Annotated in this window: 43 protein-coding genes and 5 pseudogenes (1 of these 48 running past the window's edge); 30 read left to right on the plus strand and 18 right to left on the minus strand. The window is 71.7% G+C overall.

What is annotated here, in order from left to right:
* Positions 1-3 precede the first annotated feature (3 nt).
* Positions 4-654: a LuxR family transcriptional regulator gene (locus tag OG736_RS43040; RefSeq protein WP_327187332.1), complete on the plus strand. Its 651-nt coding sequence runs from the start codon at positions 4-6 to the stop codon at positions 652-654.
* A gap of 444 nt (positions 655-1,098) precedes the next feature.
* On the opposite strand, the gene OG736_RS43045 is transcribed toward OG736_RS43040, so the two are convergent.
* Both OG736_RS43045 and OG736_RS43050 read right to left on the minus strand, forming a co-directional pair.
* Positions 1,099-1,617: an RNA polymerase sigma factor gene (locus OG736_RS43045; protein WP_327187333.1), complete on the minus strand. Its 519-nt coding sequence runs from the start codon at positions 1,615-1,617 to the stop codon at positions 1,099-1,101.
* A gap of 53 nt (positions 1,618-1,670) precedes the next feature.
* Complete coding sequence (locus OG736_RS43050) at positions 1,671-2,963, minus strand: phthiocerol/phthiodiolone dimycocerosyl transferase family protein (protein ID WP_327187334.1); 1,293 nt, start codon at positions 2,961-2,963, stop codon at positions 1,671-1,673.
* Positions 2,964-3,388: 425 nt separating this feature from the next.
* Between OG736_RS43050 and OG736_RS43055 the strand changes: the two genes are divergently transcribed.
* The 3 genes from OG736_RS43055 to ccrA are packed head-to-tail and all read left to right on the plus strand — an operon-like array spanning position 3,389 to position 17,089.
* Positions 3,389-11,986, plus strand: a complete 8,598-nt coding sequence (locus tag OG736_RS43055) for a non-ribosomal peptide synthetase (protein WP_327187335.1) — start codon at positions 3,389-3,391, stop codon at positions 11,984-11,986.
* Complete coding sequence (locus OG736_RS43060; protein ID WP_327187336.1) at positions 11,979-15,857, plus strand: type I polyketide synthase; 3,879 nt, start codon at positions 11,979-11,981, stop codon at positions 15,855-15,857. Before OG736_RS43055 ends, OG736_RS43060 begins: the two co-directional genes overlap by 8 nt.
* Before the next feature lie 2 nt (positions 15,858-15,859).
* Positions 15,860-17,089, plus strand: coding sequence for a crotonyl-CoA carboxylase/reductase (gene ccrA, locus OG736_RS43065; RefSeq protein ID WP_327187866.1), 1,230 nt, complete (start codon positions 15,860-15,862; stop codon positions 17,087-17,089).
* A 183-nt stretch (positions 17,090-17,272) separates the two neighbouring features.
* On the opposite strand, the gene OG736_RS43070 is transcribed toward ccrA, so the two are convergent.
* Both OG736_RS43070 and OG736_RS43075 read right to left on the minus strand, forming a co-directional pair.
* Positions 17,273-18,751, minus strand: a complete 1,479-nt coding sequence (locus OG736_RS43070; RefSeq protein ID WP_327187337.1) for a class I adenylate-forming enzyme family protein — start codon at positions 18,749-18,751, stop codon at positions 17,273-17,275.
* Positions 18,751-19,005, minus strand: a complete 255-nt coding sequence (locus OG736_RS43075; RefSeq protein ID WP_327187338.1) for an acyl carrier protein — start codon at positions 19,003-19,005, stop codon at positions 18,751-18,753. Before OG736_RS43075 ends, OG736_RS43070 begins: the two co-directional genes overlap by 1 nt.
* A 322-nt stretch (positions 19,006-19,327) precedes the next feature.
* On the opposite strand from OG736_RS43075, the gene paaA reads away from it, so the two are divergent.
* The 13 genes and pseudogenes from paaA to OG736_RS43145 all read left to right on the plus strand — a co-directional run.
* Entirely contained in the window at positions 19,328-20,401 is a 1,074-nt protein-coding gene (paaA, locus tag OG736_RS43080) for a 1,2-phenylacetyl-CoA epoxidase subunit PaaA (protein WP_327187339.1), read from the plus strand.
* The gene (locus tag OG736_RS43085) at positions 20,398-20,739 is read left to right on the plus strand and encodes a 1,2-phenylacetyl-CoA epoxidase subunit B (protein WP_327187340.1); all 342 of its coding nucleotides are present in this window, start codon (positions 20,398-20,400) and stop codon (positions 20,737-20,739) included. The genes paaA and OG736_RS43085 overlap by 4 nt, the downstream gene beginning before the upstream one ends.
* The gene (gene paaC / locus OG736_RS43090) at positions 20,723-21,523 is read left to right on the plus strand and encodes a 1,2-phenylacetyl-CoA epoxidase subunit PaaC (RefSeq protein ID WP_442817144.1); all 801 of its coding nucleotides are present in this window, start codon (positions 20,723-20,725) and stop codon (positions 21,521-21,523) included. The genes OG736_RS43085 and paaC overlap by 17 nt, the downstream gene beginning before the upstream one ends.
* Positions 21,520-22,020 carry a 1,2-phenylacetyl-CoA epoxidase subunit PaaD gene (paaD, locus tag OG736_RS43095; RefSeq protein WP_327187341.1) on the plus strand — a complete coding sequence of 167 codons (501 nt, stop codon included), beginning with the start codon at positions 21,520-21,522 and terminating at the stop codon, positions 22,018-22,020. Before paaC ends, paaD begins: the two co-directional genes overlap by 4 nt.
* Positions 22,017-23,144: a 2Fe-2S iron-sulfur cluster-binding protein gene (locus OG736_RS43100; protein ID WP_327187342.1), complete on the plus strand. Its 1,128-nt coding sequence runs from the start codon at positions 22,017-22,019 to the stop codon at positions 23,142-23,144. The genes paaD and OG736_RS43100 overlap by 4 nt, the downstream gene beginning before the upstream one ends.
* Positions 23,145-23,190: 46 nt before the next feature.
* The gene (locus tag OG736_RS43105) at positions 23,191-23,967 is read left to right on the plus strand and encodes an SDR family oxidoreductase (RefSeq protein ID WP_327187343.1); all 777 of its coding nucleotides are present in this window, start codon (positions 23,191-23,193) and stop codon (positions 23,965-23,967) included.
* A 53-nt stretch (positions 23,968-24,020) separates the two neighbouring features.
* Positions 24,021-24,866, plus strand: a complete 846-nt coding sequence (locus OG736_RS43110; RefSeq protein WP_327187344.1) for a tryptophan 2,3-dioxygenase — start codon at positions 24,021-24,023, stop codon at positions 24,864-24,866.
* Positions 24,856-25,740: an alpha/beta hydrolase family protein gene (locus OG736_RS43115; protein ID WP_327187345.1), complete on the plus strand. Its 885-nt coding sequence runs from the start codon at positions 24,856-24,858 to the stop codon at positions 25,738-25,740. The genes OG736_RS43110 and OG736_RS43115 overlap by 11 nt, the downstream gene beginning before the upstream one ends.
* On the plus strand, positions 25,737-26,987 hold the full coding sequence (locus OG736_RS43120) for a kynureninase (protein ID WP_327187346.1): 1,251 nt from the start codon (positions 25,737-25,739) through the stop codon (positions 26,985-26,987). The genes OG736_RS43115 and OG736_RS43120 overlap by 4 nt, the downstream gene beginning before the upstream one ends.
* 102 nt (positions 26,988-27,089) lie before the next feature.
* Positions 27,090-27,215, plus strand: a pseudogene (locus OG736_RS43125) (JmjC domain-containing protein); the annotation flags it as partial.
* A 289-nt stretch (positions 27,216-27,504) separates the two neighbouring features.
* Entirely contained in the window at positions 27,505-29,127 is a 1,623-nt protein-coding gene (locus OG736_RS43130) for an MFS transporter (protein ID WP_327187347.1), read from the plus strand.
* Positions 29,128-29,715: 588 nt separating this feature from the next.
* Positions 29,716-29,958: a DUF6411 family protein gene (locus tag OG736_RS43140; protein WP_142268381.1), complete on the plus strand. Its 243-nt coding sequence runs from the start codon at positions 29,716-29,718 to the stop codon at positions 29,956-29,958.
* Positions 29,959-30,312: 354 nt separating this feature from the next.
* Positions 30,313-30,515, plus strand: a pseudogene (locus tag OG736_RS43145) (IS256 family transposase); the annotation flags it as partial.
* 106 nt (positions 30,516-30,621) lie between these two features.
* Here OG736_RS43145 and OG736_RS43150 read toward each other — a convergent pair.
* Positions 30,622-30,837, minus strand: a pseudogene (locus OG736_RS43150) (alpha-galactosidase); the annotation flags it as partial.
* Between OG736_RS43150 and OG736_RS43155 the strand changes: the two are divergent.
* The 4 genes from OG736_RS43155 (at position 30,749) to OG736_RS43170 (ending at position 36,904) form a co-directional block, all read left to right on the plus strand.
* A complete protein-coding gene (locus OG736_RS43155) occupies positions 30,749-31,003 on the plus strand; it encodes a hypothetical protein (RefSeq protein ID WP_327187348.1) in 255 nt (84 codons plus the stop codon). The pseudogene OG736_RS43150 and the gene OG736_RS43155 sit on opposite strands and share 89 nt — an antisense overlap.
* Positions 31,004-31,168: 165 nt before the next feature.
* Positions 31,169-34,846, plus strand: a complete 3,678-nt coding sequence (locus tag OG736_RS43160; RefSeq protein WP_327187349.1) for a S8 family peptidase — start codon at positions 31,169-31,171, stop codon at positions 34,844-34,846.
* Between the two features lie 124 nt (positions 34,847-34,970).
* The gene (locus OG736_RS43165) at positions 34,971-35,972 is read left to right on the plus strand and encodes a LuxR C-terminal-related transcriptional regulator (protein ID WP_327187350.1); all 1,002 of its coding nucleotides are present in this window, start codon (positions 34,971-34,973) and stop codon (positions 35,970-35,972) included.
* Between the two features lie 398 nt (positions 35,973-36,370).
* Positions 36,371-36,904 carry a hypothetical protein gene (locus tag OG736_RS43170; RefSeq protein ID WP_327187351.1) on the plus strand — a complete coding sequence of 178 codons (534 nt, stop codon included), beginning with the start codon at positions 36,371-36,373 and terminating at the stop codon, positions 36,902-36,904.
* A 366-nt stretch (positions 36,905-37,270) separates the two neighbouring features.
* Here the strand turns inward: OG736_RS43170 and OG736_RS43175 are convergent, their stop codons facing one another.
* The 4 genes and pseudogenes from OG736_RS43175 to tpg all read right to left on the minus strand — a co-directional run.
* Positions 37,271-38,032: an isocitrate lyase/PEP mutase family protein gene (locus OG736_RS43175; protein ID WP_327187352.1), complete on the minus strand. Its 762-nt coding sequence runs from the start codon at positions 38,030-38,032 to the stop codon at positions 37,271-37,273.
* A gap of 221 nt (positions 38,033-38,253) precedes the next feature.
* The gene (locus OG736_RS43180; protein ID WP_327187893.1) at positions 38,254-38,778 is read right to left on the minus strand and encodes a hypothetical protein; all 525 of its coding nucleotides are present in this window, start codon (positions 38,776-38,778) and stop codon (positions 38,254-38,256) included.
* A 176-nt stretch (positions 38,779-38,954) separates the two neighbouring features.
* Positions 38,955-39,380 carry a hypothetical protein gene (locus OG736_RS43185; protein WP_327187353.1) on the minus strand — a complete coding sequence of 142 codons (426 nt, stop codon included), beginning with the start codon at positions 39,378-39,380 and terminating at the stop codon, positions 38,955-38,957.
* A 441-nt stretch (positions 39,381-39,821) separates the two neighbouring features.
* Positions 39,822-40,038: pseudogene (tpg, locus tag OG736_RS43190) on the minus strand (telomere-protecting terminal protein Tpg); the annotation flags it as partial.
* A 374-nt stretch (positions 40,039-40,412) separates the two neighbouring features.
* Between tpg and uppS the strand changes: the two are divergent.
* Both uppS and OG736_RS43200 read left to right on the plus strand, forming a co-directional pair.
* Entirely contained in the window at positions 40,413-41,132 is a 720-nt protein-coding gene (gene uppS / locus OG736_RS43195; RefSeq protein WP_327187868.1) for a polyprenyl diphosphate synthase, read from the plus strand.
* Positions 41,129-42,598, plus strand: a complete 1,470-nt coding sequence (locus tag OG736_RS43200; RefSeq protein WP_327187354.1) for an oxygenase MpaB family protein — start codon at positions 41,129-41,131, stop codon at positions 42,596-42,598. The genes uppS and OG736_RS43200 overlap by 4 nt, the downstream gene beginning before the upstream one ends.
* 455 nt (positions 42,599-43,053) lie before the next feature.
* On the opposite strand, the gene OG736_RS43205 is transcribed toward OG736_RS43200, so the two are convergent.
* The 3 genes from OG736_RS43205 to OG736_RS43215 form a co-directional block, all read right to left on the minus strand.
* A complete protein-coding gene (locus OG736_RS43205; RefSeq protein WP_327187355.1) occupies positions 43,054-43,656 on the minus strand; it encodes a TetR/AcrR family transcriptional regulator in 603 nt (200 codons plus the stop codon).
* A 48-nt stretch (positions 43,657-43,704) separates the two neighbouring features.
* Entirely contained in the window at positions 43,705-44,700 is a 996-nt protein-coding gene (locus OG736_RS43210; RefSeq protein WP_327187869.1) for an NADP-dependent oxidoreductase, read from the minus strand.
* A gap of 487 nt (positions 44,701-45,187) precedes the next feature.
* Positions 45,188-46,114, minus strand: a complete 927-nt coding sequence (locus OG736_RS43215) for an NADP-dependent oxidoreductase (RefSeq protein ID WP_327187356.1) — start codon at positions 46,112-46,114, stop codon at positions 45,188-45,190.
* Positions 46,115-46,244: 130 nt separating this feature from the next.
* Between OG736_RS43215 and OG736_RS43220 the strand changes: the two genes are divergently transcribed.
* On the plus strand, positions 46,245-47,288 hold the full coding sequence (locus tag OG736_RS43220) for a GlxA family transcriptional regulator (protein WP_383241701.1): 1,044 nt from the start codon (positions 46,245-46,247) through the stop codon (positions 47,286-47,288).
* Between the two features lie 72 nt (positions 47,289-47,360).
* Here OG736_RS43220 and OG736_RS43225 read toward each other — a convergent pair.
* From OG736_RS43225 to OG736_RS43240, 4 genes and pseudogenes are all read right to left on the minus strand, one after another.
* Positions 47,361-47,492 (minus strand): annotated as a pseudogene (locus OG736_RS43225) (IS630 family transposase); the annotation flags it as partial.
* A gap of 83 nt (positions 47,493-47,575) precedes the next feature.
* Entirely contained in the window at positions 47,576-47,896 is a 321-nt protein-coding gene (locus OG736_RS43230; RefSeq protein ID WP_327187357.1) for a hypothetical protein, read from the minus strand.
* Positions 47,897-48,945: 1,049 nt separating this feature from the next.
* Complete coding sequence (locus OG736_RS43235; RefSeq protein ID WP_327187358.1) at positions 48,946-50,415, minus strand: sensor histidine kinase; 1,470 nt, start codon at positions 50,413-50,415, stop codon at positions 48,946-48,948.
* The gene (locus OG736_RS43240) at positions 50,402-51,082 is read right to left on the minus strand and encodes a response regulator transcription factor (RefSeq protein ID WP_327187359.1); all 681 of its coding nucleotides are present in this window, start codon (positions 51,080-51,082) and stop codon (positions 50,402-50,404) included. The genes OG736_RS43235 and OG736_RS43240 overlap by 14 nt, the downstream gene beginning before the upstream one ends.
* 128 nt (positions 51,083-51,210) lie before the next feature.
* Here OG736_RS43240 and OG736_RS43245 point away from each other — a divergent pair, with 128 nt between their 5' ends.
* On the plus strand, positions 51,211-52,737 hold the full coding sequence (locus OG736_RS43245) for a glycosyltransferase family 39 protein (RefSeq protein ID WP_327187360.1): 1,527 nt from the start codon (positions 51,211-51,213) through the stop codon (positions 52,735-52,737).
* A gap of 228 nt (positions 52,738-52,965) precedes the next feature.
* Here OG736_RS43245 and OG736_RS43250 read toward each other — a convergent pair whose 3' ends face one another.
* A complete protein-coding gene (locus OG736_RS43250) occupies positions 52,966-53,805 on the minus strand; it encodes a transposase family protein (RefSeq protein ID WP_327187361.1) in 840 nt (279 codons plus the stop codon).
* Positions 53,806-53,858: 53 nt separating this feature from the next.
* Entirely contained in the window at positions 53,859-54,305 is a 447-nt protein-coding gene (locus tag OG736_RS43255; protein WP_327187362.1) for a hypothetical protein, read from the minus strand.
* Positions 54,306-54,515: 210 nt separating this feature from the next.
* On the opposite strand from OG736_RS43255, the gene OG736_RS43260 reads away from it, so the two are divergent.
* The 5 genes from OG736_RS43260 to OG736_RS43280 all read left to right on the plus strand — a co-directional run.
* Complete coding sequence (locus OG736_RS43260) at positions 54,516-55,043, plus strand: hypothetical protein (protein ID WP_327187363.1); 528 nt, start codon at positions 54,516-54,518, stop codon at positions 55,041-55,043.
* Positions 55,044-55,519: 476 nt separating this feature from the next.
* Positions 55,520-55,831: a hypothetical protein gene (locus OG736_RS43265; RefSeq protein ID WP_327187364.1), complete on the plus strand. Its 312-nt coding sequence runs from the start codon at positions 55,520-55,522 to the stop codon at positions 55,829-55,831.
* Positions 55,828-56,304: a hypothetical protein gene (locus OG736_RS43270; RefSeq protein WP_327187365.1), complete on the plus strand. Its 477-nt coding sequence runs from the start codon at positions 55,828-55,830 to the stop codon at positions 56,302-56,304. Before OG736_RS43265 ends, OG736_RS43270 begins: the two co-directional genes overlap by 4 nt.
* Positions 56,305-56,621: 317 nt before the next feature.
* On the plus strand, positions 56,622-56,987 hold the full coding sequence (locus OG736_RS43275) for a DUF6221 family protein (protein ID WP_327187366.1): 366 nt from the start codon (positions 56,622-56,624) through the stop codon (positions 56,985-56,987).
* Positions 56,988-57,299: 312 nt separating this feature from the next.
* Positions 57,300-57,671: the 5' portion of a hypothetical protein gene (locus OG736_RS43280; RefSeq protein WP_327187367.1), read on the plus strand. 27 nt of this gene lie beyond the right edge of the window; 372 of the gene's 399 nt are visible here — the first part of the coding sequence; it begins with the start codon at positions 57,300-57,302; its stop codon lies off the right edge, out of view.

Here is a 57,671-nt window from a genome sequence, read left to right on the forward strand (position 1 = left end):
GGTATGTCCGTGGTGACCACAAGCATCACCGCCTCATCCACCACCGTCGTCAAGGCGGGCGCCGGCGTGAACCGCCGCCGCACCTACACGGCCCATGTATGTCCGAAGGGCATGACCATCACGGCCGCGGAAGCCGATTTCGCGGCACAGTTCGGGGCGAGCCCCGGCGAGATATGCGACCGTAGGCTGAGCGATCTGCTCCGGGCGGGCACGCCCGAGTTGCTGCGTCATCGTTTCACCGACCTTTCCGAGGGCCGCACCAGCTGGTTCACCGAGCGGGTGGCCGGTCGGCACGACAGCGGCCGTGTCTTCGCCGCCGACCTGACGGCGATAGCGGTCACCGGCGCGACCGGGCCGGCCGGACTGGTCCTCCTGCTGAGCCCCCTGGGGGCGGCGGGCGAGCCGCACCCCCGCGAACTGACGCTCAGCGAACTCGACGTGCGGGTCCTGGAGGGCGTGGCGGGTGGTGCGTCGACCGTGCAGCTGGCCGGCCGCCTGTACCTGAGCCGTCAGGGCGTCGAGTACCGCGTGCGCCTGCTGCTGCGCCGTTTCGACGCTCCCAACCGGCCTGCCCTGGTGGCCCGCGCCCACGCGCTCGGGCTGTTCGCGCCGGGCCAGTGGCCCCCACGGGTACTGCCGGAACTCATCGAGTAACGGGCACGACGGGGGACACGGCGGGCGGTGGCCGCCGGCGGGACGATCCCGCCGGCGGCCACCGTTGCGTCCGTCCCGGGACCCGGCGGGCACCGTGCGCCCGTCGGCGGGCGAGGTCCGGTGCGTGCACCGTCGGGCACCTGCTCGAAGCGCTCGGGGAATGCCGGCCGTCCTCGTGCGGCGTGCCCCGGGCTCCGGGCGGAGGCGGAGTACGGGCGTGCCGGGCGGCGCGCCCGGACGCCCGCCGCCCGCCGGGCCTCCAGGGCCCTTCTCCCCGGTCCCGCCGCGGGGCGCGGCGTCGGCAGGCGCCTTTGCCGCGTCGCCGTCACGCCCGGACACTCCGCACGGACTGCCTCCCCCGCATCGTGTCCGCGGGCGGCGGATCCCGCTCGGGCCGGCCGGAAGGCAATGCCTCCGGGCGCGGCAGGATCCACAGGACGGGGCTCAAGCCGCCGAGGGCTGCCAGGCCTCCCGGAAGCGCAGTCGGGCGCGGTGCAGCCGGGACCGTACGGTGCCCACCGGCAGTGACAGGACACGTGCCATCTCCTCCTCGTTGAGGCCGTAGGCGCGCAGGGTGAGGACCTGCCGGTGGGACATGGACAGCCGGTCCAGTACATCGCTGATGTGCACGGCGTCCAGCGGGTTCGTCTCCTGCCCCGGCTCGACCCGCTGGTACGGCCCCTCCTCACCGGCCCGCTTCAGCGTGCGTACGGCCTCGCGGACGGTCACCGAACGCACCCAGCCGTAGAACGCGGTCGGCTCCCGCAGCGTGCGCAGACCCCGGTAGACGGCGAGGAGCGCCTCCTGGGTGGCGTCCGCGCCGTCGTCGTGCGTGATGGACCGGCACAGTCGTGCGACGTACGGGACGATCCCGGTCAGCAGTTGGTTCATGGCCTGTTCGTCGCCCGCCTGGGCGCGCGGCAGCAGCGCCAGGGGCGTGGGGATGTCGCTGACGTTGCTCATGTCGGCGCAGGACTCCTTGGGGTGGCCGGTGAGGTGCGGTGCGGTGTGGCGCCTCAGCCCGCCGTAGTGGGGACGGGCTCGACGGCGGCGGCGCAGGCGTCGAGCACCGCACCGACCCCGTCGCGGAAGGCCCGGACGAACTCCGGGCTGAAACAAGCGGTGAAGTACGGGAACTCGATGGCCAGCCGTCCCTCGAACGAGACGACACAGGCCATCACCGGGCTGCGCCCGGCCGCCGGGAAGTACTGCTCCCGGGCGGGCACCAGCCGGACGTCGGTGGCCTCCAGGCCCTCCGGCAGCCGGGGCCCCGGGACGACGCCCATGTTCGTGGCGATCACCGTCGCCAGTTGCAGCGTGGGGTTGCGCGGGATCTCGGACGTGATCCGCATCTCGTGGTAGGGGCCGTCACCCGCGACGAAGTCGCCGAGCCGGGAGTGGACGGTGCGGGCCAGCTCGACCGGGTCCGACTCCGGGGCGACGTCCAGGGCCTGGAGGTGGCTGGTGACGGCGGGCACCATCACCAGGGCGGGCAGCGGCGGTGACAGCCGCGAGCGCAGATCGACGGGGGAGAGGCAGCGCAGGGCACGCGGTTCGCCGCCGGGCAGACGTCGGCGCGCCGTGGTGAGCAGGGCCGCGGCGACCAGGGCGTGCACGGTCACGCCCGCCGTGCGGGCGGTGCGGCGCAGCCGGCCGGTGCGTTCCTCGTCCAGCGTCAGCCGGCACACCTCGATACGGCCCTCGACGGCGGACGGCTCCATGACGTCGTACGCCACCAGCTCCGCCGGGTGCCGGCGCGCTTCGTCCACACGCCGTTCCAGGTACGCGGTCGTCGCCGCCTCGTCCACCTCGGGCAGCAACTCGCTCACGGGCACCGCCCAGCCGGGGGTGCCGTCCGCCACGCCGGGCCGCTCCTCGCCCTCGGCCAGGGCCCGGTAGCGTTCCCAGATCTCGTTGTGCAGGGCGATGCCGCTGTGTCCGTCGACGACGGTGTGGTCCACCGAGAGCACGAACAGGTGGCCGTCACCCTCGGGCGCGCTCACCAGGACCGCCCGGCTCAGGGGCCCGCCGACGGGCAGCGGCGTGTTCAGCTCCGTGGCGTAGGCATCCTCGGCGGCGCAGGTCCGGGTGCTCAGCCGGGGGCGCGCGGCCTCGTCCAGCAGGTCCAGCGCGAAGCCCTCGCCGTCCGGCACGATGCGGGTCCGCAGCGCCGGATGCGCCTCGGTGACCGCGTCGAACGCGGCCGACAGCGCCTCGATGTCGAGACGGCCGCGCAGGGTGCAGGAGAGCACCGCTCGGCTTCGCTGCCCGACGTACAGCGTCTCTACCGGACACAACGCACGGCGCATGACCCAGGCCCTCTTTTCGTCCGCTCATTCCCGGAAGCCGCGCGCCGACCATCGGCCGGCGCCGCGGATCCGGCTCAACGTCCTTTCGAGAGTGCACGGTCGGGCCGGTGCGAATCCAGCCGATACGGAGCGCCCGGGGAAAGTCTCGTGTTTTCCCTAAAGTTCGTCGCGGGCGCGGCTATCCCGGAAGCCGCGTTCTTTAGGGAAAAACCTGAATTCCGTTCGCAGGGCCGGATCGGGCTTGACCGGGTTCGCCCGGCTGCCTCAGCGTGAGGACCTCGTGAACCGGCGCCGGGCCGCGATACGGCCACGTCCCCGGAGCGCGGCCGTAAATGCCGGCCCGGTGGGCCGGGGCCGCTTCCCTGTCAGACCGACCGGGCTCTTTCCGGCCGGGCCGTTACGGCTTGCCACGTGAGGGTTGTGCTATGTCACTCCACGAGGAGTCTCTCCCCGAGGACGAACGTCGACCGCTGTCCGGCGCCCAGGAAGGCCTCTGGTACGCGCAGCGGCTCGCCCCCGACAGCGCCGCGTACAACACCGCGGAGGCGGTGGAGATCCACGGCGGCCTGGACACCGCACTGTTCGAGGCGGCGCTGCGCCGCACGGTCGGCGAGGCCGGCACCTTCGCGCTGCGCTTCCTCGACACCGACGACGGCCCCCGCTGCCGTCCGGCGCCGGACGCCGACGACTGGCCGCTGCACCGGGTCGACGTGAGCGACGCCGCGGACCCGGAAGCCGCCGCCTGGAAACTGATCCGCGCGGACCTCGCGACCCCGGTGGACACCGACAAGGGCCCGCTGTTCGCGCACACCCTCCTCACCCTCGCCGCCGACCGCCACATTTGGCTGCTGCGGGCCCATCACCTCCTGCTCGACGGCTACAGCTACAAGCTCCTCGGCCGCCGCCTGGCCGACGTCCACAACGCGCTGGCCGAGGGCCGCGACCCCGGCCCCGGCGGCTTCGCGCCCGTCGGCCGGCTGCGGACCGAGGAGGCCGCCTACCTCGCCTCCGAACGCCGTGACCGTGACCGCGACCACTGGACCCGCCGCCTGGCGGACCTGCCGGAACCGGCCCGCCTCACCCGCCGTACGGCCCCGCCGCGTGCCCCGTTCCTGCGCCACACCGTCGAACTCGGCCCCCCGGACGCCGAGGCGCTGTCCGCCGCGGCCGCCGGCCTGGGCATCACCCGCGCCGACCTGCTCGCCACCGCTCTCGCCGTCTACCTGCACCGCATGACCGGCACGGACGACCTCGTCCTCGGCATGGCCACCATGAGCCGGCTCGGCAGCGCCGCCCTGCGCACCCCGGGCACCGCCTCCGACGTGCTGCCCCTGCGCGTCAGCGCCCGCCCGGGCACCCCCTTGGCGGAGTTCGCGCGCACGGTGGCCGACGAGCTGGCGGCAGTACGACGGCACCAGCAGTACCGGGGCGAGTTCATCCGCCGCGACCTCGGCCTCCTCGGCACCGGGCGCCGCCTGCACGGACCCGTGCTGAACATCGTCCCCTTCACCGAGGAACTGGACTTCGCCGGCAGCGCGGCGACCTGGCACCACCTGTCGGGCGGTGCCGTGGACGACCTCCAGATCAACGTCCGGCCCGGCATCCGGCCCGGCGCCCTCTGGCTGGCCTTCGACGCCAACCCCCACCTGTACGAGGCGGACGAACTCGCCCTGCACGGCGAACGGTTCCTCGCGCTGCTGCGGCGGCTGGCGCAGGCGGCGCCCACCACCGCGCTCGCCGATCTGGACCTGCTGCTGCCCGGCGAGCACCCGCGCGACCGGCCGGTACGCGAGTTCCCGGTCACCGGCACGCTCACCGAGCTGTTCGAGCGGCAGGTGCGCGCCCGGCCCGGACGGATCGCCGTCACCCACCAGGGCGCCCACCTCACCTACGGGCAACTCAACGAAGAGGCCAACCGGTTGGCCCGGCTGCTCGTCGAACGCGGCGCGGGACCGGGCCGCACGGTGGCCCTCGCGCTGCACCGGGGCCCGCGGCTGCTGCCCGCCCTGCTGGCGGTCCTCAAGACCGGAGCCGCCTACCTCCCGCTGGACCCCGCCCACCCGGCCGAACGCCTGCGCCTGGTCATGGCGGACGCGGCGCCCGTCCTCCTGGTCACCGAGGGCGGCCTCGCCGCGGACCTCGGCGGTGACGTCACCGCCGTCGTCCTGGACGAGCCCGCCGTCACCGCCGACCTCGCCGCGCGCCCGGCCGCCGACCTGACCGACGCCGACCGCGGCGGACCGACCGGCCCGACGCACATCGCGTACGTCATCCACACCTCCGGCTCCACCGGCCGCCCCAAGGGCGTGCCCGTCCCGCATTCCCACGTGGTCCGGTTGTTCGCCGCGTCGGCCGAGCACTTCGACTTCGGCGCCGACGACGTGTGGACCCTCTTCCACTCCTACGCCTTCGACTTCTCCGTCTGGGAGATCTGGGGCGCCCTGCTGCACGGCGGCAGGCTCGTCGTCGTGCCGTACGCCGTCAGCCGTTCCCCACGGGACTTCCTGCGGCTGCTGCACGACGAGGGCGTCACCGTCCTCAACCAGACACCGTCCGCCTTCGAACAGCTGGTGGACGCCGACGAGGAGCCCACCGCCGGAGCGCTGCGCTACGTCGTGTTCGGCGGGGAGACGCTGCGTCCCGAACGGCTGCGCCCGTGGACCGCCCGGCACGGCCTCGACCGGCCGGCCCTGGTGAACATGTACGGCATCACCGAGACCACCGTGCACGTCACCCACCACCGCCTCACCCCGGACGACCTGACGGACCCCCGCCGGGGCAACGTCGTCGGCACCCCGCTCGCCGACCTGCGCGTGTACCTCCTGGATCCGCAGGGCCGGCCCGTGCCGCCGGGCGCCGTCGGCGAGCTGTACGTCACCGGCGCCGGGGTGACCCCCGGCTATCTGCACCGCCCCGAACTGACCGCCGACCGCTTCCTGGACGACCCCCACGGCCCGCCCGGCAGCCGCATGTACCGCTCGGGCGACCTGGCCCGGCTGCGCGCCGACGGCACCCTCGACCACCTCGGCCGCGCCGACCGGCAGGTGCAGCTGCGAGGCTTCCGGGTCGAGCCCGGCGAGATCGAGGCCGTCCTCGCCGAGCACCCCGGCATCGCCCGCGCCGCCGTCGTCGTGCGTCGTGCCGACCACGGCGCCGAGCAGCTCGTCGCCTATCTCGTGGCCACCGGTGAACGACCGCCCGCCGCGGCCGAGGTGCGCGCCCACGCGGCCGCCCACCTGCCCGAGCACATGGTTCCCGCCGCCTGTGTGCTCATGGACACCCTGCCGCTGACCGCCAACGGCAAGCTGGACACCGACGCGCTGCCCGCGCCCGACCTCACCGGTGCGGCGGCCGGCGCCCGACCCGCGAGCACCGAACAAGCGCTGGTGTGCGCCCTGTTCGAGGACGTGCTGAAGCTGCCCCGGGACACCGTCGGCATCGACGCCAACTTCTTCGACCTGGGCGGCGACTCGCTGCTCGCCACCCGGCTGCTGGCCCGGCTGCGCCACGGCTCCGGCACCGACGTGCCGATCACCGCCCTGTTCGAAGGTCCGTCGCCCGCCGCCCTCGCCCGGCTCCTCGACGGCCGCCCCGGCACGGCTCCCGGTCGGCCCGCTCTCGGCGAGCGGCCCCGCCCGGAGCGCGTCCCGCTGTCCTACGCCCAGGAACGCATGCGGTTCCTGAACCGGCTCGACGGCTCCACGGCGACGTACAACATCCCCCTCGTCGTGCCGCTCGGCGCCGCCGCCGACACCGAGGCGCTGCGTGCCGCGCTGGGCGACCTCGCCGACCGGCACGAGATCCTGCGCACGGTGCTCGCCGACCACGACGGCACGCCGTACCAGCGGATCCTGCCGGCCGGCGGGCCGCGCCCGCCGCTGCCCACCGTCGACTGCCCCGCCGACGAGATCGGCGCGCACCTGGCCGCCGCCTCCCGCCACCGCTTCGACCTCACCGACGAACCTCCCCTGCGGGCCTGGCTGTTCGGCACCGGTGCGGACCGGACCCTGCTGCTCCTCCTGCACCACAGCGCCGCCGACGGCTGGTCCCTGCGGCCCCTCGCCGACGACCTGACCACGGCCTACGCGGCACGCCGCGCGCGCACCGCCCCGGCGTGGGACGCGCCCTCGGCGCAGTACGCGGACTACGCGCTCTGGCAGCGGGCCCTGCTCGCCCCCGGGCCGGACGGTACGGGACACGTCGAGCGGCTCACCGCGCACTGGCGGCAGGCGCTGGCCGCGGCACCGCAGGAGTGCACCCTGCCCGGCGACCGGCCCCGGCCGACGGCACCGCGCGACGGCGCCCATGTCACCGAGCACGTCCCCGCCGCCCTGCACCGCGACCTCACCGGCCTCGCCGAGCGCGAGGGCAGCAGCCTGTTCATGCTGCTGCACGCCGCCGTCAGCGCCCTGCTCACCCGCTGCGGAGCCGGTGAGGACATCGTGCTGGGCGTCCCCGTCGCCGGGCGCTCCGAACCCGGCCTGGACGATCTGATCGGCCTGGTCACCAACACCCTGGTGCTGCGCGCCGACACCTCGGGCAACCCCGCCTTCCGTGAACTGCTGGCCCGCGTCCGGCCAGGCGACCTGGCCGCGCTCGGCCACCAGGAACTGCCCTTCGACCGGCTGGTCGACGAACTGAACCCGCCCCGCCGGCCCGGCCGGCACCCGCTGTTCCAGGTCATGCTCGCCCTGCAGAACAACGAGCCCGCAGTGCTCCGCCTCGACGGGCACCCGGCGCTGCTGCGGCCCACCGCCACCGGCACCGCCAAGTTCGACCTCTTCGTGGACGTCCTGGAACGGCACACCGCCGACGGCACCCCCGACGGTCTGGACCTGCACATCGAGTACGCCACCGACCTGTACGACCCGTCCACCGCCGAGGAGTTCGCCCGCTCCCTGGGCAGGCTGCTCGCGGCCGTGAGCGCCGACCCGGACGTACGGCTCGGCGGGCTCCCGGCGCCTGCGCCGCGCACACCGGCCGAGGCACCCGGCCCCGACACCGCAGGTCTGACCGAGGCGGCCCGCTCCGTGCCCGGCATCCGCGACGCCGTCGCGCTGCCCGCCGCCGACGGCGGACCGCCCCGGCTGTTCGTGGTACCGGGCCGCGCGGAGGCCACCGAGGCCGTCGAACGCCTGCTGGAGCGCACCGGCACCACGACCGTCGGCGTCACCGCCGTCAGCACCCTGCCCCGCGATGCCGACGGCGCCCTCGACCCGGCCGCCCTCACCGCCCTGCCCGCCGTCGACCGCGCCGCCGCCGGGGCCTGGCAACAGCGCCTCGCCCGCGTCACCGGTGTCGGCGCCGCCGAGGCAGGGGTCGAGGACACCCCGCGGGAACTGGCCCGCAGGCACGCCGCCGCCCCGCGCCGCGCCGCACCGGCGTCCGACGGCGGCACCCGTGGGGCGGCCGGGACACGGCCCGCCCTCAGCGAGGGCCCCGAGCAGGCCGAACCCACCGTGGCCACCTGGGCCCAGGCCCTGGTACGGGCCGCCGACCACGCGCGGGGCGACATCGTGCACGTCCACCCCGACGGCAGCGAGACCCGCCGTGACTACGCCTCCCTCGTCCCCGAGGCCTCCCGGGTCCTCGCCGGACTCCGGCGTGCCGGACTGCGCCCCGGCGACCAGGTGATCCTCCAGTGCGACGCCGGTGAGGACTTCCTCGCGGTGCTGTGGGGCTGCATCCTCGGCGGCTTCGTCGCCGTACCGCTCACCGTGCCCGCCTCCTACGACACCCCCTCGGCCGCCCTCACCAAACTGGAGGGCATCTGGCGGATGCTCGGCCGGCCCTGGATCGTCTGCTCGCCCGCGCTGGAGGCGGGCCTGCGCGACCGGATCGGCCACGACGGCGGTTCCGGTCTCCGGCTGACCACAGCCGACGCCCTGCGGGACGCACCCGAGGACCGCGACTGGTACGCCGCGCAGCCGGACGACCTCATCCTGATGCTGATGACCTCGGGCAGCACCGGCCTGCCCAAGGCCGTCCGGCTGACCCACCGCAATGTGCTGGCCCGCTCCGCCGCCACCGAGGCCATGAACGGACTCGGCGCCGACGACGTGACCCTGAACTGGATCCCGCTCGACCACGTCACCGGCGTCGTCATGTTCCACCTGCGGGACCTCTATCTGGGCTGCCGGCAGATCCACGCGCCCACCTCCTGGATCCTCCAGGACCCGCCGCGCTGGATGGACCTCGCCCACCGGCACCGGGTCAGCGTGACCTGGGCCCCCAACTTCGCCTTCGGGCTGCTCGCCGGACAGGCCCCGCGCTTCGCGGACCGCGACTGGGACCTGACCCCGATGCGGCTGGTGATGAACGCCGGCGAGGTCGTCGTGGCCGCCGCCGCCCGCGGCTTCCTGCACGCGCTGCGGCCCTTCGGACTGCCGCAGGACGTGATGCACCCCGGCTGGGGCATGTCCGAGACCTGCTCGGTGGTCACGGACGCGGTGCTGCCCGCCGAACCGCCCGGCACCGACGAGACGTTCGTCAGCTGCGGCCTGCCCTACCCCGGCTTCGCCATGCGCGTCGTCGGCGAGGACACCACCGTGCTCACCGAGGGCGAGGCCGGCCGGCTCCAGGTCCGGGGCACCTCCGTGACCGGCGGCTACCACGACAACCCGGCGGCCAACGCCGAGGCGTTCACCGACGACGGCTGGTTCGACACCGGCGACCTGGCGTTCCTGCGCGACGGCGAGCTGTTCATCACCGGCCGCGCCAAGGACGTCATCATCGTCAACGGCGTCAACCACTACAGCCACGAGATCGAGACCTGCGTCGAGGAACTGCCCGCCGTGGTCCGCAGCTTCACCGCGGCCTGCGCGGTGCGCTCCGACGCGTCCATCGCCACCGACGAACTCGCCCTGTTCTTCCACCTCGCCCCCGTCCCCGACCGCGCCGCCGCGCTGCGGGAGATCGCGGGCAAGGTCACCCGCGAGATCGGCGTCAGCCCCGCCTTCCTGGTCCCGGTCGGCCCCGGCGACATCCCCAAGACCGAGATCGGCAAGATCCAGCGGACCAAGCTGCGCAAGAGCTTCGAGGCGGGAGACTTCGACGACGCCGTCCGTGCGGCCCACCTGCTGCTGGGCACCGCCGCCACCCTCCCCGACTGGTTCCTGAAGCCCGTGTGGCAGCCGGCCGCCCCGCGCGCCCCGCGCGTCCTGCCGCCCGGCCGGCACACCCTGGTCCTGGCCTGCGACGGCCCCGGGACCCACGGCCTCGCCGACCGCCTGGCCCGGGCCCTGCGCGCCGACGGCGCCCGGTGCACCGTCGCCACGGACGGCCCGTCCTACGAACGCCTCGACGCCGCCCGCTACCGGATCCGGCCCGCCGAGGACGCCGACCACACGGCGCTGCTGCGGGACCTGGCCGCCGACGAGCGGCCGGTCGACGCCGTCATCCACCTCACCGCCCCGCACGGCGGCGACGCGGCCCCGGACGAGTCGGCCGCCCTCACCCTGCTGGCGCTCGGCCGGGCGCTCGGCACCCGGCCGGCGGACCTGCTCCACGTGACGGTGGACGCCCAGGCGGTCGGCGCGGGCGAAGCGCCCTCCCCGGCCCAGGCCATGGCCGGCGCCGTCCTCAAGTCGCTGCGGGAGGAGTCACCGGGGCTGCGCTGCGTCCACCTGGACGTCGAGCGGGACACCGACCCCGTACCGCTCGTGACGGCGGAGGCCGCACAGCAGCCCGTGGACACCGAGGTGGCCCACCGCGGCGGACGGCGTCACGTGCGCCGGCTGGCCCCGCTGCCCGAGGCACCCGACCGCAAGGAGCCGCCCGCCACCGACGGCTTCCACCTCGTCAGCGGAGGGCTCGGCGGAGTCGGCGGCGCACTGGCCGCCCACCTGCTGGCGACGCCTGGCGCCCGCCTGCTCCTCCTCGGCCGCAGTCCGCTGCCCGAGGACGGCGGAACCCACCAGCGGCTGCGAGAGCTGGGCGACGTGCGCTACGCGTGCGCCGACGTCACCGACGAGGACCAGGTGCGGGCGGCGGTGGACGGGGCCACCGAGGCCTGGGGCGTCCCCCTGACATCGGTCTGGCATCTGGCCGGCGCACTCGTGGAGCGGCCCGTCGGCGACCTGGACCCGGACGCCTGGCGCTCGGCGCTGGACGCCAAGGCACACGGCGCCTGGACCCTGCACCGGGTCAGCGCCGACCATCCGGTGACCTCGTTCGTGCTGTTCTCCTCCGTCAACGGCTGGTTCGGCGGCGCCATGAACACCGCCTACGCCGCGGCCAACGCCTACCTCGACGCGCTCGCCCTGCACCGCCGCGCCCGGGGCCTGCCCGCGCAGAGCCTGGCCTGGAGCATGTGGCACGAGCGGGGCATGAGCAGCGGCTACGGTCTCACCGCACTCACCGAGGCACGCGGCTACCGGTTACTGGACGCGGCCGCCGCACTGCGCTCCCTCGATCTCGCCCGCACCCTGGACGAACCCCATCTGCTGATCGGCGCCGACCGCACCGCCCCCTGGGTCCGCAGCCATGTCGCCGAACCGGCCCGGCAGGTACGGCGGCTGGCCGCCCGCGTCGCGCTGGAGGAGGGCGCCGACCTCGGCGCCCTGCACCGGGCGGCTGCCGACGCCGCGGGCGTCGCCCCATGGGTGCTGCGCGCCGCCGGCAGCGCCGAACGGCCGGAGGCCGCCGACGACACCGGGGGACGGATCCACGCCCTGGAACAGCGGCTCGCCGAGCTGTGGTGCGGGGTGCTGCACCGCGACCGGGTCGGCCGGGACGAGAACTTCTTCGACCTGGGCGGCAACTCCCTGCTCCTGGTCGGCGCGCAGAGCGCCGTCAACCAGGAGTTCGGCTGCGAACTGACCGTGGTCGACCTGTTCGCGCACCCCACCGTGCGCGACCTGGCCCGCCACCTCGTCGGCCGTACGACAACCCCCGGGACCCCGACCGACGGCGCCGGGGACCCGCCGAGCGGGCTGGACCGGGCGAACGAACAGGCACGACGGCAGCGCGCGGCCCGGGCCCGCCGCTCCGCACGGAACGGAAAGGGCCAAGGCCATGCATGAGACCAACGGGCCCCTGGACACACCGGAGGAGGACCTGCCGGCCGTCGCCGTCATCGGCATGGCCGGCCGGTTTCCCGGCGCCGACGACCTCGACGCGTTCTGGGACAACCTGGCCGCGGGCCGCGAAGCCGTACGACCCGTCACCGACGAGGAGTTCCTGGCCGCCGGCGGCGACCCGCGCGACCTGGACGACCCGTCGCTGATCCGCATGGCCTCCGTCGTCGAGGGCATCGACCGCTTCGACTCCGGATTCTTCGGCTACCTGCCCGCCGAGGCCGCCGTGGTCGACCCCCAGCAGCGCCTGCTGCTGGAGACCGCCTACCACGCCCTGGAGAACGCGGGCTGCCTCGCACCCGGCACCGATCACGGCACCTTCGGCGTGTACGCGGGCGCCGGCGACAGCCGGTACTACCCCGCCCACGTCCACCCCCGCCACGCCGGACAGCCCGGCTCCGTCGAGCTGGTGCACGCGGCCACCGCCAACTCCCTGGGCACCCTCGCCCCCCGCATCTCCTACGAACTGGGCCTGACCGGCCCCAGCATGTCCCTCCATACGGCCTGCTCCACCGCGCTCGTCGCCGTGCACACCGCCTGCCAGGACCTGCTCGACCACCGCTGCGACACCGCCCTCGCCGCCGCCGTCTCCCTCAACCCCTCGGCGGCGCTCGGCTACCGGCACGTACCCGACGGGCCCTTCTCGCCCGACGGACACTGCCGGGCGTTCGCTGCGGACGCCGCCGGCACCTCCTCCGGGGACGGCGTCGGCGCGGTCGTCCTCAAACGGCTGGCGGACGCCCTGGCCGACGGCGACCGCGTCCGGGCCGTGATCCGGGGCAGTGCCGTCAACAACGACGGACGGCGCAAGGTCGGCTTCAGCGCGCCCAGTTCCGCCGGACAGACCGAGGTCGTGCTGGCCGCGCAGGCCCAGGCGATGGTGGACGCCGACAGCATCGGCCTTGTCGAGGCGCACGGCACCGCGACGCGCCTCGGCGACCCCATCGAGGTGGCCGCGCTCACCGAGGCGTTCCGGGAGTCCACCCGACGGCGCGGGTACTGCGCGCTGGGCTCGGTGAAGACCAACATCGGCCATCTGGGCGCGGCGGCCGGCATCGCCGGGCTCATCAAGGCGGTCCTCGCCCTGGAACACCGGCAGATCCCGCCCAGCCTGCACTTCGACCGGCCCAACCCGCTCATCGACTTCGCGGCCGGACCGTTCCGCGTCCCCACCGCGCTGGAGGACTGGCCTGCCGCCGGCCACCCCCGGCGGGCCGCGGTCAGCGCCTTCGGGATCGGCGGCACCAACGCCCACGTCGTCCTGGAGGAGGCCCCCGCTCCCGCCCCCGTACCGCCGCGCGCCCCCGAGGACGGCGGCCGCCTGGTGCTGCCGCTGTCCGCCGGGACCGCCGGCGCCCTGCGCGGTCAGGCCGAGACCCTCGCCCGCCACCTGGAACGCCGCCCGGGCCTGCGCCTGGACGACGTGGCGCACACGCTGCGCACCGCCCGCCCCGCCCTGCGCCACCGCCTGACCGTCAGCGCCGCCTCCCGCGAGGAGGCCCTGTCCGCCCTGCGCGCCGCCTCCCCCGACACCCCGGCCGTGCCGGACGAACCCGCCCGGGTGGCGTTCCTGCTGCCGGGCGGTGGCACCCAGTACCCCGGCATGGGCGCCGAGCTGTACCGCGACCAGGACGTCTACCGCGACACCGTGGACGAGTGCGCCCGCATCCTGCGCCCCGTCCTCGGCACCGACCTGCGCACCTCCCTCTTCGAGGACGCACCGGCCGACCACACCGCCACCTTCCTCGGCCTGGTCGTCACCGAGTACGCCCTCGCGCGCACCCTGATGGCCGCCGGGGTCCGCCCCGACGCGCTCATCGGCCACTCCCTGGGCGAGTACACGGCGGCCTGCCTGGCCGGGGTCATCGACCTCGCGGACATGCTGCCCCTGGTCACCGAACGGATCCGGCTGATCAGCAGGGCGGGCGGAGCGACCGTCAGTGTGGCGGCCCCGGCCGAGGAAGTACTGCCGCTGCTCGACGAGGAGTTGTCCCTGGCCGCGATGAACGGGCCCGCCGCCTGCACTGTCGCCGGATACGAGGAGGCCGTGGCCCGCTTCGAGCGGGAACTCGCCCGCCGGGACCTCCCGTTCCGCCGGGTGCGGATACCGGCCGCCGCCCACTCCCACGTCCTGGACCCGGTGCTGGAGACGTACGAGAGGCACCTGCGCGGCGTCACCCTGCGCCCGCCCCGCATCCCTTTCGTCACCAGTGTCACCGGCACCTGGATCACCGACGCCCAGGCGACCTCGGTCCGGCACTGGCTCGACCACACCCGCCGCACCGTGCGGTTCACCGACGCCGTCACGGCCCTGTGGGAGCGCGGGCACCCGGTCCTGGTGGAGATCGGACCGGCGGACACCCTGACCGGACTGGCCACCGCCCAGCTGGACCCGGACACACCGGTGACGGTCACCACCATGCGGCACGCCAAGGCCGACGCCCGCGACGGCTTCGTCCTCGCCGAGGCGCTGGGCCGGCTGTGGAGCGCCGGTGCGGACGCTGCGCTCCCGCCGGTGCCGGGCACGCCGCGGCCGGTGCCGCTGCCGCCGTACGCCTTCGAACGGCACCGGCACTGGATCGACGCCCCCGGCGCCCGCTCCACCGCGTCCGACACCCCGGACACGGTCCAGGACGAGCCGCACCTCGCGCCCCGGCCCCGGCTCACCACCGAGGCCGTGCCGCCGCGCACCGAGCGGGAACAGGCCGTCGTCCGGCTGTGGGAGCAGACCCTCGGCATCGGCGGCATCGGCGTCCACGACAACTTCTTCGACCTCGGCGGCGACTCCATGCGGGCCGTCCTGCTGGCGGGCCGGCTCCGCCGGGCCGGGGTGCTCGACGTACCCGCCGCCACCCTGCTGGCCGCGCCGACCGTCGCCGGTGTCCTCGCCGCCACCGAGGACACCGACGACCAGCGGTCCGGCGGCACCGCGAACGCCCTCGCCCCCCTGTTGCCGCTGCGCCGCGAGGGCGGCGCCGCACCGCTGTTCTGCGTCCACCCCGGCGCCGGCGTCTCGTGGCGCTACACCGGCCTGCTGCCCCACCTCGGCGGCGACCAGCCGGTGTACGGCATCCAGGCCGCCGGTCTCGACGGCACCCGGCCGCCCGCACCCGACGCCCCGGCCATGGTCGCCTCCTACGTCGATCTGGTCCGCGAGGTCCAGCCGCACGGCCCCTACCGGCTGCTGGGCTGGTCGTACGGCGGCTTCGTCGCCCACGCGATGGCCTGCGCGCTCCAGGAACAGGGGGAGTGGGTGGAACTCCTGGCCATGCTGGACGCCCCGCAGCCCTACGCCGGCGCGTACGACGCCGGGACGGCCGAGCGCCAGGTGGCGGCCCTGCTGATGCGGGTGGCCGGCCTGCCCGTACCCGCGGACGGCGAACCGCCCGCGGTGGCGACCGTCCTGGACCGCATCGACGCCAAGGTCACGGCGGATCCCGCCGGTTCTCCGGTCGACCGCGCGCAGGCCGCCGCCGTGGCCGACGTCATGCGCAACAACCTGCGCCTCGCGCCCCGGTTCGAGCCCGGTGTCTTCCACGGGGACGTCCTGTTCTTCAGCGCCGACGACGAACCGGCCACGGACTTCGCCGGCGACCTTGCCGTACTGCCCGGCAAGGCGGACGCCTGGCGGGCCCAGGTGCGGGGCACCCTGCACGATCACCGGGTGCCGTGCGGGCACTACGAGATGACCGAACCCGAGCCCCTCGCCCTGATCGGCACGGCGGTAGCCAAGGCACTGCGCGGCACCGCCGATCCCACCGCGCCCGTACCCGTTCCGCCCCCCGGGGGCCCCGACCGTCCAGGAGACCCCGCATGACCGTGACCGCACCCCAGGACCTCTACGAACTCGGTGACGCGCCCGAACCGGGCACCGTGCCAAGGAAGATGTACGCCTCGCTGATCCGCCGGGAACGCTACGGGCAGCCCGTCGACGCGTTCCGCACCGAGGTGGTCGACGTCCCCCCGGTCCGCCGTGGCCAGGTGCTGGTCAAGGTGATGGCGGCCGGCGTCAACTACAACAACGTCTGGGCGGCGCTGGGGAAGCCGCTCGACGTGATCGCCGCCCGGCAGAAGGCCGGTGCGGTCGAGGACTTCCACATCGGCGGCTCCGACCTGTCGGGCATCGTGTGGGCCGTCGGAGAGGACGTCAGGGGCGTTCGGCTCGGGGACGAGGTCGTCGTGCTCGCCAGCCGCTGGGACGAGTCGGCCGAGGACATCCGCCTGGGCGGTGACCCGGCCGCGTCCGTCAGCCAGCGGGTGTGGGGCTATGAGGAGAACTACGGCTCCTTCGCCCAGTTCGCGGTCGTGGACGACTACATGTGCCACCCGAAGCCCGCCCGGCTGTCCTGGGCGGCCGCCGCCTGCTACATGGCGACCGCGGCCACCGCCTACCGGCAGTTGTTCGGCTGGGACCCGCACACCGTCCGGCCCGGCGACCCGGTGCTGATCTGGGGCGGTGCCGGTGGCCTGGGCAGCATCGCCATCCAGCTCGTCCGGCACGTCGGCGGCATCCCGGTCGCCGTCGTCTCCAGCGAGGAACGCGGCGCGTTCTGCATGCGGCTCGGCGCCGAGGGCTGGATCGACCGGCGCGACTTCGACCACTGGGGCCGGATGCCCGATACCTCCGACGACGCCGCGATGAGCCGCTGGCTGTCCGGGGCGCGGGCCTTCGGGCGGCGCTTCTGGGACGTGCTCGGCGAGCGGCGCGGCCCCCGGATCGTGCTGGAGCACTCCGGCGCCGACACCATCCCCACCTCCGTCTATCTGTGCGACAACGCGGGCATGGTCGTCATCTGCGGCGGCACCACCGGCTACAACGGCGACGTCGACCTGCGGTTCCTGTGGATGCGGCAGAAGCGGCTCCAGGGCTCGCACGCCGCCTGCGCCCGCGAGGCCCGTGAGATCACCCGGCTGATCGACCAGGGTGTCATCGACCCGTGCCTGTCCCGGACCTTCGGTTTCGAGGAGATCGGTCTGGCCCACCAACTCATCCACGAGAACCGTCACCCGATGGGGAACATGGCGGTCCTGGTCAACGCGTCGGAGTAGAGCGTGCGGTGGCCGGGCCGTCCGACGGTCGGCCCGGCCACCGCCCCTCCGACCGAAGACCCGCGGTCCGGCACGGCGAGCCTGCCCGCGAGGGACTCGACACCGGCCGGGCCCGGCCACCGGGGGAGCGGTGGCCGGGCCCGTTGCCGGCGGTCGGGGGAGGCCGCGGGGAGGCGCGTGCCCTCAGGCCCGCAGCAGCTTCTTGACGATCTTCCCGGCGGGATTGCGGGGCACCTGCTCGATGAACTCCACTCGCCGCGGCCTCTTGTAGGGGGCGAGCAACCCCGAGATGTGGCCCAGCAGTTCCCGGGCGCCGGTGTCCGGCTCGGCCACCACGTACGCCAGCGGCACCTCGCCGTAGTCCGCGTCCGCCATCCCGACGACCGCCGCGTCCCGTACCGCCGGGTGGCTCATCAGGGCGCGCTCGATCTCCGAGGGGTAGACGTTCTGGCCGGCCCGGATGATGACGTCCTTGGTGCGGTCCACGAGGTGGATGCGTCCCGCCTCGTCCACGAACCCCAGGTCCCCGGTCCTGGTCCACCCGTCGAGGTCGATCTCCCGGGTGGCCTGCGGATCGTTCCAGTAGCCCTGCATCACACCGGGTCCGCGCACCACGATCTCGCCGATCTCGCCGCGCGGTGACTCCGTCCCGTCCGAGCCCACCGCGCGGGCGGACATACCCGGGATCACGCGACCGCAGGGGATGCGCGCGGTGACGTCCCCGGGCGAGGGGTGCTCGTCGGGGCCGAGGGTGACGAACGGGCCGCCGACCTCCGTCATGCCGTACACCTGCCGGAAGCCGCAGCCGAGGCGCCGTACGGCCTCCTCGTACACGTCGAGGGGCATGGGGGCGGCGCCGTACAGGATCTCCCGGAGCGTGGACAGGTCGGTGCGGTCCGCGCCCTTGGCCTGGAGCATGAAGCGCACCATCTGCGGGACCATCCACATGTGGGTCGCCCGGTGCCGTTCCACCGCGGCCAGCGCCCGCTGCGGGGTGAAGCCCGGCATGAGCACGATGGTGGCGCCCGTCGCCATGTAGGTCAGGGACACCACCATGCTGCCGTGGTACAGCGGGCAGCAGTTGACCATCACGATGTCGTCGGTGGGCCGGGCCTGCACCAGCCAGCCCAGGGCGATGGCGCGGAACGAGGCGCTGTCGACCGTGACGCCCTTGGCCCGCCCGGTGGTCGCCGAGGTGTGCAGCACGGCCACCGGATCGGCGTCGGCCACGGGCGGCAGCTCCCGCCGTGCCGCCACACTGCCCAGTGCCTCGAAGGCCGGCTTGTCGAACGCCATCGTGATCCGCACCGAGGCGGGGAACTCCGGCTGGCGGTCGAGCAGTTCGGACTCGCCGAACACGGCGACCGCGCCCACGCGTGCCACGATGTCGGCGACCTCGGGCACGGCCAGGCTGTGGTTCAGCGGTACGAACAGCGCGCCGAGGCGGGCGAGCGCGAAGTAGGTCTCCAGCACCTCGATCCGGTCCTTGGAGAGCACGGCGACACGGTCACCATGCTGGATTCCCAGTTCCACGAATCCCCGCGCGAGTTCGAGCGTACGGTCGTGGAAACCGGCCCAGGTGACCGCGCGCCGCTCGTCGACCAGTGCCGTCCGCCCGGGAAAGCACTGCCGGTTGCGTTCCAGCAGCTGCGTGAGCCACATCAGGCACCGCCACCGGCACCGGCCGCGGACCGCTCGGCCACGAAACGCTCGTAGTCGGCGATCGTCTGCAGTTTCTCCATGTCGTCTGCGGTGATCTCCACTCCGGCCCGCTGCTCGACCAGCAGCACCAGCCGCACCAGGTCCCCGGAGTCGATGCCGCTCGCGGCGAGGTCGACGTCGTCACCGACCCGCCCGGCGTCGGCGAACTCCTCCGTGCCGGTCAGCTCGACCAGCAACTCCCTGACGGTGCTCATGGCTACCCCTTTCGCCCGGCAGGCCGACCGCCGAGCGGATCGCGTCCTTCGCCTGTCACCCGAACAAGAGGCCCCCGCGCCGAACCGCAATCCCCGCACCCCCGCGTGACGTTTGTCACGCGCCCCAGCCGGCACGCCGGGGGATTGCGGGCCTCCCGCACGGCCTCTTTCCCAGACGGAGGCCGTGCCCGATCCACCGGGCGAGGCGGGCGCAACGGCGCCCGGGAAGCACCGAAGGAGTGATGCCAGTGCCCAGGCGAGGGGTCCGGTCCAGGGGCGTGTACGTCCCCGCCCCGGCGCGGATCGGCCGGGGAGGCGCGGCATGAGCGCGGTAGGGCCCGCCGACACCGCGGCCGCCGGCGAGGACGAACCGACGGCGAGGTTCGAGGCGCTCGTCGGCGCCGGTGAGGCCGTCGAACCGCGCGACTGGATGCCCGACGGCTACCGCCGCATGGTGCTCCGGCAGCTCGCGCAGCACGCCCACTCCGAGATCATCGGCATGCAGCCGGAGGGCGCCTGGCTCACCCGGGCACCCTCCCTGCACCGCAAGTCGGTGCTCATCGCCAAGGTCCAGGACGAGGCCGGCCACGGCCTGTACCTGTACTCCGCCGCCGAGACGCTGGGCGTGGACCGCGCCGACCTGCTGGACGCCCTGCACCAAGGCCGCCAGCGCGCCTCGGCGACCTTCGACCACCCCGCGCTGACCTGGGCCGACACCGGCACCATCGCCTGGCTGACGGACGGCGCCGCCGTCATCAACCAGGCCCCGCTGTGCCGTACTTCGTACGGACCCTACGCACGGGCCATGCGGCGCGTCTGCCAGGAGGAGGCCTTCCACGTACGGCAGGGCTACGACCTGATGCGCGCCCTGTGCGAGGGGACACCGGCACAGAAGGCGATGGCGCAGGACGCGGTGGACCGCTGGTGGCTGCCGGCCGTGGCGCTGATGTTCGGCCCGCCCGACACCGAGGCGGGCGGCGCCGACGCCCGCACCGCGGCGGTCGGTGCCGCGGTCTCGCGCCGCGCCATGGCCTGGGGCATCAAGCGGCACACCAACGACGAACTGCGCGCGCGTTTCGTCGACAGCTGCGTCCCGCAGGCCGAACGCCTCGGCCTGACCCTGCCCGACCCGGCGATCCGCTGGAACGAGGAACGCGGCCACTACGACTTCACCCCGGTCGACTGGGACGTCTACCGGCGCGCGCTGGGCGAGGACACGCACTGGGCCCGGCAGCGCGTCGCCCACCGGCGCGCGGCGCACGAGGACGGCGCCTGGGTACGGGAGGCCGCCGCCGCGTATGCCGCCCGTACCCGGGACGGCGACGGGGCGGCCGGCCAGGACGCCGGTGCCCAGGGGCACGAGCACGGGCACGACCGCACGGAGGTACGGGCATGAGCGGCGGGCAGTCGGAAGGGGCCCCGGCGGCGCGGCCGGAGGGCGTCCCCGCGTCCTGGGAGGTCTTCCTGCGGCCCCAGCGCGGACTCTCCCACCAGCACGTGGGCTCGGTACGCGCCTATGACCCGGACACCGCCCTGCTCAGGGCGCGTGACCTCTACACCCGCCGGGGCGACCCGCTGTCGCTGTGGGTGGTCCGCTCGGACGCGGTGCACACCGTCTCCCCGGACGAGCGCGACCCGTACTTCGCCAACGCGCGGCACAAGCCCTACCGGTACCCCCAGCAGTTCGTGCCGCTGACGACCGAGAGGAGCCCCGACGGTGGCCACGACGACTGAGCGGGCGGCCGCCACCGAGGCGGACGGCCGCACCGACCCCCGGCTCGCCGTCCAGCTGCTGCGCCTCGGCGACGACGCCCTCGTCCTCGGCCAGCGGCTGTGTCAGTGGATCACCCGGGCGCCCACCATCGAGGAGGACCTGGCGCTGTCCAACATCGCCCTCGACCTCGTCGGCCAGGCCCGGTTGTTGCTCACCCTCGCCGGACGCCTCGACGGCACCGGACGCGACGAGGACGACCTCGCCTTCGCCCGGACCGACCGCGAGTTCACCAACGCTCTGCTCACCGAGCTGCCCAACGGTGACTTCGCGGCCACCGTCGCCCGGCAACTCGTCTACACCCACTACGCCGTGGCGTACTACGGGGCGCTCGGTGGCTGCGCGGACCCCGAACTGGCCGCGTTCGGACAGCGGGCCGCCAAGGAGATCGCCTTCCACCGGCTGCACGCCGACACCTGGACCGAACGCCTCGGCCTCGGGACCGCCGAGAGCGCCCGCCGCATGCAGGAGGGCCTCGATCACGTGTGGCCGTACACGGCGGAACTCTTCGACGAGGACGACCCGGTACGCGACCTCGCCGCCGCCGGAACGGCCCCCTCGCCCGCCCCGCTGCGCCCGGGATGGGAGCGGAGCACGACAGAGGTGATCACCCGGGCCGGACTCACCGTGCCGTCCCCCCGCTGGCGGGCCCGGGGCGGCCGTGCGGGCCTGCACACCGAGGAGTTCGCGTCCCTGGTCGCCGAACTCCAGTCGGTGCGCCGCCAGTTCCCCGGAGGTACCTGGTGAACGGCGGCACGGCCCTCGCGGTATCGGAGGTCCGCGCCCGGGTGGAGGCGGTGCCGGACCCGGAGCTGCCCTTCATCGCCCTCGGCGACCTCGGAGTGATCGGCTCGATCGGCCCTGCTGCCGACGGACGTCTCGAGGTGGAGTTCACCCCCACCTACCTGGGCTGCCCGGCACTGGCCGCCATGGCCTCCTCGATCCGTGACGTCCTGACGGACTGCGGCCACCCCGACGCCCGGGTACGGCAGGTGCTGTCCCCGGTGTGGACGACGGACCGCATCACCGCGGCCGGCCGCGCCAAGCTCGCCGCCCACGGCATCGCCCCGCCCACGCCTGCACCGGGGGACGGCCCGGTCCTCGTCCGCCTCACCGGGGTGCCCTGTCCGCACTGCGGTTCCCGAGCCACCCGGCCGCACAGTGCGTTCGGCCCCACCCGCTGCCAGTCGATGCTGCGCTGCACCGCCTGCCGCGAGCTGTTCCCCCACCTGAGCGCGCTATGAGGACGCGTCCGAACCCCCTCCTCGCGACCGACGGCGCCCGCCGGCGCACCGGCTGGCACCGCCTCCCGGTCACCGCCGTCCAGCACCTCACCGGGGACGCCGTCGCCGTCACCCTGGACGTACCGGACCCCCTCCGCGCCACCTTCGCGCACCGGCCCGGCGAGCACGTCGTCGTCCGGCACCGCCGCTCGGGCGAGGAACTGCGCCGCAGCTACTCGGTGTGCCCGCCGCCCGAGGAGCCCGGCGCGCTGCGGCTGGTGATCAAGCGGGGCGCCCCGGACGGCTTCGGCGCGTACGCGCTGACCCGTCTGGCACCCGGCGACCGCCTCGAACTCTCCGCGCCCGCCGGGGCCTTCGCCCTGCCCGAGCTGCCCGGAGCCCACCACGTGCTGATCGCGGGCGGCTCCGGCATCACCCCGCTCGCGGCCATGGGCGCGAGCGCGCTGCGCACGGATCCCACGTGCCGGGTCCATCTCGTCCATTCGGTGCCCACGGCCGCGGACGCCCTGCTCGCCGACGAACTCGCCCTGCTCAAGGACGCGTTCGTCGACCGGTTCACCGTGCTCCACATACTGACCCGCGAAGGACGCCCGCCCCTGGGCGGCCGGATCGATGCCGAGGGCCTGCCGCGGCTGCTCGCCGCGCTGGACACCCGGCCAGGCCCGGACACCACCTTCGCCCTGTGCGGTCCGGCCGGTCTGATCGCCACCGTCCGGCGGGCGCTGACGGACGCGGGTGCCGACCCGGCCCTGGTCCGCTCCGAGCTGTTCGCCCTCGGCGACACCCCGCCGCTCCCGCCCGTACCCGGCACCCCGCCCGGACCCGGCGCGCCGCGCACCCCTGAGGGCACCCGGGTCACCGCCCTCTACGACGGACACCGCCGGGTCGTCACCGCCGGGCCGCGGGACCCCGCGCTCCTCGACGCGCTGCTGCGCGACCACCCTGACGTGCCGTACGCCTGCCGCGAGGGCATCTGCGGCAGCTGCCGCGCCAAGGTCCTCACCGGCGAGGTCGCGACCGGCCCCCAGTACGCCCTCGACGCCGGGCAACTGGCCGCCGGCTACACGCTCACCTGCCGCGCCAGGCCCCTCGGCAGCGAGGTCACCGTCGACTTCGACGCATGACGGCACCCGCCCCGGCCACCACCCACCCCAGCAGAAGGAGAACACGATGACCACCCCCCTGCGGCACGCGGGCAGGACCGCTCTGGTCACCGGCGGCAGCCGCGGCATCGGCCGGGCCGTCGCCCGACGGCTGGCCGGCGAGGGCGCCCTCGTGGCCGTCCACTACGGACACGACCACGAGGCGGCCGAGCGCACCGTCAAGGAGATCGAGACCGACGGCGGACGCGCCTTCCCGGTCCACGCCGAACTGGGCGTGCCCGGTGACGTCGACACCCTGTGGACGGCCTTCGACCACGCCCTCGCCGGGCAGGACGCCGCACCCGGCCTGGACATCCTCGTCAACAACGCCGGCATCACCGTCCCGCGCCGGATCGCGGACGTCACCGAGGGCGACTACGACCGGGCGTTCGCGATCAACACCAGGGCGCCGTTCTTCATCATCCAGCGCGGTCTGGACCGGCTGCGCGACGGCGGCCGGATCGTGAACGTCTCCTCGGTCGCCACGCGCGTCGCCTTCCCGCCGATCATCGCCTACACCATGACCAAGGCCGCCCTCGACTACCTCACCCTGGCCCTCGCCCAGGAACTGGGACCGCGGGGCATCACGGTGAACAGCGTCGCGCCCGGCTACACCGAGACGGAGATCAACCCGACGCTCGCCGTCCCGGAGATCCGCCAGAGGTACGAGGCGGCCTCCGTGTTCGGCCGGCTCGGCGCCCCCGCGGACATCGCCGACGTCGTCTCCTTCGTGGCGAGCGACGACGCCCGCTGGGTGACCGGCCAGTGGATCGACGCCTCCGGCGGAGTCCACCTCGGCCCGTGAGCCCCGTGCCCGTCCCGCCGCGCCGCCCGCGGCAGCAACAGGAGGCCCTCATCATGAACGACGGCACGTCCGCACCGGCCCGGGCCGCGGACGACTCACTCACCCGGCCCTTCGACGGTGCCAGCCCCTACGACGCCTATGTGCACGCGTCCGTCCTCAACAACCTCCAGCAGCCCCTCACCGAGGCACCCGACGAGATGGGTTTCGTCGTCACCACCCAGGTGATGGAGCTGTGGTTCACCCTGATCGTCCACGAGTGGCGCAGCGCCGGCACGGCCTTCGCCAAGGACGACCTGGATGCCGCCATGGACGCCCTGACACGCAGCCGCCGCGCCCTGACCGCCCTCAACGCCGCCTGGGCGCCCCTGGCCGCTCTGACCCCCGCCCGCTTCAACGGCTTCCGAGCGGCCTTCGGCAAGGCCTCGGGCTTCCAGTCCGCGATGTACCGGCAACTGGAGTTCCTGCTCGGCGACAAGTCCGAGGCGATGCTCCGCCTGCACCGGGGCGACCCCGTCGTGCACGAGGCGCTCAGCGACACCCACCGCCAGCCGTCCCTGTACGACGAGGTGCTCGGCTGTCTGCACCGGCGGGGGCTGCCGGTTCCGGAGCGCGTCCGGGAGCGCGACGTGAGCGCGCCCTACACGTCGGACCCGGGCGTCGTGGAGGTGTGGCGGATGATCTACTCCGGCCCCCAGCACCATCCGCTGCTCGTCCTCGGCGAACTGCTCACCGACATAGCCGAACTCGTCCTGCGCTGGCGCTTCGACCACGTCATGGTCGTCCGCCGGGCCATGGGCACCAAGAGCGGCAGCGCCGGCTCCACGGGCCTCGCCTGGCTCGAACAGCGCGCGAACCGGCCGGTCTTCCCGGAGCTGTGGGAGGTGCGCGGTGGGGTCTAGGGTGATCTCCGCCTTCGCGGCGGAAGAGGAGAAGCGGGTACTGAGCCTCAAGCCGGTGCTGGCTCCGGCGCACGGCCGCTATGGCGACCACCCGCACCAGGCCTACGACGCATGGCCGGCCGGGGACCCGGGCGCCCCCCTGGTGATCCTGCTGCACGGCGGCTACTGGCGCTACGACCGCATGCACCTCACTCCTTTCGCCGCCTACCTTTCCGAGCAGGGCTTCGACGTGCTGCTGCCGGGCTTCCGCCGCTCCGGCGGGGCCGGCGGCCATCCCGAGACCTTCGACGACGTGGCCCGGATCGTGGACACCCTTCCCGAGGGGCGGCCCTACGTCCTGGCCGGCCACTGTTCCGGCGGCCATCTGGCCCTGTGGTGCGCGGCGCGCGGCCTGCTGCCCGACGGCTCCCGCTGGCACACCGACACCCTCCCGACCGGCGTGCTCGCACTCGCCCCGATCACGGACCTCACCGCCACCCGCCGGGACGGCCTCAGCAACGACGCGGCCCTGCAACTCCTCGGGGGAGAGGCCGTGTTCGAGGAACGGCTGCCCGCCGTCGACCCCCTCACCCTGCTGCGCGGGGCCGGGACCACCGGTGTGCCGACGGTGCTGCTGCACGGCGCCGTGGACGAGGAGGTCCCGCTCACCCAGTTCACCGACTACGCGGCCGTGCACGAGGACCTGAGGACGGTCGTGCTGCCCGGCACCGGCCACTACACCCTCATCGAGCCCGGAGCCCCCGGAGCCCGCGCGGTCGCCGACACCCTGTGGGAGATGTCCGCCGCCTTCGCCGTGCCGCGCGACGGCACCGACACGGCCACCGCCCCCCGCACCGATACCGGCACCGCCCCAGGGAAAGCCACGCACCCATGACCGCCGCCACCCCGCTCGAAGACCGGGCAGCCCGCGCCGACGCCGAGGACGCCTTGGCCCCGCTGGCCGAGCGGTTCGTCCTCCCTGAGGGCGTCATCTACCTCGACGGCAACTCCCTGGGCCCGCTGCCCGCCGCCGTCCCGCCCGCCCTGGCGGACGTCGTGGCCCGCCAGTGGGGCACCGGCCTGATCGGCTCCTGGAACGACAGCGGCTGGTGGGACGCGCCCCTGCGGATCGGCGACACCATCGGCCGCCTCGTCGGCGCCGCGCCGGGGCAGACGGTGGCGGGCGACTCCACCAGCGTGCAGCTGTTCACCGCGCTCAGCGCGGCCACCGCGCTGCGCCCCGACCGGCCCCTGCTGGTCACGGATCCCGGCCACTTCCCCACCGACCGGTACCTCGCCGATGCGGTGGCCCGCCGCGGCGACGCCCTGGAGGTGTGCCGGATACCCCCGGCCGACCTGGAGAAGTTCCTCGCCGAACAGGGCTCCCGGGTGGCGGCGGTCAGCTACTCACCGGTCGACTTCCGCACCGGCGAGCTGTGCGACATGGCCGCGCTGACCGAGGCCACGCACCGGGCCGGCGCGCTCGCGGTGTGGGACCTGTGCCACGCCGCCGGGGCGATGCCGCTGCACCTCGACGCACTGGAGGTGGACCTCGCCGTCGGCTGCGGCTACAAGTTCCTCAACGGCGGCCCCGGCGCGCCCGCCTGGCTCTACGCCGCCCGCCGTCACCACGAGGCCCTCGACACCCCGCTGACCGGCTGGAACGGCCATGCGAGCCCCTTCGCCATGGACCGGGACTACACACCCGCCCCGGGCATCGCCCGCGCGCGTATCGGCACCCCGCCCATCCTGTCCCTGCTCGCCCTGGAGGCGGCCCTCACCGTCTTCGAGGACGTGGACCTCGCACAACTGCGGGCCAAGAGCGTGTCGTTGACGGAGTTCTTCCTGACCTGCGCCGAGGAACTGCTCACCCCGCTGGACATCACCCCGGTGACACCCCGGGACGCGGCCCGCCGGGGCAGCCATGTGTCCCTGCGCCACCCGCACGCCCTCGGCCTGACCCGGGCCCTGGCGGACCGGGGCGTCGTCATCGACATGCGCGCCCCCGACCTGCTCCGCTTCGGCGTCAACGCGCTCTACACCACCCACACCGAACTGCTCACCGCCGCACAGCGCCTGAGCTCCATCGTGCGCGAGTCGTCCTACGACCCCGCACCCTCACGGTCGGGCCCGGTCACCTGAGCCTGGACTCCGCGTCGAACTCCCGCCTCTTGCCCGCCTCGACCCTCGAACTGCCCTGCGGTCACGGCCGGACGCGCCAGGCCGTTCCCGCTGTACCGCGACATTGAGGATCCCGGCGAGGCGCCCACCGAGGCGGTCGCGGACCTGGTCCTCAAGCCGGGCGACGTGCTGTACGCGCCGCGCGGCGTGTGGCACGCGGTCTCTGCCGACCAGGGTATTCGCTCGCTCCACGTCACCTGCCGGCGCGGCGGCTCTCCGCCACCAGCCCCACGCTCTGCTGCCAGGCCGCGCTCCGCAGGCGGGCCAGGAGCGTCAGCGTGTGGCCCGCTCCCAGATACTGCTGCTGGAGTCCCCGTGGGAACTGGGCGCCGAGAACCTGGGTTGGTTCGCCTGGAACCCGATCCTGCAACCACCGGGCACGACACCCTTCAGTGGGCGTGTCATCCCAATGGGGCGATGTGCGGCACGGCGGATCAGGCAAGACTCTCGCGAAGCCCAACTTCGCCCCGGAGGTTCCATGTCGAAAAGCGGCGCGCCTCGCACCGACGTTCCGCGCGAGGCCCCGGCGCGGGCGTCGCTCGTCTTGACGTCCCTGATCATCGTTGCCGCCGTGGCCAACTTGAACCTGTCGGTGGCCAATGTGGCACTGCCCGCGATCGGGAAGGCCTTCGACTCCTCCCAGGCCGCGCTGAACCTGATCGCCGTGGGGTACTCCCTCGGCCTGGCCGCGTCGGTGCTCTACCTGGGTGCGGTCGGCGACCGTCACGGCCGCAAGCTGTTGTTGCTCCTCGGCATCGTCCTGTCCATCCCCGCCTGCCTGCTCGCCGCGTACGCGCCGAACGACACCGTCCTCGTGGCGGCCCGGATCCTCGGCGGGCTCTCGGCCGGCATGGCCTACCCGACCACCCTGGCGCTGATCACCGCCCTGTGGGCGGGGTCGGCGCGGACGAAGTCGATCGCGCTGTGGTCGGCCCTGGGCGGCGGCGTCTCCATGCTCGGGCCGGTGATCGCGGGCGCCCTGCTCGAACGCTTCTACTGGGGGTCGGTGTTCCTGATCACCCTGCCCCTTGCCGTGGTCGCGCTGGTCATGGCCCTGCTGTTCGTCCCCGCGCACGCCAACGAGTCGGCCGAACCGGTGGACAACCTCGGCGGCATCCTCTCCGTCTTCCTGGTCGCGGGACTGGTGCTGGCGATCAATTTCGCCGCCGTCCCCGACCAGGGGTCACTGGTCGTCGGCCTCGCCGTGATCGCCCTGGCTGCCGGAGGGGCGTTCTTCTGGCGTCAGCGCCGGGCTCCGAACCCGTTGTACGACCTCCACATCGCCGGTCGGCGCACCTTCTGGGTCGCCGCATGCGCGGGAATCATCGTCTGGGGCTCCATGATGGGGTCGGCGTTCATCAGCCAGCAGTACCTGCAGAACGTGCTCGAGTACAGCCCCGTCGAAGCCGGCGCCGCCATCCTCCCCCTCGTCGTGATGATGGTGCTCGTGGCACCACGGTCCGCGAAGCTGGTCGAGAGACGCGGCGCCCGCACGACCCTGCTGATCGGTTACGCGTTCCTCTTCCTCGCCTTCGCCTGGATGTTGCTGTTCTGGGGCGAGGACAGCGGCTACTGGCAGATCGGCTTCGCCTACGTGCTCATCGGTATCGGTGCCGGCTTCGCCGGGACGCCCTCATCCCACTCGCTGACCGGATCGGTGCCCGTGCGACGGGTCGGCATGGCCTCAGGCACCGCCGACCTGCAACGCGACCTCGGCGGGGCCATCATGCAGTCCGTCATGGGCGTGCTCCTCACCGCCGGCTATGCCTCGGCCTTCAGCGCGGCGATCGCCGCTTCCCCCGAGAGCAAGGACGTGTCGGACCAGGTCCAGAGCGAGCTGACGAAGTCGTTCGCCTCCGCCGGGCAGGTCGCCCAGCAGCACCCCCGCTACGCCGACCAGATCGTCGCGGCAGCACGCAAGTCGTTCCTCCACGGCGACGACTGGGCGTACACCGTCGGCCTGGCCGCGATCGCCCTGGGTGCGCTGCTGATCTACCTCATGTTCCCGCACCGGGACGCCGAGCGGGAACTCCTGCGGCGCTACTGCACCGAGGACTCCGCCCCTGCCGCCACCGAGAGGCCGAGCGGACCGGGAGCCTGAGGTCGATCGGTCAGCCGGTCGCCGTCCGTGTCCGTGCGCGGCCGTGCCCCAGGGCCGTCGAAGGCAGGTCTGACGACCGGACTGACGCGGGCGAGGATGCGGGCGTGGCCGTCCACTCCAGCCCGAGGCCGGCCAGCACCAGGCGGCCCGGCTGTGCACGCGCTCGACGTAGCGGTCCTGTTCCGTCTGGCCCTTGCATCGGCACCGGCCGGGACGTCCCGGCATACCGTCGGCGACGAGGGCGACAGCGCCGGGCAAAGTCGTAGTTCGTCCTTCCTGCGGGTGCCAGACAAATGTCACCACGTGGGTCCCGGCATCCGTGAGCGCGGCGACATCTCTTCCAGGTGCCCGACCACCTCTGCGGCGCTGTACCGCGGCCGGAGCAGGTCGTTGCCCCCCGGCGACGATGGTGGCCAGGTCGGGCACCAGTCGGACGCGGACCGTCGGCATCGCGCTCTGGGCTCGCGGGGGCGCCATGGCTGTGCCTTCCCTGGCGTATCCCGCTCCGTAACGGGCAGTCGGTCGGCATCAAGAAAGCAATGTCCGTGTTGTGGCAGTGAACCGTCCAGACCGCCCAGGAGTTTCCCCATGATGATCGTCGGCGTGATCGCCTTCTGTGTAGTCCTCGCGATACTCGCTTTCGTCGTCCCGCGACTGAGCCGGCACCCCCAGAACGGCGCCCAGCGCACCCTGGGCCTGGGGTCCCAGGCAGGCTCCAAGGCCCCCGGTCCGCTGGGGCGCCTACTGAGCAAGCCCTTCCAATCCAGTTCGCGGGCCGTGGGCCGCAGCGGTTCCGCCGGCCGCCGGGCGCGTCGACGCCTGCCGTTCTGACCATCAGTGGCTGCGTGTTCCGACCGCAGCAGGTGAGAGCCCGGAGATGACTGCCGGCATGACATGTCGGCGGCGCGCGGCCCCGTTGGGGTTGGCGCGCCGCTTCGTCCTTTGGGTGTGATCTTCTTACCGCGCTGGTCGTGTCTTGCCACTGCGGTCTGGGGCAGGCGTACTGGAAACGTCCGCCCCTGTAGGGAGACCAGCTCTCAGCACACCAAGGGAATGAGCGACGGGTCCAGGCCCTCGCTGTAGCGGTAGACGACGGGATGCCCCGGCCCTTGGTCTGCTCGGACAGCAGCTCGAACGGATGGTCAGCCGCCCGCCTCGGGGCGTACGTAGCGCCCGGGCGTACGGCTCCTGCCACCGTGGTGCAAGTCGCCGAAGGTCTCCGAGGTGCTGCCGCTGCCCTACCTGCGCGACCTGTCGCAATCCGACAACGACGGCGTGCACCCCAAGGTCCGCCTGGGCCAGGCTTGCTCCTGTGTCCTGGTGCTGATGGGCGTGCGCACGACGGCTCCAAGGAGCTGATCGCGCTGCCGGAGGGGCTGCGGGAGTCGACCCACCGGTGTTGGGTGCGGCAGGACGGGTGGTGGGGCAGCAGTAGCCGCATCCCTGCCTGCCGGCGTCGGTGTAGATGCCAGCCTTGAGGCCCTTGCTGCGGATGTAGTCGGCGAGGGCCTGCATGCCGCTCGGCCACAGGTCCGTGTCGACGGCGATGGAGCCGTCGGCGTTGCGGTCGCCCTGCCACCAGCCGTCGTCGAGGTCGACGTACTGGTAGCCGGCTGCCGCCATGCCGGAGGAGACCAGGGCGCCGGTCTGCTGCCTGATGACGTCGGATTCGATGCTGCCGGCGAAGTTGTTCCAGGACGCCCAGCCCATCGACGGCAGGGCGACGGAGACCTGCGTGGTGCTGACCGCGGCCGGCTCGGCGGACAGCGGTGCCGACGTCTCGTGGCCGGCCAGGGCCGTCAGGCCGAGCAGGGTGAGAGCGAGAACGCGTCATGCCCAGGAGCCGCCCGCCCTGCGGGCGAGCGCCAGAGCGTGACGGCAAGGTCTACGGAGACCGCCAATCACCCTGACCGAAGGGGGCATTGGCACTCCTCGGCCACAGGATTCCCTTGATGCGCTTTCCGCGCAGCGCTCACTCTGATCACTGGCTTCCGCTCACCAGGCCGGAAGCGTCGTCAGTGTTCAGGGGAGGACGTCACCCATGCGAAGACACCACGCCTTCTGGGCCGTGGCAGGAGCGGCCGGACTGCTCACGGGCGCGATCACGCCCGCCGCGGCCGGTTCCGGATCGCAGGTCACCGCGCCGGAATCAACGCCCGTTCGGAGCGGCGCCGGGACCGGTGCGACGAGTACGCAGACCGTCACCCTCATCACCGGTGACACCGTGTCCCTCAGCGCCGGACCGGACGGCAAGTACGCCATCGACGTCCAGCGCGGCAAGGGCCGCGAGGCCGCCACCTTCCTGTCCAGCGAGAAGGACGGTGAGGTCAGTGTCCTCCCGTCGGACGCGATCCCGCTCGTGAACGCGGGCCGTCTCGACCCGGTCCTCTTCAACATCACCCAGCTGGTGAAGCAGGGGTACGCCGACGCGAAGACCGGCGACACCCCAGTGATCGCGACGTACACGAAGGGCAACGCGACCCCCGACGGCGCTCGCCGGATACTCAAGTTGCCCACGATCGACGGCGCCTCGCTCAGCGCGGAGAAGTCGACCGCCTTCTGGACGGACATCGCCCCCGCGCTCGGCACCGAACCGACCACGAAGGCCGCACGGCAGCTCGGCGAGGGGATCGACAAGATCTGGCTCGACGGCAAGGTCGAGGCGTCCCTCGACGTCAGCGTGCCGCAGATCGGCGCGCCCGAGGTGTGGAAGTCGGGCTACGACGGCAAGGGCGTCAAGGTCGCCGTCCTGGACACGGGCGTGGACGCCGGTCATCCGGATCTCGCCGGGAAGATCGCCGAGTCGACGAGCTTCGTGCCGGGCCAGGCGGTGCAGGACGGCCACGGTCACGGCACCCATGTGGCGTCCACGATCGTCGGCTCGGGCGCGGCCTCGGACGGGAGGCGCAAGGGTGTGGCGCCGGGCGCAGAGCTGCTGGTCGGCAAGGTGCTGGGCAACGACGGCCGCGGCCAGGACTCCTGGATCATCGCGGGCATGGAGTGGGCGGCGCGCTCAGGCGCGAAGATCGTGTCGATGTCGTTGGGCGGTGACGCGTCCGGCCCCTCGGACGTGCTGAGCGAGACCGTCGACGAGCTGTCTGCGTCCACCGGCACCCTCTTCGTGATCGCGGCGGGCAACTCCGGCCCGTCCGAGCAGACCGTCGGCACTCCGGGCATCGCCGACTCGGCGCTGACGGTCGGCGCGGTCGACAAGTCCGACAAGCTGGCCTCGTTCTCCAGCCGGGGTCCCCGAATCGGCGACTACACGGTCAAGCCGGAGATCACCGCACCGGGTGCGGCCATCACCGCGGCCCGCGCGGCCGGCACCACCATGGGCACGCCGGTCGACGACTACTACACGACGTCGAGCGGTACGTCGATGGCGACCCCGCATGTCTCGGGCGCCGCCGCGCTGGTCGCGCAGGCCCACCCGGACTGGACGGGACAGCAGATCAAGCAGGCGCTGGCGACCACCGCGAAGGCGAACATCGTCAACTCCGTGTTCGAGCAGGGCGACGGCCGGGTGGACGCCGTGCGGGCCGTCAACCAGGGCGTCTTCGCGACACCGACCCTGAGCTTCGGCAAGTACGAGGAGGCCGGCGCTGAAGTCGACAACAAGGACGTCACCTACACCAACACCACCGACAAGGCGGTGGAGTTGAAGGTTGCCTCATCCCTTCCCGCTGCCGCCCTGAACGCGGACACCGTGACCGTCCCAGCGCAGGGCACCGCCACCGTCGGGGTGACGGTCGACCCCGCAGAGGAGGCGACGGGCCGGTACACGGGCCATATCACCGCGAGCGCCGACGGCGTCCAGGTCACCACCGCCATCGGCTTCGAGAAGCTGGCGAAGACCTACGATCTGAAGGTGTCGCTGGTGGGCCGGGACGGCAAGCCGTCCACCTCGGCGTCGATCTTCATGCTTTCGGAACTGAACGGCGCGTATCCGGACACGCACGGGTTCCTCGGGAGCGGCTACACGTTCAAGGTGCCGGCCGGTACGTACAACATGGCGTCGTGGATCTCGCAGCGGGACGCGGCCGGACTGGAGGTCAGCACCTCGGTCGTCGGCGATCCGGAGGTCAAGGTCGACAAGAACACCGAGGTCGTCCTCGACGCCCGCAAGGCGGTCGAGATCAAGCCGAAGACCAAGGAGGACTCCGAGTTCCAGGGCTTCAGCACCAGCTGGCACCGGGAGGGCCCGGGCAGCTCGTGGGGGCTGACCTACAGCCAGGGCTGGTGGACCGACCACGTCTACGTGGCGCCCACCGAGAAGGTCACCCAGGGCATGTTCGAGTTCTCCTCGAAGTTCCGTCTGTACGCCAAGGAGCTGACGGCGAGCGTCACCAGCCCCGAGAAGTACGCGCTGCCCCTCGACTATGCGCAGACGTCCACCGGTTTCCCGGTGAGGATCAGCGGTGACCGCACGGTCCGGGCGGTGGACGCGGGCAGCGGCACCACGGCCGACTTCGACGGGCTCGACGTCAAGGGCAAGGTGGCGGTCGTCCGGGTGGGCGCCGGAAAGACGGCGGACGAGGCGCTGGCCAACGCGACCGCGGCCGGGGCCGGCTACGTCCTCGCCTACCACGAGACGCCCGGCTACTGGATCTCCTGGGTGAAGAGCGCGTCCATCCCGCTGATGACCGCGACCGGCGAGGACGGCGCGAAGCTCGGCGCCCTGCTCAAGAGCGGGAAGAAGGTCAGGCTGAGGCTGACGGGCACCGCGGTCAGCCCGTATGTGTACAGCGTGATGTTCCCGCAGCCGGGCGCCGTCTCGGCCGACCAGACGTACAACCTGAACAGCTCCAACACGGTGAAGCAGACGGTTCGCTACCACGGGGACCGGGCCGGCCGGATCGGCAAGGACTCCGTGTACCGGTACCGTCCCTGGCAGAGCGCCGACATCGAGACCAGCAACAACGTACAACTCGGCATGGAGCGCACCGAGTACTACAACGTCTCCGACAGCCGGATCTGGCACGCCGTCTATCCCGACGCGAACGCGACCAAGCCCCAGTGGGGTTCGGTGCGGACCTTCGACAAGGCGGGCAAGGTGCCCTCCGAGGACTGGCTGCGCCAGGTCGTGCGCCCGGCGACCAGTGAGCAGTACGGCCTCTCTCAGCGCACCGGCGACAAACTCACCTTCGCAATAGCGGAGTTGAGCGAATCGACGCCGGGTCACTTCGGATCGGTGGACAACGTCCAGGACACCGCGAAGGGCAAGCTGTACACGGACGGACAGCTGGTCGGCGAGACCAAATTCGGCGGACTCGGCACCTTCGACGTCCCGGCGGCGAAGGCCTCGTACCGCCTCGTGCTCGACGCACGGCGCACGGCCGGCTGGGCCGCGTACTCCACCGGCACCCACACCGAATGGTCCTTCGCCTCGGCACACACGGACCAGCGGACGGCACTGCCGCTGCTCTCGGTCGACTACGGCGTGAACGGGCTCGACCTCCTCAACCGCGTCGACCGCAAGCACAAGTCGGAGCTCGGACTCTCCGTACGAAATCAGTCGGGCAGCGTCACGGCCGGTGACCTGAAGGCATGGGTCTCCTACGACGACGGCACGTCCTGGAAGGCGGTGAAGGTGAAACACGGCGAGCTGGAGCTCAAGCATCCGAAGGGCGCCGAGTTCGTGTCGCTGCGCGTGCGGGCCGCCGACAAGGACGGCAACGGGGTCGATCAGACCGTGCTGCGGGCGTTCGGTCTGAAGTAGCGGCCGGACGGAGTCGGCCTGAGCAGACGCGCCGGAGGGGTGGCCTGAAGTGCACGGCCTGAAATGAACCGCTCCTCAGGGCGATACAAACAGCCTTAACAAAGATCGTCTACCGTGCCGAGCCATGGTGAACACGGCGTACGACACGGCAGGGCAGACCCCCGCCGCGAGCCCCTGGGCCGCGGTGGGGGTCTCCGCGTTCGACGAGCTGCTGTACCAGGCCATCCTCAACCAACCCGACGCCGGCGCGGCCGGCTGGGCGTTGCTGACCGGCGCCTCCCCGGCCCGGGTCCGTGAGGCCTGCAACCGTCTGCTCACGCTCGGACTGCTGCAACCACCGGACTCCATGGGCGGGTTACGGGCCGTCGACCCCCGGGTGGCGATCCGCGCGCTCATCAGGCGGCGCGAGACGGAGTCCGAGCTGCTGGCCGCCAACGCCGAGGAGATGGCGACCGCGTACGAGGCGGGGCTGCTGCGCGAGGAACCGTCCCGGCTGGTCGAGGTGGCCTCCGGCGAGGGCGCCATCGCGGCACGCCTGGAGGAGATGTACGCGCGCGCGGAGCACGAGGTGTGCCTTTTCGACACACCGCCGTATCTCGCCCCGGCCGGTCCGCAGGTGGACCTCCAGGCCGATCTGCTCAGCCGCGGGATCGTCTCTCGTGGGATCTACTCGGCGACCGGCCTGGAGGATCCGAAGGTCCTGTCCCGCGCCTTCAGGATGGTCGAACTCGGCGAGCAGGCTCGGGTGTTGCCGTCCGTGCCTCTCAAGCTGCTGGTGGTCGACGGATGCCGGGCGCTGCTGCCGCTGACCGCCTCCGCGGCCGGCGGCTACTGTGCCGTCGTGGTGTGGCACTCGGCGGTGACCGAGGCCCTGCAGAAGCTCTTCGAACTGGCCTGGCGGCAGGCTGCGCCGCTGGGGCAGGCGGTCGACGACGGTGGGCTCTCCGAGAGCGAGAGGACGTTGACCCGGCTGCTGGCGGCCGGAATGAAGGACGAGGCGGTGGCTCGCCATCTGGGAGTGAGTCTGCGGACCCTGCGGCGGCGGGTGAGCGAGCTGCAGGAGCGGCTGGGTGCGGCGAGCAGATTCCAGCTGGGGATGCGGGCTTCGCAACGGGGCTGGGTGTAGCGGTACAGGCCCCGTCCCGGCTGGACCGGCCGCGCGCGGGAAGGCCGCCAGGGCCTGTGTGACGTCGCGATCAATCTTGCCGATCCGGATCCGTCCGGAAGGCGGAGTCGGTATGAAGACGGTCGTGACGCGTGGGCAACTCACCACGCTCTCGCCATCCCCGACCAGGCCGAAGCCGACTGTCCCCTGTCGGTATCCGCCCGTACGGGACCTGACCCAGCTGATTGCAGCCGCGCTACAGTAGCGTGCCCGCATGCCTTCTGATGATGTGCACGTTGTGCTTGTAGTCCCGACCAGTTGGAATTGGTATTTCGAGCCGGACAGGAAATGTTCGATCGCCTGGTACGCGGAAAGAGCCCTGCAGATTGCGGATCAGTTTCATCCGGGGCAAGGCGTGGATGTATTCCTCATACGGTGAATCGAAGGAACCGGAGGAGTCGAGGGAGCCGGATCGGTCGGACGCCGGCACCGAGGTGATCCGGACGCGGCTGGAGCGGAGTTCGCTGTCCGAGTGGATCGGTGACTGGGCGGTCAGGCCGAACATGGGACGGGGGCTTTTCGAGGATCACGGCCCCGCCAGCAAGGTGGAGGAACGGCTCGGCGTCGGGGACACGCCCTGGTACGGGCGGCCGTTGCCGGCGGTGCGTGCGGTCGGTGAGTGGAATGCCGGGTACGAGGGCACGACGCTCGTGATCTTCTGGCTGGACAGGATGACCCAGGCCGAGGAGATGGCGCGGTTCATCGGCCGGTACGACGCCTCACGCACGTTCTGGCAGTTCTTCGGGGATCCCGATGACGTCCACTACTCGTTCTGGAAAAGGCAGGGGCTGCATCAGGGCAAGGTGTTGCCCCAGCTCCGATTCCACTTCGGCCTGCGATGGAGCAGGCGAGCCATCCTCCGAGGGTTCTCGCGCTGGACGAAGGACGTCTGACCGCACGGGCCGGGCCCCGTACGGGACCCGGCGAGCGGGAGCGACGTGGGTCGCGGGTGACGCGGGCTGCGGGCGGTGCGGGCTACGAGCGGCGCCCGCCGTGTGCCTGCCCTGCCTCCGTCCGGCCCCGTTCCTTGAATGCCTCCAGCAGCCGTGCCGCGATCAACCACCGCAGACACCGGCGCGGCCGGCAGCAAGCCAGCCACCGGGCCCCGCCGTCGCGCCTGGGGTGGCCCGTCTGGCTCGCGCTTCTGTGTCCCGCCCGAGGAAGCCCCGGTCGGCGCAGCCGAGTTCGACAAGCACACGCGTCACTACCGCCGTGAAGTGAAGGACACCGACGGCAGGCCCCGTCGCTCGATCAGCTCCTCAGGGCGTCCACGGCCCGAGCATGTTCTTCATCGCATCCGTCATCGCGAACTGCAGCAGCGGGCCGTAGGTGATCCGGCCGACGCCCAGGCGGCGGAAGCGTTCAAGATCGTGCCTGACGGGATGGGCCGTGGAGTTCACGGGAACGGCGACGGCGCCAGTCACCGCCGAGAGCAGGTCGTCGTCGTCCTGAATGCCCACCGGGTAGACGCTGTCGGCGCCGGCCTGCTCCATGGCTCGCAGTCGCTCGATAGCCTCCTCGAGGACGCCGGAAGCGTCCTTCGCGTGCAGGAAGAGGTCGGTGCGCCCGTTCACCCAGACCGGAACTCCGGCGTCGTCAGCCGCCGCACGCAGGCCGGCGATGTAGCTCGCGTGCTCCTGTGTGCTGCGCACACGGCCGCCGTCCGAGTGGACGGTGTCCTCGATGTTGAGACCGGCGCCGCCGACCTCGATGAGCCCGGCGACGAGATCCGCGGGCTTCTGTCCGTATCCGGCCTCCAGGTCCACGGACACGGGGACGTCGACCGCCGCGATGATAGGCCTGACTGCGGTGAGTACTTCCTCGAAGGTCTGCCCCTCGTGGTCGTCGGCTCCCCGGGAGTCGGCGAGCGGATGACTGCCGACTGTCAGCGCGGGGAACCCGACGGCGGCTGCCGTCCGCGCGGACCAGACGTCCCAGACGGTCGGCAGCACGAGCGGCTTGTACTCGGCGTGCAGCTGCTTGAGTCGTTGAGCGCGCTCAACAGTGGTGCGAAAGTCCATGTCAAGGACGCTACACCTCGATTGCCACAAATAACGTGGCGGAGGGGCGCCGCCCAGTGACGGAAAGTTGCAGCCTGGTTCCTTTCTGACTGAGGGCGGTCTCACCAGTGGCTTCGCCGAGCTGCCGTGCCACTCCTCGATGATCGGGTCGGCGGGTTCCAGCGAGGCGGCGCCCTCGACGTGTACGGCCCACGTACCCGCGAGCTCCCAGGAGATCGAGATCAGAGCTGTTCCTGCGCGGAAGGAATGATCACCCTCCGCCTTGGCTGGCTGGCTGGCTGGCAGAGCGTGAGCGAGGCTGGAAGACCGTCGCGCAGTCGATCCCGGGGAGCGCGGGCCGGCCGTTCCTGCCGATGTGTCTCGTGGCGCCGTGGTGGGGGGACGTTGCCGCTCGGACGGCCGAAGAACTCCGGGCGGCCGCCGACGAGTACCGGCAGGACCTGCCAGACCTCGACCGCCGACGCGACCGCGCTGCCCGGGCGCTCGGCCTCGACCCGGCCGAACTGCCGTCCGAGACCACGGTTTTGGCCCGGCTCGTGGAGCTTTCCCGGGGACCGGTGGCCGCGGCCTGTCTTGTCCTCGGGAGCGAAGGCGATCCGCTCGACCCCCTCTTCGGCGCTGCCGCCCACGGCGGCGGCCTCGACGACAGATTCGTCACCGAGGCCGCCGCAGACAAAGCACGCCGCGCACGGCCACTCCGCATCCCAGGCCACCCGTGACCGCCCCGACGGGGCGGTCACGGCCACCGCTGCACCGTGTCGGTGGGCAGGTGAGCCGGTGCGCGTACTGGACCTCACGGCCCGAGGTAGCAGGAACCGCGAGCACGATCCCGTCGTCAGGCCGGTCCGCAGATGCGGCGTCGGCCGGCGTGGGTGGGAGCGCCGGGCTTCGGGGACCGCGGGTGACCGGGAGCCGCGACGCGTCAGCAGTAGTCGAGCAGGCTGTAGACGTTGTCCCAGCCCCACTGGTCGAGGTAGACCTCGCTGACGTAGACGTTGCGGTTGCCGCTGTCGTCGTCCGTGAGCAGCCAGAAGCGGCTCCGGCGCCCATTGTCGGAGTAGTAGACGCCTTCCTTGATGCAGTAGAAGTAGTTCGATCCCGCGTACAGCCACCCCGCGTGAGTGGAGTCGTAGTAGTCCGGGGCCCAGTGCGTCCATTGATCGACCACCGTGTTGAGGTACACCTTGGGGTACGTGGCGGCTTTGGCCGCCGTTGCGGATGTCTGAACCGAAGCGGCCGCCGCTGTGCCGGAATCCGCTGTTGCGGCATGCCCCACGCCTGCCGTACCCATCACCAGGCCGGCCGCGAGCAGACCTCCAAGAAGGCGGCCCGTCATACGAGTTCGCACCTGAAATCTCCCTGTTCCCGAAGGGCTCTGTCAGTCCGGGACCCTACGGCGCGCACGGTCGGCTGCCTTCTGGCAGCTGCCGGGTTGTGGTGCCGCCCTCCGGCTGGTAGGGCCGTGACGCACAGTTGACTGCCGAGCCTGCTACGCCGCGGGTCCTGCTTGCGGCATCGCGGACTCGCCGATGGTGAACGCTTTCGAAGCGCTGCGATCCGGGCGCGTCACCGCTGTGCCCGGGGTCCACCGCCGACTCCTCGACATCTGTCTCCCCCTCAACGGCACCCCCGGGGCCGCCGTGGTCCCGAAACAGCGCAAGGCCCGCCGAGAGTACGCGGGGGAGGGGGGCCACGCGGTGTGGGTGCGTTGCTGGTGGAGGAGTTCGTCGAGGGTGACGGTGCGGAAGGAATGGAGGCGTCGGATCTGCTGGGAGGCGAGGAAGCAGGTGACGCCGCGCATCTCCTGGTCGCTGGCTCCGGCCTCGCGGGCGTCGAAGAGGCGCTGGGCGTAGGCCGGGGGAGGTGGACGGTGAGCCGGCGGAAGGGTCCGTCGTCGGTGGCGCCGATCGGCGCGGTGCAGCCGAACCGGGCCCGTGTCTCCACAGTATGCCGCGCGTGGTGGCGGCCTGCTTCTGCCGGCGTTTGCGGACCTGGGGCTGCCAGCGCTGCCCGCCGAGCGTCTCCCGGGCCTGTTCCTGCAGAGCGGTGAACTCCGGGCCGTCGTCCGCGCAGACGAGTCCGGGGTCGGGAGCCGATGCCGAAGGGAATCGTGCAGATGAGTCAGGGGTGACGGGCCCTCGTTTGGCCGGTCAGGACCCTTCCCTTCACGCCAGACTCCTGGAGAGGGACGCCCCGGTGGGGGCGCGCGTATGGGTGATACGGGGTGGGCGTGACCGAGCGCGGTAGGGCCGACCGTGCCGCTGCGGGTGGGACGGGGCTGGATGTGAGGGACCAGGGCGTCCAGCGAGCAGGCGCGGCGACGGGGGACCGGCCGGGTGGGCGACAGGACAGCGGTGAGCAGTGGCGAGTCGACGGGCCGTTGCGTGGGGTGCCGCGGCACGTGGCCTGTGTGATGGACGGCAACGGCCGTTGGGCTCAGCGGCGCTCCCTTCCCCGGACGGCGGGACATCGGGCTGCGGAGACCACCGTCATCGACATCATCGAGGCGGCCAGGGCGGCCGGCGTCGAGTGGCTCAGCTTGTACGCCTTCTCCACCGAGAACTGGAACCGTCCTGGTTCCGAGGTCGACTACCTGATGCGTCTGGTCCGCCGGGTTGTGCGCAAGCACGCGCCGCTGCTGCTCGCTCGCGGCATCCGCTGCCGCTTCCTCGGGGCTGCGGACCCGCGCATCCCACGTGAGCTGGCTCAGGATTTCGAGGATCTGGCGACGCTGACCGCCGACAGCCGTGGGATGACGCTGACCGTCGCCTTCGACCACGGCGGACGCCGGGACATCGTGGAGGCCGCCAGGTCGCTGATCCGAAGCGGGACGCCCGCCGAGGAGGTGACCGAGCGGCTCTTCGCGGACCATCTGCCGTTCCCCGACACCCCCGACGTGGACCTCGTCATCCGCACCTCCGGCGAGCAGCGCATCTCGAACTTCATGCTCTGGCAGGTCGCCTACGCCGAGTGGGTCTTTCCCGAGGCGCTCTGGCCGGACTTCCGGGCCCCGGACTTCCTTGCCTGTCTGCACACCTACCGGCGCCGTGACCGCCGCTTCGGCGGCGTGCCGCCCCAGACGAACGGAGACCCGTCATGACGACTGGAACCACCACAACGGCCGACGATGTACCTCTGTTCGGGCCGGAGTCGCAGTTCCGCGCCTTCTTCGACGACCCGCGCTGGGCGCTGGCCATGATCCGCGCCACCGTACTGGAGGCCGCCCACCCGCAGATCGGTGCCGCCCTCGCCGACAACTCCACCTTCGTCGCCCACCCCTGGCGCCGACTGCGCAACACCTTCCTCAGCATGCGGCGCATGTTCGACGCCGATCCGGCGGTACGCGAACGGGAGGCCGCCCGCCTCAACAGGCTGCACGCCCGCATGAGCGGCTCCGACGCCCGCGGCCGCGTTTACGACGCCATGGACCGCGCGACCCGCGCCTGGGTGGTCGCCGCCCTCTTCGAGAGCGCTGTCACCATGTGCCGACTGAGCGGCCAGCCGCTCGACCAGGACACCATGGAGCGCATGTACGCCGAGTACCGCGCGTTCCTCGCAGCGCTCGACGGTGACGCCGGAGAACTCCCCGACGACCTGAACGACTTCTGGCGGTACTTCGACAGGGTCGTCGAGGAGGAGCTGGAGAACACCGAGGCGGCCCGCGTCATCCTCTACCGGCTCTTCGACCACCTGCCCGCCCCCGCGCTGCTCGCCGGCGCGCCGACACTGTGGGCGGCGGGCCGGGCCGTCGTCGGTCCGCTTCTCGGCGCGATCACCGTCGCCTCGCTCCCCGAGCCCTACCGGCGCAGGGCCGGCCTGCCCGAGATGCCTGGCGCGCCGACCCTCATGCAGGGCGCCTACCTGGCCGCCGGGCTCACCCGATTCCTGCCCGAGGGCTGGATCGACGCCGAAACCGTCATCGAGACTCTCTCCCACTCACCCGACAGCGATGACCCCCGCGCCAGGACCGTGGCCGCGCTGCGTGCCCGCATGAAGCGGGCCTCGGCCCTGCTCCGCCTCCTCACACCACTGAGTGATGAGACCGGCCCCGACCCGGTCCCGGCCGCCTCGCGGGTCGCGGGAGAAGGCCGGCGCTCGGCGGAGGAGTTCTTCCGTCAGGTGCTGGACCAGACCGGCGACGGCCACCTTGACTGGCCTGACCTCGCCGCCATGGCACGCGAACTGGCCACCCGCCTCGACCTGGACGAACCTGAGGAGACCCGCCTCTACGACGCCTTCGCCGCCTGGTGGCGCGAACTCCAGGCCACCCTCGACACGGACGGCGACGGCCGCGTCAGCGCCGACGAGTACGCTGCCGCCGTCCCCTCCCTCGCCGGTCCCGCGCTCATCCGCGTCGCTGAGGTGCTCTTCGACGCCACCGACAAGGACGGCAGTGGGACCATCGACGCGGACGAGCACCGGGCGCTCTTCCGCACCGCCTTCCATCGCGACCTCACCATCACCGACGGCACCTACGGCCGCAGCGCCTTCGTGGGCGACTTCCTTTCCTTCATGGCAGGCCGTCGCACGAACACCCCGTATGACCCCCTCCTCGCCGACGCCTAGCAAATCCTTGGGGCGTGCCGTCACTGGGTACCGGCACTCCGCCCGCGGAACACGGCGGCCGAACGCGCGCCGACAGTCGGGGTTCGGAGCGGGCCACTCCCTCGGGAACTCGGGGGTGGCCGGGGTGGCTAGTGTCGTGCCCGGAAATGGTTCATCGTGTCGCGGCGCCCGGCACGTCACTAGTCGACCCACAAAGCCCTGACCGCACCACACGGGCCTCGACCCGGACTCCTGCGGACAGGGACTGTGGGAGTGGGACTCGACGCCACGTAGGCAGGCAATCTCCGGAATCCCAGCAGCACGCGGTGGCGGTAGCCCTCCGGCCGGCCGCCCCACCCGTCCAGTCATGCCGGCATGGGCAGCAACGGCCGGATGACCTGTCATTTGGGGATTCGGGCCATGCCGCAGCCGAGGACTGCCCGGATGGTCACCTGGGCCTGAGGCTGGGCCGCGCTTCAGCGAGGCAGCAGGACGTCGACCTGCCTGCGGATGTCCTGCACGATCTCCTCGACGCTCAAGGCGATGTTCACGCTCGCCGCCATGCTGAGGAACATCACGGCGGACACGATGTGTGCCAGCGTCGCGGCGTCGCCCTCTGCGACCCGCTCGTCTCGGCGCAGCACGGCGGCGACGGCCTCCTCGGTCTGCGCGACGATGGCCAGTGCCGCGCCGTGCCGGGGCTCCTCGGGGTCGCCGAAGACCATCTCTCGCAGGTAGGTGCGTCCGTTGTCGATCTGGATGCGGTTGCACTCGACGATCGGCCGGACGATCGCCAGCACCGCGTCCAGCACGCCGGGGACGGTCTCGGCGTCCGCCCGGCCCTGCTCAAGTGCTTCGACGTACTTGGCGTTCTGCACGAGCAGGAGGAGTTCGCCCTTGGTCTTGGCGTAGAGGAACAGGGTCCCGGTGCCGATGTCGGCCTTGTCGGCGATCTGCTGGGTCGTGACCTCATCGATGCCGTGTTCGGCGAACAGCTCAGTGGCGGCGGCGACAATGCGGTCGAACTTCTCCTGCTTGTTCCGCTCGCGCCGTCCGACCGACTGGGAGGTGACAGACATGGGTGGTGTCCTCGTGCGTTCTGTGTCGCCCGTCGCGGTTGCGGCGGGTCAGCTGTGGCCGATGACGGCCTTGCCGCGGATGCCGCCCTGGGACAGGGACTGCAGCGCCTGCGGGGTCTGGTCGAAGCCGACCACCTTTCCCACGACCGGACGCACCACGCCCTCGTCGATGAGGGTGGTGATCTGGCGGAGCTGGTCGCCGCTGGCGCGCATGAGCATGAACTCATACGTCACGCCGAGCTTCTTCGCCTGCTTGCGGATCTTGCGGCTCAGGGCGGCGACCCCCAGGCGCAGCAGCGGGTTGAGGCCGGCCTCGCGCGCGAAAGTGGGCTCCGGGGGACCGGCGATCTCGATGGCTTTGCCGCCGGGCTTGAGCACCCGCAGGGACTTCTCGAGAGTCTCCCCACCGAGGCTGTCCAGCACCAGGTCGTAGCCGGTCAGGAGCTGCTCGAAGTCCTGGGTGCGGTAATCGATCACCGTGTCCGCGCCGAGCGCGCGCACGAAGTCCGCGTTGGAAGCGCCGGCGGTCGTGGCGACGCTCGCGCCGAGGTGCGCGGCGAGCTGGATCGCGATTGAACCGACCCCGCCGGCGCCTGCGTGGATGAGGACCTTCTGCCCGGGCCGCACCTTCCCGCGCTCCACCAGCGCCTGCCACGCCGTGAGCGCCACCAGCGGCAGTGAGCCGGCCTCATTCATGCTGATCGAGGCGGGCTTGAGCGCCAGGTCGCCCTCCGCGACGGCGATGCGCTCGGCGAACGTGCCGATGCGGTCCTGGTCGGGCCGGGCGTAGACCTCGTCTCCGGGCTTGAAGCCGCGAACCGCCGCCCCGACGCTGATGACAGTGCCCGCGACGTCGTTGCCCAGGATCAGCGGCAGCTTGTAGGGCAGGATCTGCTTCAACTCACCGGCGCGGATCTTCTCATCCAGCTGATTGAGTCCGGCGGCCTCCACCCGGACGAGCACGTCGTGCTCCCCCACGGTGGGCTCGGGGACGTCCGCCTCCTGCAGCGGCTCCTTGTACTTGGTGATGACGAACGCTCGCATGAGGCGCCTCTCCTTTTTGTCTTCATCCTGTTTATCCAGGCGTGAGGCCAGATCGGCCAATTCGGCGTGGCATGGGGCCTCGCCTCACTCACTCAACCCGAGTTTACTCAATTATGAGTCTGCTCAGAATTATTCCCAACCGAGGGCGTCCTGGGTCCGCAACGCGCCCTCCCCGGTGCCACATACCGGCCGCGAGCACCCGCTGGCGGCAGCAGGCCCCGGCCACCACCGAAGACACCCCTCCGGCGCGAGCCGCAGCCCTGCCTCCGGCCCCCGTGCGAGCCGCCGCCCCGGCCGTCACCGAAGCACCCCGCGAGCCGCAGCCCCGCCCCCTCCGAAGCCCCGAGCCGCAGTTCCGTCCTGTCCGGCCGTGCCCGCAGGTCCGCCCCGTCCCGTTCGGCCGCGCCCGGAACCCTGGGACCGGTCGGTCCCGGGGTTCCAGTCCCGCTCCACCTGCCCGCAGCCGACCCGGCCGGGGCGGCCGGCGTCAGGCGACGCTCAGGACGATCTTCCCGGTGGTGCGGCCCTGCTCGCCGATCTCGTGCGCCTTCGCGGCCTCGGCCAGCGGGACGACGGTCTCGACCACGGGCGTGAGCGCGCCCCGCTCGGCCAGGGCGGCGATCTCGCGCAGACCCAGGTGGTCGGGCTCGACCAGCATCCACACCGCCCGCACGTGGCCGGGGACGTCTGCGGGGACGTCGTCGGGGCCGGGCAGGGTGATCAGCCGGCCGCCCGGGCGCAGCACCGTCAGGGACCGCTCGGCGTTCTGGCCGCCGAGCCCGTCCAGCACCACGTCCACGTCCCCGACGGCGTCCTCGAAGCGGACCGTGCGGTAGTCGATCACCTCGTCCGCGCCCAGCTGCCGCAGCAGGTCGTGCTTGCCGGCGCTGGCCGTGCCGATGACGTACGCGCCGCGGGCCTTGGCGATCTGCACGGCCAGGTGGCCGACCCCGCCGGCCGCCGCGTGCACCAGCACCCGCTCACCGGCGCGCACCCCGGCGGTGTCCACCAGGGCCTGCCAGGCGGTCAGCGCGGCCAGCGGCAGCGCCGCCGCCTGCACGTGGGTGAGGTTCGCCGGCTTGGGCGCGAGGTGGCGGGCCGGGGCGACGACGTACTCGGCGTAGGCGCCCGCCTGCCGCGGGAACAGCGGCATGCCGTACACCTCGTCCCCGGGGCGGAACATCCCAACGCCCGGTCCGACGGCCTCCACGGTGCCGGAGACGTCCCAGCCGACCGCCGGGACCTTGCCCCACTCGATCAGGGCCCCGCTGGCCCGGGTCTTGAAGTCCACCGGGTTCACACCGGCCGCGTGGACCCGCACCAGGACCTCGTTCAGTCCCGGCTCGGGCCGGGCGACCTCACGCTCCACAAGCACCTCCGGTCCGCCCCACTGCTCCACGACCACCGCACGCATGCTGTCCGCCTCACTCTTGCCGTCTTGATACCGGCCGCCCGGGCCCTTCCCGGCGCGACGCAGTCCACGATCCGGCACCCGCCCCCACCATGGTGTTGGCCGTCAGGCCACTATGTGACAGGATCTGGCCATGAGCGAGATGCAGTGGCCGTGCACCGACCCCCGCCCCGACCCGAGCGCCGACGCGGCCGGGCGGCACCGCATCGCCGTCCTCGCCCTGCCCGGCGTCCCGCCCTTCGAACTCGGCATCCCCTCCCGCGTCTTCGGCAGCGTCCTGGACGCCGGCTCACGCCCGCTGTACGAGGTCACCGTCTGCACCGCCGACGGCGCCCCGGTCCTCAGCGACGCCGGGTTCACCGTGCAGCCCGCGGCCGGTCCCGAGGCCCTGGCCGCCGCGGACACCGTGATCGTCCCGCCCACGCACGCCATGCCCGAGCTGGGCCGCGGCGGCCCGCTGCCGCCCGAGGTCACCGCGGCCATCGCCGGCATCCGGCCCGGCACCCGCCTGGTGTCCATCTGCACCGGCTCCTACGTCCTGGCCGCCGCGGGCCTCCTCGACGGCCGGCCCGCCACCACCCACTGGAACCTCGCCCCCGAGTTCCGCCGCGCCTACCCCCGCGTCAAGGTCGACGAGGAGGTCCTCTTCGTCGACGACGGCGACGTCCTGACCTCCGCGGGCGTCGCCGCCGGCATCGACCTGTGCCTGCACATGATCCGCCGCGACCACGGCGCCGCCGCCGCCAACCGCGCCGCCCGCGCGTGCGTCGTCCCGCCCTGGCGGGACGGCGGCCAGGCCCAGTACATCGACCGGCCGGTGCCCGAACCCACCGTCGCCACCACCACCGCCACCCGCGCCTGGGCCCTGGAACACCTCGGCGAACCCCTCTCCCTGAACCGCCTGGCCGAACACGCCCGGATGAGCCTGCGCTCCTTCACCCGCCGCTTCCGCGACGAGGTCGGCATGACCCCCGTGCAGTGGCTCACCGCGCAACGCCTGGAACTGGCCAAGCAGTTGCTGGAGACCACCGACCTGTCCATCGACCTGGTCGCCCACCGCTGTGGCTTCGGCTCCGCCAACTCCCTGCGCGCCCACATGCGCACCGCCTTCGGTGTCTCACCCGCCTCCTACCGCCGCACCTTCCATACCGACGACCTGGTGGAAGCGGGCGTCTGAGGACACATCAGCGCCGCACGTACCCGCTCCGCGGGCCGGCCGGGATACGCCTGATCATCCGCTGCCGGTGCCCCCTCCGGCGGAGGCCAGCAGCATCATCGCCCGCCGGTAGCGCACCGAACTCGTGCTGCCCCGGCGCACGATCTGCTGCAGCTTCTGCCCCTCGTGGTCGGTCAGTCTGCGCACACGGACGGGCTCGGCCACCGCGCCTCCAGCGGTCGGATCGGTTGTCACCTCACATGCAACCGCCACGACCGCCGACCCGGCGAACCTATGCGGTCACAGCACTAGCTGCTCCAGGGCAGGCGGACGGCTTCGATCTCGAGGTCCGCGAGCAGCGCTTCAACAAGCGGGCGGGGGCCGCAGACTTTGGTGGCCCGTAGGTCGTAGTCGGTGCAGATGACCCAGGAGCGGTTCGCGGCCCACAGGTTGGACGGGGTGGACAGGATGTCCGGGTGGTCGAAGAGGGACTGGGCGTCACCCAGGCGGCCGGAGCGGACGTGCCCCTTTTCGAAGTCGCGCGTGATGATCGGGTTGTAGTACGCCAGGCAAGCGGTGTCAGCTCCCTGGGGGCTGTGCAGGGTGAGGAACCGGATCAGCTGTCCCATGCCGGCCGGTCGAGACTGCCCTCGGCGGGCCCTTCGATGGAGCCCGGCTGGATGTCCGACCCCTTCATTGCCAGGCGAACTCCCTGACCAGCTGTGATTGTGCGTTCTGCAGCACCCATGGGCCCACCAGCCTCACCCTCTGATACCGCGTCGACGTACTCGCTGCGCCGACATACCGGGGCTGTCGCTAGGGGTTCGGGCACGTCTCGGCGGGCTGGTGGAGGCTCGGGGGCGTCAGTCTTCCGAGGTGGTGTCCACGCCTGCGTATTCGTAGATCCAGCCTGCAGAAGTGTGGGGCTCGAACTGCCAGGTAGGTGTATCTGGCGGCGGGGCTCCAGGGTCCTGGTGCTCGACCGGGACGGCCTCTAAAGCCTGCAGGCGGCAGTCCTGCCTGGTCTAGCTGGACGGTTCTGGTCCGTCCGTGGAAGGGGCCGCTGACGATCTCGATGCCGACGGTGTTGTTGACGGTTTCGCCCGCGAGCCAGCGACGGATGAGTGCCAGTTGCCCGGAATTCTCGTCCCCCCATGGCCGTAGCCGACCATGGGCTCGGGCGGAGGGCAAGCAGGTCTCAAGTCGCTCGGACGGCTTGGGGTTCGTAGAACACCCGCGCATCATCGCCGCATCGTTCCCCGACCACCACGTGCTTCACTGCGCGCCATGACGCCGCGTTATCGAGGTGCAGCCAGGCGGGTGCTGGTACACACTTCTCCACCGTGGAAATCATGATGGAGTTGTGTTCATCTTGAACGTGCAGGTCACGGGGGTGGCATGGGTGGGTGAGGTCATGCTCGTGCTGGTCGGCGGCGGTTGTCTGCGGTGAAGAGCGTCGGTCAGCGGGCGATCTCGTGCCAGTTGACGACCATCAGCGCGCGGACGAGCCGGGTTGCCCTTGAAAAGGGATTAGTTCTTCAGGTGTGCGAAGGCGTGTTCGCAGACGGCTCGTTCTGCGGCGATCAGCTGGTTGACCTGCTTCTTCGCGGGCGGGAGCTTCTTGGGCGTGGTCATCTGGTGGTCTTCCGGTTCCGAAGGGCTGCCGCGGTGAAGCGCGTCATTCCTCGGCCGGGGTGGAGGCTCGGGGAAGGCGTAGCTGGAAGCATGCTCCGAGGGGCCGGGGGGTGAGGGTGAGGGTGCCTCGGTGACGGTGGGCCAGGTCGCGGGCGATGGCGAGGCCCAGGCCGGTGCCGCCGTGGTCGCGGGAGCGGGCGTCGTCGAGCCGGACGAAGCGTTCGAAGATGCGCTCGGCGTCCTCGGTGGGCACGCCCGGTCCGTCGTCGTGCACCGTGAGGACGACCCAGGCGTCCTGGTTTCGGATGGTGATCTGGATGCGGTGTGCGGCGTGGCGGGCGGCGTTGTCGATGAGGTTGCGCAGCAGTCGTTCGTATTCGTCCGGGTTTCCGCGTGCGTGTGCGGGGGCGGTGCTGTCGCAGGTGAGGGTCAACGGCCGTTCGGTGAGGGGGTATTGCTCGGTCAGCCGGGAGGCGAGGGCTGTCAGGTCGACGGTTTCGGGGCCGGCTATGAGGGTGCGGGTGTCGAGGCGGGCCAGGAGCAGCAGGTCTTCGGCGAGGGCCTGGAGGCGGCGGGTCTGTCGTGCGGCGGTGGTGGCCGCGGCGGGCCAGTCGGTGCGTTCCGGGTAGGCGAGCGCGACTTCCAGGCTGGCCAGCAGTGTGGTGAGGGGGCTGCGTAGTTCGTGGGCGGCGTCCGCGACGAAGCGGCGTTGCTGGGCGGCGGCGTCGTCGAGGCGCTGGAGGGTGCTGTTGATGGTGGTGGCCAGGGCGGTGATCTCGTGTCCCGTGGCGGGGACGGTGACGCGTTCGCGGGGGTCGCTCGCGGTGACCGAGGCGGTGAGGACGCGGATGGCTTCGACCGGCCGCAGCGCGATTCGGACGGCGAAGTAGGCGGCGGCGGCGATCAGTACGAGGCTCACGAGCCCGGCCCGCAGCAGCAGGAGGTCGGTGGTCTCGGTGATTGCCTCGGCTGTGTGCGGGAGCACCACCACATATACCCGCAGGTTGGCGTCGGCGGTGACGCCCAGAGCAGCGGCTTTGTCATCGCCCAGAACATCGGCCGGGATATTGGCCGTGATGACCTGATTGGTCCCGCCGGCCACAGAGGATTTGTCATGGGGGTCGTAGTCGGGGTTCGCAGGCAGGCGAACGGTAGTAATGAGCTCGGCCCTCAAGGCTTTCGGCGGGGCGGGCATCACGTGGTGGGTGCCGGGAGTGAAGTCGTCCATGCCTCCGCCGTAGGCGACAGCGGTGCGCCGACCGGTCGCGACGACCTCGTACGGCACAGTGCTTATGGAGTCAGGAATGACACCCTGTTGCAACTTGTCGCAGAGAGACCAGAGTTGTTCCTTGGCTTGGTCTTCGGCGATCTGCGTGCTCTGGCGGTAGACGTCGTGGTGCAGCCACCAGCCGATGCCGACCAGGATGACGGCGGCGGCCGAGGCAGCGGCCAAGGCCGCGCGGGCCCGTACCGAACGCGGCCACCAACGGCGCCGCGGCTCAGTCGCGTTCACGGTCGTCCACCAGCCGGTAACCGGTACCCCGTACGGTCTGCAGGGACCGTCGGCCGAACGCGGAGTCCACCTTCTTGCGCAGTGCGCTGACGCGTGCCTCCACCAGGTTGGGATCCAGGGCTTCCTCGGGCCACGCGTGATAGAGCAGATCCGATTTGGAGACCGCCTGACCCGCCCGGCGGGCCAGCAGCTCCAGCACGGCGAACTCCCTGGGCGTGAGTTCCACCCGGGCCCCGGCCCGGCGGCAGACCCGGCCGGCGACATCCAACGAGAGGTCGCCCACAGCAAGGACGGGCGGGGCGACCGTGGCGGCCCGTCTGACCAGCGCTCGCAGCCGTGCGACGAGCACCACGTAGGAGAAGGGTTTGGCCAGGTAGTCGTCGGCCCCCGTGTCCAGGGCCTCTGCCTGATCCCACTCCCCGTCCTTGGCGGTGAGTACCAGGATGGGGGTCGCGTTGCCCTCCCGGCGCAACTGGGCGCAGACTTTGTAGCCGTTGAGTCCGGGCAGCATCAAGTCCAGTACGACAAGGGCGTATTCGCCGGTCCGGGCCATCCACAGTCCCTGTCGGCCGTCATGGGCGAGGTCGACGCTGTAGCCCTCGGCGGTCAGACCGGTGTGCAGGGTGTGGGCAAGGTCCACCTCGTCTTCGACCACCAGGATGCGCATGCGGTGCAGCCTCGCACAGCGCCGGCCCGCCTTCCTGATCGGCTGGTCAGGTTGGGTCAGCCTCCGGTCAACGAGGTCCGGGCACGCTGGCGGAGATTCTTCGCCACTGCTGAAAGGCCCTGTCGCCGATGTCCGTTGATGAACGTGTCCCCGTCGCGGCCCAGACGGTTTCCCCTCCTGTGCCCGCCCGTCGACAAACACCGGGCCCGGCCAAGGCCGTTGTCGTCCTCGCGCCCTTGGCACTGACCATCGCTCTGGGGCTCTGGGGTATCCGCAGGAAGAACACCATGTGGGGGGACGAGTCCGTCACCTATCAGCTCGCGCACCGCGATCTTTCGCAGATATGGCTCACCGCCCAGCATGTTGATCTGGTTCATGCCCTCTACTACGCCGTGATGCACGAGATCTTCGGTCTCTTCGGCGGAGGGCTGCTGACGTTGCGGCTGCCGTCCGTGCTGGCGATGTCCGTGGCGGCGAGCGGAGTCGGGCTTCTGGCGCTACGCCTGGCGGGACCCCGTGCCGGGCTGGTGGCCGGGCTGGTGTTTCCGCTCCTTCCCCAGGTACAGAAGTACGCGCAGGAAGGCCGCTCGTATGCCATGGTCTGTGCCCTGCTCACTTGGGCCACCTATGCGCTCGTGGTCAGCGTCCCGCATCGCGCCCGGTGGCGGTGGGCGGTCTATGGCTCCACCATGCTGCTGGCCTGTCTGCTCCATGAGTTCGCGGTCCTCGCCCTGGTTGCACACGGCGTCACACTGGTCGTGTCCCGTGTTCCACGACCGGTGCTGAGGGCGTGGAGTCTGGCTGCCGCGGGCGTTGTGGCCGGGCTGTTGCCGCTGGCAATCTGCAGTGCGGGGCAGTCGGAGCAGGTGTCCTGGATCGGCGGACCGGTGCGGCCTGGTTATTTCCTGGTGGTGGCGGTCGTGGGCGTGGCGTGTGCCCTGGCGCCCCTGAGGGTGAGGGGGCCTGTGCGGCTTTCCGCGCTGGCTGTGCCGATTCTTGCGCTTCCGGGCCTTCTGCTGCTGATCGCCTCACTGGTCAAGCCCCTTTTCGTCGACCGGTATGTGCTCTACAGCAATATCGGAGTCGCCTTGCTGCTGGGTGCCTGGATGGATTACTTCCTCCGGCGGCAGCGGTCTTCCCGCTACGTGTGGATCGCGGCGGTTGCCGTACTGGCCGCGCTCGTCCAGCCGAGCCTTTCGCTGAGGACGCCCCAGAGCCGGAGCAATGACGTCACCGCCATCGGCGCCACCGTACGCAAGGAAGGCCGTCCCGGCGACGGGCTGCTCTATCTCTCCGGCCAGCACCGGATCTTGACTGCGGCCAACCCCGAGGACACCCGTTTCCTGACAGATCTCGCCCTGGCACAGGACCCCGTTTCGTCGAACACACTTGCAGGTGTCGAGTTTCCCGCCCAGGAAATTGCGGCACGCATGCTGGAATTCGACCGGATCGTCGTGGTCCGCGCGGCGGGTACGCACTCGACCAACCCGCAGGAGGAAGCGAAAACAAGCACCCTGCGGCGCCACTTCCGCGCGTACGGAACAACCCACGTCAACGGGGCGCGAGTCACCGTCTATGTCCGAGACCACGACCCGTCTCGGAAGGCCGGTCCTGGGTCCAACAGCCCGAGAGAGAGCGGTGGGGTGATGAGGTGACCGCGACTGGTGCCGGCCGGCCAGCACCACCGCCGTCACGCTGTCCCGACCCGGAAGCCATAGACCTCGGCTTGCCGATCGCTGCTGCCGTGGGAGGCTGCGGCTGTTCTCCGCCGCTGCCCAACTGGGAGGTGCGCAAGCTGAAGTTGCTGGTCACAGGGCTGGTGTGCGTGGGCATCGGGATGCTCGTGCTGGTCGCTGGCAGGTGACTTTGGTGAAGATCGTCGGTCATCGGGCGACTTCGCGGTTCGTGAGGACCAGCAAGGCCCTGACCAGGGAGGTCGCCCAGGAGGGGTCGGGGCGCACCTTGCCGAGGACGCGCCAGTTCTTGAGGTGGGCAAAGCCGTGCTCGACGGGTGCCCGGACGGCCGCCAGTGCCGTGTTGGACAGCTTCTGGCCTCGCGTCAGGGGCCGGTTCCGGGCGGCCTTGTAGCCGGTGATCACCGCCGGTTCGGCGTCGGGGCCGCCGTCGTCGAGGCCGACGAATCCCAGGTCGGCGATGGCGCCGAGCCCGACTTCCCGCAGTTTCCGGGTGAGCTGGTCGTGCCGGCAGGCGGTGATCTCCGAGGTGCGCCCTGGGCGGGCCGCCGAGATCCACAGCAGCCGGCCCCGGTCGTCGGTGAGGGCGATCACGAGCAGGCCGTGGCACTTGTTCTTGCCGGAGTAGTTCTTCCGGTTCTCCTTCCCGGTTCTGCGCCGGGTGCGGACCACCGATCCGTCCAGCAGTACCATGCCGCCACCCATTCGGGCGATCTTCTTCAGGGCCCGGTCCAGGCGTGGGGCGCGGGCGGCGAGCAAGCCGATGACCTCGCGGACCCACCGGGTAACGGTGGTGCGGTGTACTCCGTTGCCGCCGGCCAGGTCGCCGGGCCGCTGGTCACAGCGCAGCACTGCCAGCACGATGGTGGCGATCTTCCCTGCGGGCAGGGCGCGCCACCTGGAGCCGATCTTCTTGAGGTGGCCGCGTATCAGGTCGGCGAGCCAGTTCAGAGTGGCACTCGACAGCGGCAGGCGGGCAGTGTAGACGAGGCCGTCAGGGCCCTCGACGGAACTGTTGTTTTTCTTCACACCAAACTCAACTGCCGTCGAAGAGCCGTCAGTTACGCCCCCGCCCCGCACAGTTATGGGCGTGCGGTGAACTGCCCGTCAGGGCGTTTGTGCAGCCAGCCGCGGTCGGCGAGCTTGGTCATCTTTGCCCGCAGAGGCTCCAGCTTGCCGCGCACCGAGGCGTCCAGGCCCAGCCGCTCGCCGACCGCCCTGACCTGCACCGGGCCGTCGGCCTCCCGCACGATCGCCAGGATCTTGCGGTAGTCGCCGGGCAGCGCGCTCTCGTCGGCCGCGTCGCTGCGGTGCGGGATGAGCAGGACCGCCCGCCCGGCCACCTTCACCGACACCGGAGCGACAGCCCGGGCATCGGCCTGGGCCTGCTCGGCCAGGCGGTTCAACACCCGCTCCGCGATCGCCAGTTCATCCCGCTCGACCTGGACCTCCTGAAGCTGCTTGGCCAACTCCTCGGCGAGAGCGTCCAGTTCGCTCCGGCGGGCCGTGATCCACTGCCGCTCCTGCATCCCCGCGCCCTCCCGCGCTCTCACAGCGTGTCGACCTGCTGACGGATCGTAGGCGGGGGCCGGTCGTGGGCGCAGCCGAACCCGGCATCCTGCCGGAGCCGGACCCGCCCGATGATCTACGCCATGGTCATCGGCCGCCGACCGGCACGAGTACCCAACTCGCCATTCACACCAGACCCGTGACCTGCGACTTCACGATGCACACCGCTCATGGGCGAGCTGCAGCGCCTTCGATCCGAGCCGGGAGCCGAGGACGATCAGCTGCGTCCGTTCCTCGTACGTGTCCGGTTCACCGCCGAGGATCCGGTTCAGGTCATCTCCCATGCGCGTGCGGTGTTGGCGGGCGTGGTCGAGCAGGTCGCTGACTGGCCGGCTTTTGAGCGCTGGCCCCAGCTGCTGCCGGCGTGGTTCATCCAGCGGTGCGCGCCCGAACCCGCGGAGCCGGAGCCTGGAGAGGCCTTCGACGCCGAGGCATGGCTGCGGCAGTGGCGGGCGATGACGCCGGAGCAGAGGGCGGCTGTCGATCAGGGGCCGTGGACGCTCTCGGGATGGCTGTACTACTTCGACCCGACCGAGGAAGGGATGGGTGACGATCGCAGCTGGTGGTGGTGGCACGCGGGAACCGATGAGTCGGGTGGCTGGGTGCAGGTGGCTACCACGGGCTGGCCGTTCGGCAGCGGTTCGCTGTCCTGGCTGATTGAGGCCAGCGGCGGTACGGATCTCGTCTACGGGCCCTGAGGATCGAGCACCGCGCGCGGCGGCACGACCGCGGTAGTGGCTGACACCGCGAGATCACCAGCTACCCCTGGAGTGCTAGAGGTCCCACCAGCCACAGTGCGACAACACCGCCCCTGAACGGGCCGATATCTCCGCCGACAACCCCGCTCTCAGCGGCACGTGCACTCGTGGCCTCGCGCCTGCATCACTGCAGGTCACCACGACATTTTCAGCGTGGTCGGCACCCCGACATCCCCCTCAGCACACCCCAACACCCCAACACCCCGGTCCAGGACCAGAAGAAGGAAGCGGGAAGGGACGGGTGGGTGGGCGCGCGGTCGGGGGATCGGGGCGGCTGGAGGGTGGTTGCGCGTCGGCGGGGCCTCCGCGCACCGCCCCGGAGCGGCCTGAGTCTGACTACCTGTCCCATATCCCCCTGCGGTGCTCCTCCGCCGACGCCGTTCGGGTCCATGTAGCGTCAGCGCCAGGGGGATGAGATGCACTTCGACGAGAACGAACCGCTGTCTGTTCGAGAGGAACGCTTCGCGGCAGAACGAGCTGAAAGCAGAGCGGCACGCAAGGCTGCGTTGCTCGACTTGCGAGGAGCCCACGTCGGCGCAGCCATCGTGACCATCGCCCTGGCCCTCCTCAGCTGGTACGGCAAGCTGCTCGCTCTGGGCGTCATCAGCGGAGTCTTTCTGATCTGGTTCGCCGCAGCTCTCGTATGGGCCTACGCCGACGGCGACCATGGCAGGCACGCACTCCAACGCGCGTACAACGTCACCTTCGGATGGGGCGACGGCTTGTGAGTACCAACGCCAGACCAGAGGGACAAATTTCGACGAGCGACGTCGAACCGGTGGGGCCGCGGTACGCCGACGAACTGACGACCGCCATGGTGTGGGAGATCGGCGACTTCCTGCTTCCTCGACTGGAGCGAGCAGCACGCAATCACCCTTCAGACAGTGAGGAGGCCATCACGGCCTCGGCACTCGCAGAGACAGTAGCCACGTTGATTCTCACCTTGGAGCGGACCATCACCGGCGGAACGCCCGGCCATGTCCGTATTCCGATCGGACTTCCGCAGCCCCCGACGCCTACAGAGGAGGGACGCCGGGCGCGAGCGCTGATGCGGCTGGATCGCCTCCGGGACGATTGGAACCATCTCTGTGTCCTCGCCGGCTACTGGCGCTCGGCACCTGGCTATCACGACTCCCGCTGGCGCAAGCTTGAGTTCCGCGACACCGAACATGAGCGTTGGTACCACCAGCAGCTGTCCTAACCGTCATCTGGAGAGCCGCGTCATCCGACCGTCGCGGCAGGAATGACGCTTGGCTCTCTGTCAGCACCTATTCCTCAACTTGTTCTCTAGAGCCAGACATTCGTTGACCAACAGAGCCACAAGCGGGAACGAAGGACGATGAAGTACATCAACCTGGATGCACAGGTCGACAACATGCGGGGCGTCATATCTCCTGCTCGATATCTGGAACGCCTGCACTCGCTGGCTGACGATCTTTCAGTCGGAGCCCGGCGCTTCGCGACTGCCCCAGAGCACTACGACTTCTCCAGCAAGCGGTGTGCATGAGTCAAGACCTGGTGACATTCCTCCACACACGGCTGGATGAGGAGGCCGACCTGGCCCGGCGCTGCGACGGTGACGGCTGCGGGGAGTGGACCGCTCACGGGCACACGGTCGACTTCTGCCAAGGAGAACTCTCCGGCTTCCATCCCACGATCGCCCTACACGTCGCGCTGCACGACCCGGCTCGCGTCCTGCGGGAGGTCGAGGCCAAACGACGCGTGCTCGCCCGCCATGTGCTCAGCCCTGCCACGGGCGACCCCGAACTACCGTGGGACAACCGCGATGACTGCCAGTACGACGGCGAGACCTGGCCGTGCGATGACCTGCTCGACCTCGCGTCACCTTACGCCGATCACCCTGACTGCCCGCGACGCCCCTGAGACGGAGATCGTTTACGGGACAGCCCTTAGTCGCGATCTGGACTGAAGTCGACTGCCCCGACAAGTCATAGACCAGCAAATCCTCCCCACGCACAGCCCACATCCTCACCAAGATCAAAAGGCAAGCCGAGAGTGGTTCTGTTCACGAGTTCCGACGGCGGATGTGCACGACTTCGGGAGGAGCCCCGCCCGGGCCGTGGTCGATGTTCGCGAGAACGGGAGGCACCTCGTCATCACTCCCGCCGCCTCCCGGGGTGGAGGTAGGTGCCCGCTGGACCGCGCCGACTTCAGCGCGCCTCGTATGGTGGTCTGATGTTCGATCGTCTGGAGATCAGGGTGCTGCCGCCGGGGCCCCGGTTCCCTGCCCAGGTGCGGCTCTGGGTCAACGGCGAGGACGTGGTCGAAGGGGCGGTCTACGAGGGCGGCCGTGGGCCGTTCGCGGCTGACGTACTGCCTGCGGGCCGGCCCAGCCTCCTGCGGGCGACCAGCGAGGCGCGCCGCCTGGAACTGGGCGAACCGGAGTGCACTGGCGGTTGCTGCGGCTTCCTCTCCGTGGTCGTGCAGCGGTTCGGGGACATCGTGCAGTGGTCGGACTGGAAGGTTCCGAACGCCCCCGCGCCCCCGCCGCCAGAGTTCCACTTCGACGCCGGCCAGTACGACGCCGAAGTGACTCGCGCTGAGGCA

The sequence above is a fragment of the Streptomyces sp. NBC_01334 genome (assembly GCF_035983595.1).
In the GTDB taxonomy this organism is placed as follows: Bacteria; Actinomycetota; Actinomycetes; order Streptomycetales; family Streptomycetaceae; genus Streptomyces; species Streptomyces coriariae.

Bases quoted from the DNA above. Each gene is read 5' to 3' on its own strand.
- OG736_RS43085 (WP_327187340.1), top strand. From the start codon at position 20,398: ATGAGCGGCGGGCAGTCGGAAGGGGCCCCGGCGGCGCGGCCGGAGGGC.
- OG736_RS43160 (WP_327187349.1), top strand. From the start codon at position 31,169: ATGCGAAGACACCACGCCTTCTGGGCCGTGGCAGGAGCGGCCGGACTG.
- OG736_RS43110 (WP_327187344.1), top strand. From the start codon at position 24,021: ATGAACGACGGCACGTCCGCACCGGCCCGGGCCGCGGACGACTCACTC.
- OG736_RS43155 (WP_327187348.1), top strand. From the start codon at position 30,749: ATGCCGGAGGAGACCAGGGCGCCGGTCTGCTGCCTGATGACGTCGGAT.
- OG736_RS43045 (WP_327187333.1), bottom strand. From the start codon at position 1,617: ATGAGCAACGTCAGCGACATCCCCACGCCCCTGGCGCTGCTGCCGCGC.
- OG736_RS43140 (WP_142268381.1), top strand. From the start codon at position 29,716: ATGATGATCGTCGGCGTGATCGCCTTCTGTGTAGTCCTCGCGATACTC.
- OG736_RS43255 (WP_327187362.1), bottom strand. From the start codon at position 54,305: ATGCAGGAGCGGCAGTGGATCACGGCCCGCCGGAGCGAACTGGACGCT.
- OG736_RS43120 (WP_327187346.1), top strand. From the start codon at position 25,737: ATGACCGCCGCCACCCCGCTCGAAGACCGGGCAGCCCGCGCCGACGCC.
- OG736_RS43105 (WP_327187343.1), top strand. From the start codon at position 23,191: ATGACCACCCCCCTGCGGCACGCGGGCAGGACCGCTCTGGTCACCGGC.
- OG736_RS43060 (WP_327187336.1), top strand. From the start codon at position 11,979: ATGCATGAGACCAACGGGCCCCTGGACACACCGGAGGAGGACCTGCCG.
- OG736_RS43170 (WP_327187351.1), top strand. From the start codon at position 36,371: ATGTATTCCTCATACGGTGAATCGAAGGAACCGGAGGAGTCGAGGGAG.
- OG736_RS43240 (WP_327187359.1), bottom strand. From the start codon at position 51,082: ATGCGCATCCTGGTGGTCGAAGACGAGGTGGACCTTGCCCACACCCTG.
- OG736_RS43050 (WP_327187334.1), bottom strand. From the start codon at position 2,963: ATGCGCCGTGCGTTGTGTCCGGTAGAGACGCTGTACGTCGGGCAGCGA.
- OG736_RS43260 (WP_327187363.1), top strand. From the start codon at position 54,516: ATGGGCGAGCTGCAGCGCCTTCGATCCGAGCCGGGAGCCGAGGACGAT.
- OG736_RS43100 (WP_327187342.1), top strand. From the start codon at position 22,017: ATGAGGACGCGTCCGAACCCCCTCCTCGCGACCGACGGCGCCCGCCGG.
- OG736_RS43210 (WP_327187869.1), bottom strand. From the start codon at position 44,700: ATGCGAGCGTTCGTCATCACCAAGTACAAGGAGCCGCTGCAGGAGGCG.
- OG736_RS43040 (WP_327187332.1), top strand. From the start codon at position 4: ATGTCCGTGGTGACCACAAGCATCACCGCCTCATCCACCACCGTCGTC.
- OG736_RS43130 (WP_327187347.1), top strand. From the start codon at position 27,505: ATGTCGAAAAGCGGCGCGCCTCGCACCGACGTTCCGCGCGAGGCCCCG.
- OG736_RS43245 (WP_327187360.1), top strand. From the start codon at position 51,211: ATGTCCGTTGATGAACGTGTCCCCGTCGCGGCCCAGACGGTTTCCCCT.
- OG736_RS43230 (WP_327187357.1), bottom strand. From the start codon at position 47,896: ATGGGACAGCTGATCCGGTTCCTCACCCTGCACAGCCCCCAGGGAGCT.
- OG736_RS43200 (WP_327187354.1), top strand. From the start codon at position 41,129: ATGACGACTGGAACCACCACAACGGCCGACGATGTACCTCTGTTCGGG.
- OG736_RS43070 (WP_327187337.1), bottom strand. From the start codon at position 18,751: ATGTGGCTCACGCAGCTGCTGGAACGCAACCGGCAGTGCTTTCCCGGG.
- OG736_RS43055 (WP_327187335.1), top strand. From the start codon at position 3,389: ATGTCACTCCACGAGGAGTCTCTCCCCGAGGACGAACGTCGACCGCTG.
- paaA (WP_327187339.1), top strand. From the start codon at position 19,328: ATGAGCGCGGTAGGGCCCGCCGACACCGCGGCCGCCGGCGAGGACGAA.
- OG736_RS43175 (WP_327187352.1), bottom strand. From the start codon at position 38,032: ATGGACTTTCGCACCACTGTTGAGCGCGCTCAACGACTCAAGCAGCTG.
- OG736_RS43165 (WP_327187350.1), top strand. From the start codon at position 34,971: ATGGTGAACACGGCGTACGACACGGCAGGGCAGACCCCCGCCGCGAGC.
- OG736_RS43215 (WP_327187356.1), bottom strand. From the start codon at position 46,114: ATGCGTGCGGTGGTCGTGGAGCAGTGGGGCGGACCGGAGGTGCTTGTG.
- OG736_RS43265 (WP_327187364.1), top strand. From the start codon at position 55,520: ATGCACTTCGACGAGAACGAACCGCTGTCTGTTCGAGAGGAACGCTTC.
- OG736_RS43205 (WP_327187355.1), bottom strand. From the start codon at position 43,656: ATGTCTGTCACCTCCCAGTCGGTCGGACGGCGCGAGCGGAACAAGCAG.
- OG736_RS43220 (WP_383241701.1), top strand. From the start codon at position 46,245: ATGAGCGAGATGCAGTGGCCGTGCACCGACCCCCGCCCCGACCCGAGC.
- OG736_RS43075 (WP_327187338.1), bottom strand. From the start codon at position 19,005: ATGAGCACCGTCAGGGAGTTGCTGGTCGAGCTGACCGGCACGGAGGAG.